Below are 57,671 nucleotides of genomic sequence, written 5' to 3'. Positions count from 1 at the left end.
CGCTCCTCCATCAATTTAAGCAAGGCTTCCTGAATGTGAAGCTCTGTCCTTGTATCGATGCTGCTGGTAGCCTCATCTAAAATCAGCAGCGCCGGTCTTGCTAGTATCACCCGGGCAATTGCTAGCAGCTGCCGCTGGCCTTGGCTAAGATTGCCGCCATTTTCCGACAGAACCGTTTCATATTGGTTTGGCAGGCGTTTAATAAACACATCAGCATTGGCCATTTTTGCTGCCTCCTCTACCTCTTCATCCGTGGCATCAGGCTTGCCGTATTTAATATTTTCCTTAATCGTTCCGGAAAATAAATACGTATCTTGAAGGACAAACCCAAAGCATCTTCGCAAACTGTCCCTTGTATAATCGCGAATATCACGTCCATCGAGTAGAATCCTGCCTTCAGTGACATCATAAAATCTCGTCAGCAAGTTGACGACGGTTGTCTTTCCAGCACCTGTCGGACCAACTAGGGCCGTACTGCTGCCAATTTGAGCTTCAAAGCTGATGTTCTTTATAATTGGGACATCTGGACGATAGCCGAAGCTTACATTTTCAAAGACCACATGTCCTTTTGGATTTTTCAGCTCAACTGCTTGAGGCGTGTCCACTACCTCTTCTGGTTCATCAATGATTTCAAAAACCCGTTCAGCGCCCGCTACACCTGACTGAAGGATATTAAAAATATTGGCAAGGTCATTCAGCGGCCTGACAAATTGCCGGGAATAGGTGATAAAACTCGCAATCGCACCAACTGTAACAAGGCTTTTCACCGCCAAAATCCCACCAATAACTGCCACGATTGCAAAACCAAGATTATTAATGACATTCATAATCGGCATTAAAAAACCAGACCAGATCTGCGCCTTAAGGCCGACATCACGAAGCTTTGTATTCATCGTTTCAAACTCTTCAATCACCTGGTCTTCATGATTAAAAGCCTTTACGACTTCGATGCCAGAAATCGTTTCTTCAATATGACCATTTAATTTTCCAAGCTGTACCTGTTGATTCTTGAATAAAACACTCGTTCGTGTAGCAATTGTCTTGGTCAGTAAAAAAACAAGCGGCACCGTAATCAAGCTTGCTATCGTTAAGATCGGGCTGAGAATAATCATCATAATTAACGAACCAGCAATGACAATCAGGCCGGACATTAATTGCGTTGTCGACTGCGAGATGGTATTACTGATATTATCCACATCGTTGGAGAGGCGGCTCATCAGTTCACCATGGGTCCTTGCATCAAAAAACGAGACCGGCAGCTTTTGCAGCTTCCGAAAGATCGCCTCGCGAAGACGTTTGACTACCCTTTGTGCCACACCAGCCATCAGCCAGCCCTGTAAAAAGGTCAGAGCCGCATCAGCCACATAAGCTATTGTTAATACGATAATCATCATTTCAAGTAGATTAAAATTCACTTTACCACGGTTAAGGCTCATTGCATCAACGGCCTTTCCGATTAAATACGGGGCAAGCAGCATTAAAACGGCATCAACAATAATAAAGAGAAAGATTAAGCTCAACATCTTTCGCTCATTACCAAAATAATGCCACAAGCGTGTTAATGTAGCCTTAAAGTTTTTTGGTTTGACAACAGGGCCGCGGAAGCGATGGGCACCTCCCGGTCTAAGGGGAGGAGGGGTACTCTGTGGTTGTTCAGTTTCTTTTGCCATTTACAAAACCTCCTTGCCCATCTGTGATTGATAGATTTCCTGATAGACTCGGCAGTCCGCAAGTAATTCGCTGTGAGTCCCAAATCCAACAAGTTCCCCATGATCTAAAACAACTATTTTATCCGCATCCATAATGGAGGTAATCCGCTGGGCGATTAAGAGACAGGTTAGGCCTTTGGCGTATTTCTTTAAGGCTGCTTTAATTTTTGCCTCTGTCGCAACGTCTACTGCACTAGTACTATCATCTAAAATTAAAATACTCGGTTTTTTTACGAGGGCTCTCGCAATCGAAATCCGCTGTTTCTGACCGCCGGAAAAATTAACGCCGCCTTGGCCGATCATCGTTTCATAACCTTCCGGTGAGGCAGCAATAAAATCATCCGCACCAGCAATCACGGCAGCTGTCCTCACTTCCTCACCTGAGGCATCTTCTTTTCCCCAGCGGATATTTTCTGCTACCGTACCAGTAAATAGAATATTCTTTTGCGGGACAATCGCAATTTTGTCTCTAAGCATTTGTGGATCAAGACGAGAGTTATCTTGACCATCCACTTTAATCGTCCCGCTCGTCACATCATAAAAACGGGGGACTAGCCCGACGAGAGTACTTTTTCCCGAGCCGGTAGAACCGATAATCCCTACCGTTTCCCCGGGAAGGATGGTTAAATCAATATGCTTTAAGACGGGTTCACCGCTTGTTCCTTCATAGGAAAAAGAAACATCTTCAAAATCAATTCTTCCGGTTTCTTGAACGTGCGGCGGCGGTACGGCCTTTGTTTGTTTTATGAAACCATCCTCTTGTAAAAATACTTCATTAATCCTGCCGGCAGATGCTTTGGCCCTGACAAACATATTAAAGACCATCGAAATCACCATAAGCGAGAATAGAATTTGCGTCATATAGTTGGTGAAGGCAATAATATGGCCCACCTGAATGGCACCTGATTCTACCCCTAGGCCGCCAATCCAAAGGACAACGACAATACCAAGATTCACCGTCAGCATAATCAAAGGACTAAAGGTGGCCATTAGACGCCCTGCGGCGACGGACTGATCCTTAAAATGTTCATTCGCATTGGCAAACTTGCCAATCTCCACATCAAAGCGGTTAAAGGCTTTGACAACACGGATACCCGATAAATATTCCCTCATTACAGAGTTCACCTTGTCTAAAGCATTTTGAACCTTAGAAAAGAGAGGAAAACCTAGGCGCAGGTTAAGAATAATTAGTAAGGCAACAATCGGAACGACCACTGCTAAAACAACGGAAAGATGCAGATTAAGGCGTGTGGCCATAACAAGTCCGCCAATTGCAAGCAGGGGGGACTTAACAAAGATTCGCATCAGACCATTCACAAATACCTGCACTTGTGTAACATCGTTCGTTAAACGAGTAATCAAGGAGGCGCGGTTAAACTTATCGAGATTCTTAAACGAAAGCGTTTGAATTTTTTTAAATAAATCAGAGCGAAGTTCTGTCCCAAAGTTTTGTGAGACAATGCTCGCGATTACACTGCGTGCAGAGGCACTTATGGCACCAAAAGCGGTAATTAAAAGCATCACACCGCCCATTTTTAGAACATAATGAATATCCCTGTTAACAACGCCTTGATCGATGATTTTTGCCATAATCGTTGGCTGCATCAAATCACTGATTGCCTCAAAGGTGAGAAACAGTACTGCTATACTAAAAGACTTCCAATATTTCTGAACATATTTAGATAAAAACTTCATGCCCTCACCTAACCCTTAGCAACATTAATAAGGCTATTATAATTTCGATTACCGGAATAAAACAATTTTTAAGCATAGAAAAACTAAAATGGCCCATTTATAGTAAATGGACCATTTAACGATATTTCTTATTAGATAAGAGAGTATACAAGTTTTTGACTTTGAGAATTGTCTAGCTCCAGCGCCTAGCCCCTCGAGGTCACAAGACAATCCGTCCAAAAGGTTAAAAGGCAACCTTTCGGCAGGCTTGTCTTGTGCTTGGCTACAGAAATCTATCGATTTCTGTTCGCAATAAGGGAGACTAATCTCTGACTACGCTTTGCTAGCCAGAGATAAATCTCCCTATATCGGGGCTGACCAAGGCGCTTGCGCTTTTCTTATTAATCTTGTACACGGCTGAATTCGTGTACCCATACTCGCATTTGCGGCAGCCACGGCATTCCTGGATGGTAGGAAAGAATAGATTGTTTATATTCTTCCACCGTGTTGAAGCCCTCGCGGCGGGCATCATCATCTGTCAATTCGCCAAGGCTCTGTGAATATACCTTTTCCACTACGAACTGACGGCCTTCAAGTGTCATGATTTCACCTGGATCCGCATAGCGGCCATTCCGGCGTGTTGCTGTTTTTTCTCCAGCCAATACCTTTTTTACATCTGCTTCCATAGTTACCAAGCGTTCAATTGAACAAGTTTTTGGTGGTAATGCAGCGTTTTCATTTTGGTTTGTCATTTGAGATTCTCTCCCTTTGTTTTATTTTCCATATTAACACTTTCTTTATAGTTAAATCCACTGAGAGCACTGTTAAACTACCTGTCCGCCTTTATCACGGTATTTCAAGATTCCTTCTGCCGCACGGTAGGCTAAGGCCCCGACAGTATCTGTTGGATTATAACCGGAATTATGCGGGAATGCAGATGCACCAATGACAAATAGGTTATCAACATCCCACATTTGCAAGTAATTATTTACTGCTGAGGTCGCCGGATCTGCCCCCATGATGACTCCGCCAGTATTATGCGTGGATTGATAGGTGGTAATATCATATGGACCTAAATCCTTCATTGGATCAATATGATCTGCGCCCATTTCCTTTAAGATACTGGCACATTTATCGGCAAGGAATTTAGCCATTTGCCGGTCCTGCTCCTCAAAGTCAAAAGTAATTCGAATAAGCGGATCGCCAAAGGCATCTTTATAGGTTGGATCAAGGTCGAGAAAGTGACGCTTAAATGGCATAGAAGAACCTTGAGAAGTAACGGATAAAAAGCGGTTGGCATATTTAACGGAATTGGCCTTGAATTCCTTACCCCAGGTTGGCTTTCCGCCTGGAACAGGATTGTTTTGAATCGGTCTTAATCCGGTTTGAGCTAATGAAATCATCCCGCCATGGATGAAATTCACATTGCTATGGTCAAAATTGTCACCATTGTAATCGTCACAAACCATTCCTAGTGACCCTGCACCTGCAAAGGTACTAAATTCCTTATTATCAAAAAAGCCAATCGCATTCCCTTTAATAACTTGGTAGGCATAATTTTTTCCAATCACACCCGTTCCCGTATTCGGGTCATAAGGTTTCCCAATTCCAGACATTAACAGGAGGCGAATGTTGTTAAATACATAGCTTGTTACTACCACAATATCAGCCGGCTGCTCAATCTCCTCACCAGTCGTCACATCTGTATATAGAACACCCGTTGCTTTGTCACCTGTTTTTAAGATCCTTCTTACATTTGAGTGAGTTCTTATTTCAAAGTTCCCTGTCTTGTTGGCAACTGGGATGACCGTCACAACCGGATCCGCTTTTGCGCCATATTCACAGCCAAAGCGCTCACAATAGCCGCAATATTGACAAGCCGCTCTTTGGATCCCGTCCGGATTTTTATAGGACTCTGATAGGTTCGCTGATGGCATCATATATGGATGGAGCTTCATATTTTTAGCTGCCTTCTCAAACAACTGAATGGCAGGTGTCTTTTTCATTGGCGGGGTCGGATATTTATCCGATCGTTTTCCTGCGAGTGGATTTTCTTCTCCCGAAATGCCTGCCGTTTTTTCAAATCGGTCGTAATAAGGCTCCAATTGATCGTATGTAATACCCCAATCTTGAAGATTCATGTCGGCGGGAATTTTCTTTTTCCCATACCGTTCAACCGTTTTACTATAGATTTCAAAGTCATAAGGCAAAAAGCGAAACGTTTGCCCATTCCAGTGGACTCCGGATCCGCCCAATCCGTCACCAAGTAAAAACGAACCATATTGCCGCATCGGCAGGGCGCGAATTTTTTCATTGCCTCTGAACGTTATTGTTTCTCTTGATAGGTCCTGCATGAGTTCATAGCGGAGGGCATAGCGCAATTCATCATGGACCATAAAGTAATCTTCCGTTTTTCGCTCTTTACCTCTTTCCAATCCTACAACCTTTAATCCTTTTTTAGTAAGTTCTGAGGCAATAATTCCTCCTGCCCAACCAACACCCACGATTACAACATCGACTTTTGGCAGCTTTCTGGCCATACTTCCACCTTCTTTTTATAAAAATATTATCAATTCTTAGCAGTTCTAGTGGCTAGCTGCAGCCCCTGAACAGGGCGCTTCCGGTTTTTAGTGATTCATATGGCTCTTCAGGCTTTGCGGTGCTACCTTTTTGAATTCCTTGTCGATAATATCTGAATAAGCCATCTGGCTACCTGGATAATTCTTCATCTTCCAGCCATCCATATTTAAATTTCCTCCGTATAATGGATCGCTATAGGCACCTTCTAATGTCACACTTCGCAGCATTTGGAAAAAACCGCTCGGTGATATCGTTGTCACATTCACTTTATCCTCCTCAAAGTCTTTGAGGATTGCATCCTGTTCATCACCATTTAGCTCTGTGAAATCCTTTTTATAGACTGCCATACTGTGGTTTTGCATTTCCCGGATTGCAATATCAAAAATTTCCCTGCGCTTTAACCGGCCTTGAAAACCTTGGACTTTTTCACCTGGATAAAATGGCGCCTGCATATATTCCCGGCCATTAAAGCCCCAATATCCTGCTAATTGATGGTCAATAAAATAGGCAACACCGAGCGCCTTCGCACCCGGCCCATGATCATCCTCCGGAAAAATTCGTTCTGTTGCTGCATCAATTACTTTGAATTGTTCCGGTGTAAAATACATGAGTGCTTGATTAAAGTCTTCTGTTTTTGTCTTAGTACTTTTTGTATCAGTAGTTTCCTTTTGATTTCGTGGAATAAGACTGCCGATAATTCCGCCAACAGCTAGTCCACCAACTGTAAAACCTGCATTTCGAATAAAATTCCTTCTTGAGACGGATTCTGGATTTTCTTTATTTTCTTCAACCATGGTGTACACCTCCAGATTTTTGTTTTGTCAGCCATCCATAAATTACAGCAATATCCTTGCTTTCCCATTATTATGTTCCAAAATAAACCATTCATACTTATAAAAGGAAAGGAGAAAATGATAAGAAAAGCGGAAGCCCCCAGGCGCTGCAGCTAGACAATTTTCAAAGACCATTTATACAATTTTCATCTTTAAAAGGAGGGCACAAAAATGAAAAGATTGTGGAATTTTTGCTACGGACCTATTATTATTGCTTTTCTTGTACTGACTGGATGCTCCGCGCAGCAAGGGGAACATCAGGTAGATGCTGCAAACCTGCATGATAAGTCATTAAACACAAAAGGAAATGGCCATGTCCATGGGTCAACTGATAATCCAAATGTGATCCCAAGTGTAGATCGGGCCAAGAAAACTACAACAAACGCCAAAGGTCAAACGACGAATGGGCTGGGTACGAATGTTTACAGCTTAATTGGAAGCTCAAGCCTTCATGATGGAGGAATTTCCTCCCATCTAGAATCAAGACTTTCCGGGGCAGGTATTCCGGGGATTAAAGTATTTGTCCTTGACGATACTGTTATCCTAGCAAGAGCGCAGGCCGAAACCACTTCAACAAAGTACGATGAAATGCAACAAAAGGTGTTAACCAACACTTCAGGTTCTTCTGGAAAAGGGAATCTTGATGGGGTGGACATGTCAAAACTAAATTCCGATGATAACTTAGATAAGGCTAAAGATCTAATGACCAAAGCTTTCAACGGCCAAGTTCAAATCTTGACGATTACCAACGCGAAGGCCATGCCATTGATTGATGGAATAAAAACTAATATTAAAGCTGATCAGACAAACTATACAAAGCTTGCAGGCGATATAAATACACTCATTAAAATGGCCCGCGAAAAATAAGCAAAAGACCGGAGGATATCCCCGGTCTTTATATATTTAAATCTCTCTTTTTATAAAAAATATAGGTTACACTTGTAAAGGCGACAATTAAGAAGAAGGAAAGAACTACAAAGACTGGCTCAACCCCGCCGCCATACATCACATTTTTTGCTTCAAAATATTTAAACGGGCTCAAATACCTCAAGTTTTTAATCCCCTCATTCAAATCGATCGCAACTGACAAAATAAAAGTCAATAGCATCACGCCAGCCGACCAGGAAGCCGCCCTCTTCGATTTCTTTTTTAAAGCAGAAATCGCACTGCCCATCACCATAAACAGCATCTGCAAAATCAACATTCCCGCCATTAAAATAGTTATATCCCCATTAACGTCCTCACCCTTGCTGTATTTTGCCACTAGAGCCAACGACGAAACGAGTGTGACTAAATTGAACACAACAATGTTAAACAAAGCAGCTCCTAATTTAGCGGTAATCACTGTTGTTCGCGAAACGGGCTTAGCAAATAAAAATTCTGATGTTTTGTCGCGCTCCTCTTTGGCAATAATCCCGGCACCAAGCATCGCCGCGTGAATCGTCGCCATCAACAGCAAGTAGACAAAAAGCATGCCATAATAGCCGCTTGCCTTTGACAAGTCCAAACTTCCAACTCCCATAATTACCTGCAATGATTTGGGCATATCTTTCATTACGTCATTCATCGATTGTTCAGCTGAATATAAATTTGCATATTTGTTCATCCCCGATAACACCATCAGGAACACGCCAATACTCCAAAAGATGAGCGATTTACGATGAGACTTTAATTCTTTTAAAAATATATTCATAATCGAATCCCTCCCTAAACGGCATGAATATCCCTTTTCATATAAATAAAATAACTTGCCGTAATCGCCGCAGCGACAATAACTGCACCTACAATGAGAAACGATCCTTCATAGTTTGAATGTTTAATGATATACGTGTTATCAAAGTATTTAAACGGAGAAAAATAGCGTTTTACATCATCACCGGATGTCTCACTAATTACGCCTAAAAAGTAAAACGCAAAGACCGTTGCTAATGACACCGTTAAGACCGACTTGATTTTTGGAATGATTACAGAAAAAAGGATGCCGATAGCTAAAAAGATTAATTGGATAAAAAACATCGTTAACGACAGCATTACGAACTTTTGCACACTATAATCCACCGTTTTCACCTGCGAAGCAATTATATTAGCGGCAACTAAATAGACTACATTTGTAATCAATAGAGACGTGAATGCCGCGAGCAGCTTACTCGTCAGAATTTGTGTGCGGGTAACTGGCTTTGTTAACAGGAAGTCCGCCGTTTTTTCTCGAGCCTCTTTACTGACAATCGCTGTACCCAGATTCATTGCCTGAATGGCCGCACAAAGCGTAGTAAACGTCAATGCATAGCTATAAAATCCTAATATCGTAAAAATATTTTCCAAATTAAGTCCAATCGCCTTCCTCATTGCCAAAGGATAGCCTGCTAGCAATTTTTTGAACTCATCAGCATCTTTTGCAAAGGAGGGGAACATGGATAAGAATAGCAACGCCACCATGATTAACGAAAAGGTCCAAATTATCGTAGACTTCCGATATGCTTTTAGCTCATGAAAAAATATATTCATAGTTTCTTAAGCCTCCTTTTCGTAGTAATGCATAAAGATCTCTTCAAGGTCTGGTTCCTCAATCCACAAATTGGTGACCTCAATTTCAGCAATCTTCCTCAGTACCGTATTGATATTTCCCTTAAATAAAAAGCTCGTTACATTTCCTTTAGCTTCCAAATTATTAACACCATCGATAATGAAATAATTAGGATCTAGGGCCAATTTGGTCTCCACTTTAAACTTTTTATAGTTATTTTCTTGTAAGGTACTTATTTTTTCAACAGTAACAATCTTGCCCTCTTTGATAATTGCCACTCGATTGCATAGTCTTTGAACCTCGCTCAAAATATGCGACGAAAAAAGAATCGTAGCGCCCTTTTTATTTTCCTCCTCGAGCAATTCAAAGAATTTTTGCTGCATCAACGGATCCAGCCCGCTTGTCGGTTCATCTAGGATAATTAGCTTTGGTTCATGAAGCAGGCCTTGAACAATGCCGACCTTCTTTTTATTTCCCAGGGAGAGATCATCAATCTTTTTATTTAAATCAAGATCCATAATTTCCGCTAACTCTTTGATTCTCTTACTGCAGTCCTTCTTGTAAAAGCTGGCGGAGTATTTTAAAAGATCTTTAACTTTCATATTGTCATAGTAAAAAACTTCAGAAGGCAGGTAACCAATTTCCTTTTTAATTTCCGGCGCAAATTGAATGCAATCTTTTCCAAAAATCGTTGCACTGCCGCTCGTTGGATAAATCAACGAAAGCAGTGTGCGGATAGTGGTAGATTTACCAGCACCATTCGGCCCGATAAACCCGAAAATTTCCCCTTGTTCCACATGAAAGCTGATATCCGTAATCCCCCTTGACTTGCCGTACGTCTTTGTAAGGTTGTTAATTTCAATTACATTCATGTTTCTTGCCCCCTTATTTATAAAACACTTTTGTTAATACATCGAAGTATTGTTCTGCTTCCAACTGGATGGCTGGGTAGTTGATTTCGTGATTCGGTGATAGCTTAGCTTTAGTAAGCGTCTCTTCACTCAATTTTTCGAACGTCCAGGTAATAATTTTTAAGATTTTTTGGATGTCGATATCGTCTCTGAATTTGCTAAAATCGATTCCCTCATAAATCCTCCCAATGTTAATTTCATTTAGTTCTTTTACCTTCTTCTCTATTTCCACTTTGATATCCACGGCATCATCCATATAGGCTTCCTCAATGAATTTAAAGATGTCGGGATATTTTGCGAGGAGATCCATTTTAATTAAGACTGCCTTCCGTATTCGTTTGAAAAAATCGGTCTCTGTAAGGTCGACTTTTTTGTAGAAGTCATCGGTAATGATTTGGATGCAATGGTCAAATAAGAATAAGAACATTTGCTTCTTGTTTTTAAAATAATGGAAAAGTATTCCTTTTGAGATTTCGGCTTCTTTAACGATTTCATTTGTGGAGGCCTTATCATATCCTTTCTGGGCGAATTCCTTTATGGCAGCATTTATGATTCGATCTTGTTTGTCCGTATCTAAGTTGAGAAATTTTGCAAACACTGGTGCAGCCCTCCTTTTAATTTGTTGACCACATCAGTCAATGGAGTCATTATAATCCCGTTGACTACTCTGGTCAATAGGGTGACACCCTATATTTTTTACAAAAAAATGAAATTGATACAGCAGGGGATAGTTCAGGCCATTTGGATATGTTACGATGCAGGTAGATTTGAGGGAGGTGTTTGATATTTGTATTAAAAGTCGTGATCCATCATTGAAGTTAGAAGGGCTGGTATCCGCTCAAGGCCGGCTTCCTGCAGGACATCCCATTCTGCCTGTTTTGGCAGGTAAACAGGCTTCGGTTGAAGCCGGGATTGGCGGGGAAGATCGGGTTGCTGAAGTTCTCCGCAAGGTCTCCTTTTCATTTGACCATCATATTTTCCACGATTTGTCTCCTTCTTCTGATGAAAATTTTCAAATGGATACGTTTACGCTGAACTGTTGGTTTGGAGTAGTGTTGGAGGTTAAAAATATTGGCGGGAGTCTGGAGTTTAAAGATAACCCTCCACAGTTGATTAGAACCCGGGAGGATGGGCATCGGGATGGGTTTGAGAGTCCGGTGGTTCAACTGGAGCGAAATTATGAATTATTGTCTGACTGGCTAAGGAGTCGGAACATCAAAATCCCTCTATATGGTGCTGTTGTTTTAGCATATCCGAAACAAATTGTTGCTCTTCCCCCTAAGAACACAAAGATTTTATTTCCCAACTTAATTCCTTCTTATCTAAAAAACATTCCCAGGCAACAACCGAAGCTAGATTTAGATACCTTTAATTTGCTGTCTACAGAGCTTCTCAACAGTCATCAGATGTATATTCCAAAACCAATTTGTGAGTCTTATCATATTCCTTTTGGTGATTTTAAGACCGGGGTAAGGTGTCTGATGTGCGGCAGGAGTGGGATGGTGAAGACACCACGTACCTGGGTTTGTACTTTTTGTGATTGGCACGACCATAAAGCACATATACGGACTTTACGAGAGTGGTTTTTGATTTTTAAGAGGAGTATCACGAATAAGGAGTGTCGCGAGTTTCTACATGTGGATGATATTTACACTGCAAACCGAATATTAAATAGTATGAATCTAACAAGTGAAGGGGGGTTTCGTTACCGTTCGTATACTATGGATTTTAGTTTAAAAAAGTAATATGGCTGTTGTGCAAGTTAAGTCCTTTTATCCGTAAGTTGAAGTTGCTTATCCGCAAGTTAATTCGAACTGCGCAAGTTGGAGTCACTTATCCGCAAGTTGGCTTACTTTTTCCGCAAATTAGCTCTTCTTATACGCAAGTTAATTCACCTTGCGCAAGTTGGAGTCGCTTATCCGCAAGTTGGCTTACTTTTTCCGCAAATTAGCTCTTCCCATACGCAAGTTAATTCACCTTGCGCAAGTTGGAGTCGCTTATCCGCAAGTTGGCTTACTTTTTCCGCAAAATAGCTCTTCTTATACGCAAGTTAATTCACCTTGCGCAAGTTGGGGTCGGCTATCCGCAAATTGACTTACTTTATCCTCAAAATAGCTCTTCCATTCCGCAAGTTGACGCTACTCATTCGCAAGTTAGACTCTTTTAAAGCATTAACTTTATCCAGTATGTGTAACCCCACCCCCAAAGTGATATGATATTCATGATTACATACTCAAAAAAAGGGAGTGCAGCAAAGTTGAAAAACGAACTAATTGAAAGATTTACTTCCTATGTAAAAGTAGACACACAATCCAATGAAAACATCGAAACATGCCCATCAACAGAAGGACAATGGACATTGCTCCGTATGTTAGTCGAAGAACTAAAACAAATCGGCATGCAAGAAGTAACCATCGATGAAAATGGCTACGTGATGGCAACCTTGCCAGCCAACACCGACAAAGACGTTCCAACCATCGGCTTCCTTGCTCACGTTGACACCGCCACCGACTTCACCGGCAAAAACGTCAACCCGCAAATCATCGAAAACTATGATGGCGGCGAAATCGTCCTAAACGAAGCCTTAAAGGTCATCATGTCACCAAAAGATTTTCCAAGCCTGCCAGAATACAAAGGGCACACCTTAATCACAACAGACGGCACCACACTGCTTGGCGCGGACAACAAAGCGGGCGTCACCGAAATCATGACCGCAATGGCATACCTCATTCAGCACCCAGAAATCAAACACGGTAAGGTCCGCGTTGCGTTCACACCGGATGAGGAAATCGGCAGAGGTCCACATAAGTTCGACGTTGCGGCCTTCAATGCAAAATATGCCTATACCGTTGATGGTGGTCCCCTTGGTGAGCTAGAATTCGAAAGCTTTAACGCTGCCGCAGCAAAAATCACGATCAAAGGCAGCAATATCCATCCGGGTTCAGCAAAAGACAAAATGATTAACTCGATCAAAATCGGCATGGAATTACATAGCAAACTTCCAGCACAAGAAGCACCAGAGCACACCGAGGGATACGAAGGATTCTACCACTTGCTAGCCTTCAACGGTGATGTCGAGCAAACAAACCTTCACTACATTATCCGTGACCATGACCGAAAAAAATTCAATGACCGCAAGGCGACCGTACAGACAATTGTCAGCGAACTGCAAGCCAAATATGGCACCGATAGAATCATCTTAGAGATGAATGACCAATACTACAACATGAGAGAGAAAATTGAACCGGTCAAGGAAATCGTCGACATCGCCCACGAAGCGATGGTCAGCTTAGACATTAAGCCAATCACCAAACCAATCCGCGGCGGCACAGACGGTTCACAGCTCTCCTATATGGGTCTGCCGACACCAAATATTTTCACTGGAGGGGAAAACTTCCACGGGAAATTTGAATTTATCTCCGTTGAAAATATGATAAAAGCAACCGAAACCGTCATTGAGATTATCAAACTAACAGAACAGAAAGCATAATAAAAAAGCTAACCCAAGCACCCCTTGGGTTAGCTAAACCAAAGCCTCTGCGCACTGCTTCAAGCTTTCTATCGTTTCTCTCAATTGCCTATTCAATTGTTCCTCCGGCCATTTAAGTATACTTGCTTGAAGATCCTTCTTAATGAGTGCAATCATCCAAATAGAGAATACCGCGGAAAATAGATAATACTCCCTCATAAACAGACCACTATCTAATTTAAACGTCACCTTGTCAACGTATTCCTTCAGAAGTTGCTCTCGATGCTCGTGTGTTACTCTTTTTTGAAAAAGAGGATGCGACATATCAATGACGTGATACAAATCCCAATACGGCAGGTTTAAATGAGTATGCTCCCAATCCAATATCTTTATTTTATTTTCAACTAATGAAAAATTGCCTACATGTAAATCTCCATGGGATAAGACTTTCCGATCAGGTAATTTGTTTTTCTCAAGCAGCCAATATACACGCTCCATGGACTCCTTATCTAATCCCAGAATAGGAAGCTGATACAGAAATTCATCCTTAATAGTGCAGACATCCGCGATAATTTCAGCAAATTTTGGCTTTAAGGCCGTGCTCGGAACATCGCTTATTTTTTCAATTGGTAAGGAATGCCACCAAGCCATCCATTTAATCACTTCTAAACCACTTTTATCATTGAATTCATGTGTCAGCGTCCCAAGATCCTCTAATATCATCCAATTCAATTCAGGATCGTCACATATTTTATGGGAAATAATCTTAGGATAGATTGCAGGAAATTGCGGAAGGATATGATCATGGATCCATACTTCTTTTCCTAACTGATCATTGTTGGTCAATGGTTTAAAAATATAACTAATGGTAGGAGATAAGAAAAACCTTTCAACAAATCGGCCGTTCATCCCTTTATAAAGGACTTCCCTTTTTAAAATTAGCGCTTTATTAAGGGATCCATCTTCAAGGACAAGATCAGCAGGCAACCCCATTGGCTCACCACCTATTCATATATTCATTCTTTTAATAAACCTTATCTTATATGTATTCCTTTGGTGTGAGTTTATATCTAATTTCCCCCATACATATTGCCCAAAGAGTGAGGCAGAATAACTAGGATTCATTTTTTAAAGGAGGGTTTTGTTTATGGAAGAAAATACAACACATGAGTTTGTTGAAAAGCTGCATGAGAGACAAGAAAAGGACAAAGACAATAAGGAACGTCAAAGCAAAGGACATCAAGGTTATAAATTACCAAATAAACAGCATTAATAAGGAAAGCCCCGTCTAATGAAAGGCGGGGTTCCAGTTTTATTTATTCATATTAGCCAAAAACCCGCCAAGCAGGTCATCCGCATCCAGTTCCTCTTCTTTTTCCTCTTCATGCAGTTCCGGCTTCTCGGCGGTTTCCCAATCAAACGAATCTAGGTCGTCATCAAAGTCATCCGAACCGGCCGCCATCTCTTCAAAAGAGTTTGAGAGCTCAGCACGGCCAGCTGATGACGGAGTGGGTACAGACGGAAGATTCTCCTGAAGGTATAAAGCCTCATCAAGATCTAAAGAATTACTATTCAGCGAAGCTAATAAAGAAGTGGCCCGGACCGGATCAGAAATTAATTGATAGAGAATACTGCCAAGCATTGCTTCGGAATGTTCATGCTTTAACCAATCCCGCTGAACCTTTGACAACCTCTTGGGCAGGGGAATGGTGATGGTTTCTTTTTCACGTGAAAACGACTGACTTACCCCTTGCATAACAAAATCAGCAATGGTACTGGAGAAATTTCTCCGTTCTGTCTCCTTTAACCTTTGCAAATGTTTCACGATATGGTCAGGTGCATCAGAAGGGACACGGAAGGAGATTGCTTGGCCTCTCATAATTTCATTTTGGGAAGTTTTTTTCATACCATTTCACCTAGTTTACTTTAACTGGTTCTTTAGGCTTCTCCGTTTTTCTTACAAAATCCATGATGAGCTTATAGTAAGCATTAGCCATCATCCAAATGCTCTCCTTGTCATCCTCAAAAAATTCAATATTATAGCCGTCTAAATTGTTATTTAAGGTTTTGATGTAATCCTTTAGGACATGGGATCCGCCACCGACAAAATAACAAATCTCTGTCTGGGAATTTTTTTGCCATACATTTCGTAATAAACGATATTGTTTTTTGGCTAAATCAAGCAAGATACGGTCCGTAATATCATGAACGCTTGTCCGGCTTCCTTTAACCATAATATGATTGCGATCATTTTTTCTAGTAATGATCTCAACAACATCACGGCGGCTGTCGAGTTCAACACCGTGCTTTATGCGGATTTCCTCACGAATGGCTTCTAATGATTCTGAAACCCCAAGGTTAAAACCTTGCGCCTTATCATCATCTACATTTCGATTTTTAATCACAGCGATATCAGTTGATAATCCGCCAATATCTTGAATTAAGATGCGCTTATCGATTAGATCTTTGTTAATGATCTTTAAATTGTTGTCCATTACTAGATTAATATAAGCGGCAAACCCTTCTGGATAAACCTTTACTTCATTAAATTTAATATTAACCTTTATTCCTTGGTATTTCGGTGTTACCAAAAATTCAACCTGGTGGACATTTCCAACCAATCTTGAGCGGTAACCTGCATCCTTACCTTCCTTTACTTCACGAAGAGGGAGGCCAGTTCCCAATGTATAAGAAGCATCAATTACATTCTTCACTTTTGGAAAACTAGTTTGTTGTACAGCATCCAATGCTAATGTGGCAAGAAGCATGATTAGTGTTTGGTCTTCTTCTGATTTGCTGCTTCCTGGATCTAATTCAGTTGCATTATCTGTTTTGGTTGCTAAATTACCGACACGGTAAATAACATTATTCTCTTTGAGGGCAGGGGAATGGACCTTGATATGAATACCATCTAGTGGATTTTTGTTATCAAGCTCTTCAATTCCGATAACAGGACGATCCTCTGTATCACGGGCGATTATATTAGGAATATTCAATTCGTATTCTAATTCTCCGAAAATAGCCTTAATTGAGTCATTACCTACATCAATTGCTGCAACTCTTGACTTAGTCATTTATATATCATTCCCTTTCAGTTTTAAGAGTTTTATGTATTAAATCTCTGTATCTATAAGACTATAGCAAATTAATAGATTCTTCAATGGGACTATTAGAATAGAAATGAAAGTGTAAAAAAGTAAACATTTTGTAAACTTTACCAACAATGTACACTTTTGTGTAAACAATAATTACAAACATTGTTCACATCCTTTTATACCAACGTGTATACCGTTTTGTGCACAAGCATACATATTCGTAAACGATTGTATACATACCGTACACAAGTAAACAACGAAAGTTTACTATTATGTGTACTTGTATACATTTTTTTCGTTTACCTGTTTGCAAATGGGTAAACATATTCTTTTAAAAAATCAAAAACTCTCTCAAAAAACTACCTTCATTAGTTGATTGAAGGATATTAAAAATGAAAGGGAGAATGAGAGGCACCAGTATGTTGGTCCAAAACCGAATTCTCAGCCGACTCTTAACTTACATAAAGTTCATACCTATACATAATTATCCCTTAGCAACCAATTGTTTCATCTAAATGATAGAAGATACATAATCTTGGTTTCATTTTTAATGTCTATTACCTCTCACTTCAACCAAGTCTGTTCTCATGACACCCGTTTGATCAAAGTAGTATCTTTTATCATCTATCATAGCAAGTCCGTTTTCAGAGTTCATTTTGCAGAATAGCCTTTTAAAAGGGCTTTTCAGGGATGTAGGAACTACCTCTTCCTATTGCCACTCTAAAAGCTTCAAGCTACTGCTTCTCTATCATAAATGTCTAGGAGAAATTTTATTTGATGGTTATTAACTGGAGTTAAGTGCTGCTTATTGATTCTCCAATGGGACTTTTCAAAAGAAATAAAGGAGGTATAGTAAATATTTTGTGCAATTTGGCAATGAAGTTTACAAATGTGTAAACAAGAAAACGAATAGAGTTTACATCCTGTTATATCAACATGTGCACGACTTTGTATACATGCACACTAATACGTTTACTCTATGTATACAAAAAGTGTACTTGTAAACTTTGGATGTTTACGTTAAAGTGTACTTGTAAACGATTTGGTTTACGTGTTTGTATACAAGTTTACATATCCTGTTACTCATAAAAAATTCCCATGAAAAATTCCTCCTTCATATATGGTGAGGTAGGTCATCTATAAAGGAATAGTGAAGACAAGTGCTAGAATGCCAATCTATAATTGAATTCTCAGCCATTTCTTTACTAACCATAAAGGAGGTACCAGTTATACTTATTTTTCACCCAGCCTATCCCATCTAAGTGACTAAAATCTCCGATATCTTTTTGCATACTTAAGCTCACAGATTGATTAATATTGCCAGGATTATTAATATTCGACTTCAATTCACGGTTTGTAGTAATGTAATACTACTTGCAGCTTTCATTAATCCAACTTGCTTGGCTGACACCTGTTCGATCAAGAAAGTCCCATTTTCCATTTTCTTCAACCCAGTCCCTTTTCATAACTCCTGATTGATCGAAATAATACATACTTCCGCCTTCTTCATACAAGCCGGTTTTCACTGCTCATGTTTGATTATGATTGTTCTCATTAAGCCAGCACGTTTGCATGACTCCGCTAATGTCAAAGTAATACCTCTTCCCTCTACCATCACCCCTGCCTGCCGTCACGGCGCTGCTTGAATCAAAATAATATTTATTCCCTTGAACTGTTAATAACTTTGTTACCATGACACCTTTTAAATCAAGGAAATACTTTTTTCTCATTATCATCCAGCCGGACCTTTTTAATTGTTCTATTAGCAAAATATATTTTTTATTCCCTTACTCACTTAATTGGATTTAGTGCTGGTTTATTAATTCTCCGATGCGACCATTAAAAAGAAATAAAGTATATTCGACAAGGATGTTTACATCTGCGTATACATGAAAACAAAGTTGCACACACCCCGTTATATCAACATGTATACCACTTTGTTTACACGTAAACGTTGATTGTGTACGTTAAAGTATACATGTAAACATTTTAGGTTTACGTGTTTGTATACAAGTTTACACATACCTCCAAACATAAAAAATCCTGCCTTCACATATGGTGGGCAGGTCATATTTAATAGAGTAGCCAGATGCCAGAATGTCAATCCATAATTGAATTCTCAGCCATTTCTTTACTAACATAAAGGAAGTACCAACTATGAATGTATTTCACCCAGCCATTAGGGATATCAATTCCTGCCGGATTACTAAGACTGCAGCTTGCACTCACACTTACCTGGTAACCATTGGCCTTTCCGATTGCATCAAAGCTGCTTCCTGAACTCAAAATGATAACGGTTGTATACGTATTCACCCGATCAGACAGCCATCTTACTTCGGCATTGTGCATTCTTACACAGCCAGAACTGGCATATCGCCCAATTGAACTCTCATTGATATTTCCATGGATTTCATACGTCGTACCATATGTACCCCTCGCATCCAGCCCAACCAGCGATTTCCGAGTGGATTATTTCGGGCACCTCCCTGGATATTCTTTTTATAATAAAGCCGATTTTTTCCTTATTAACTATTTTAAAGGTCCCTTCCGGGGTATATGTACTAACTCTTCCTGTTGCTACTCTAAAAGTTCTAACTAATGTACCTCCACTATAAAAGGCAAGGGTATTTGTTTTTTTATAAAAGATTATGAACTGGAATGTGGTACTTGTTATCGTTTCGCTAGTGAAAAAAAGAGACTACAGCACGATCATCATAGCATATATTTTTTTCATAGAACCTCCCCCCATTGTGTTAGTATGCTAAAACTAACATTTTAGACCAAATAATTCCGTCAGTTATTGGAGAGTATTTTGTAAAATTAATTAAGTTTTATTAAACGTTGATCCAACCAACGAGGATTTTCGACATTTCTACCTTAAGAGGGAGACTACGATTTTAATGTGCAAATAGGAGTTATGGTGACAGGCACCTACAAGGGTACCTTGAAATGACCCGGTGAATTAGGTTATTCTTAATCAGACAATTCCACTGAAGGTCGTGGTTAGTATGAGGATTAATAAGTTTATTAGTGAGTCGGGTAAGAGCTCTAGACGTGGGGCAGATAAGTTAATTAGCGAAGGCAGGGTCACGATTAATGGCCAGGTGGCTCAAATGGGCAGCCAGGTTGAACCTGGGGACCAGGTTCGAATAGATGGAAACCCTGTTAAGGTAAAGAAAGAATACGTTTATCTTGCATTAAATAAGCCTGTAGGGATTACGAGTACAACCGAGAGGCATATCAAGGGGAATATAGTTGATTTTGTAAATCACCCTATGCGGATTTTCCATATTGGCCGTTTGGATAAGGACTCAGACGGACTAATTCTGCTGACAAATGATGGCGACATTGTAAATGAAATTCTCCGGGCAGAAAATAAGCATGAAAAAGAATATATTGTTACTGTTAATAAGCCCATTACAGCTGAATTTGTAAAGAAAATGGCTGCGGGAGTGGAGATATTAAATACCAAGACACTTCCTTGCAAAGTAACACAGCTTTCGAAGTATGTCTTTCAAATCATCCTAACCCAGGGACTCAACCGGCAAATCCGTCGGATGTGTGCCGCCTTAGGCTATGAGGTCGCCAGACTGCAGCGGACAAGGATTATGAATATCCATTTAGGAAACCTGCCGATTGGCCAGTGGCGGGATTTAACAAAAAAGGAAAAAGAGCAATTGTTCCATGATCTTCAATATCAGCCTAGAGAATGGTAATAAAACAAAAGGGAGGAACTGAGACATAAAGTTTTAGTTCCTCCCTTTTTATTTATAACGGACTTTCTTGGCAAAGTAAATCGTATCAATACCTTGACCTCGATGATCAATTAGTCTCGCACATACTTCAAAACCTAGTGTCTCCAAAATATGCAGATGCGAACTGTTTGTGGACCATGTTCTCGTTGAAAGAAAAGGCATTCTTAATTGGGATGGAATCTGTTCTGATTGAATCATGTTATAAAATTGCCGCGTAATTCCTAGGTTTCGAGCACTCTTCCTTACACAAATCGTTGTAATATAATTGCCTGGAGAAAATCCCTTTAATTCTGAGCAGCTATAATTATGTTTAAAGGTCATAAAGCCTACAGTCTTGCCACTCTCTTTACTCAAAGCTAAGATGAGCGGCTGCTTAATGATTTCCTCGTAGTATGAATGTGGCAAATCCTCATGATTCCCCTCATGTTGAAGAACACTTTGAAAGGTGCTTCCCCTTACTGATAGCGGCGGAAAAAATTCATTATCACTTTCACACAGAATTTCCCACACAGCCTTCAGGTAACCTGGTTCTCTCAAATTTTCAAAAAACTCTAATTTAATCTCCATCCGATCTTACACCCTTTTCGTTCAGATTATCTAAAATTAAAGCATACTTACCCGTTGTCTCCAAGCATGTTGTTTAATGTAGTAAAAATACCAAAGCTGTTATATCTATTAATTTAAAAATATCTAAAAATACTATTGTAATTAATGTAATGTTTAATTATAATACAAGACATAACAAATAAAGCGTTTTCAAATAAAAAGGAGGTGATAAAATGAGATTTGCGGGGATGAACATCACTTTTAGACATTTCCCATTCAATTATTTTCTGAATACCATCGAGCAGATTAGGATTGAAAATATTGAATTATGGGCTGGTGAGCCCCTGCTTATATGTCTATCGCAAGGGAAATGGCGTATTAGAGTGAAGAGATTATCTGGCAGGTCTTCAAAAATATGATTACCAAGGAGTTTGTACTTTAGAGAATATGGGAACGAGATATTATCAAAATCCACAAGTTGCATTCATTAAATCATTTGAAAAAATAAAGGGAATTGGCAATCTTATAATCTGGATTTGGAGGAACTCTTTATGAGTAATGGCACTCTTACACGAAAACTGGGTTTTTGGTCTGCTCTAGCGATTGCGGTTGGAACTACTGTAGGGTCAGGTATCTTTGTCTCATCCGGTGATGTTGCAAAAGCAGCAGGAACTCCTTCTATTTCAATTTTAGCCTGGATTATCGGCGGCCTTATTGCAATACCGCAGGTAATGGTATTAGCAGAATTATCAACTGCTTATCCTGAAAATGGAAGCGGTTACGTATATCTGAATAAAGCCGGTTGGAGACCTCTTGCCTTTCTATATGGATGGGCAACGTTCTGGGCGTTAGATCCCCCTTCTATTTCTATCATGGCTTTAGCAATTGTTTCTTACCTTGCTACCTTTTTTCCTTTCTTTTCTGGTATAGCTGGTAAGTTGTTAGGGGTTGCGATCATCTTAGTCATTACCTCCATCCATTATCGAAGTGTAAAAGAGGGTGGACTATTCCAAGTTATTATCACTGCTGTTAAGATCATTCCTTTTATAATTGTAATTGTTTTAGGTTTGATGTATATGAAAGCTAGTAATTTTTCATATGTTCCTGCGCATGGAGCTGTAAAAACAAGTTTAATCGGAGGCGTATCCGCAACTACCTGGGCTTACACAGGTATGGCAGCGATTTGTTTTATGGCTGGCGAATTTAAAAATCCTGGAAAAATTCTCCCACGTGCACTTATTAGCTCGGTATTCATTGTACTAGCTTTGTACACATTGCTTGCAATTTGTGTCATCGGCTTAATGCCGTTTGATAAACTGATTCATTCAAATGCTGCTGTTTCAGAGGCAGTAAGTTATATTCCAGGTCTTTCTCATATTGCTTCTTCCTTTGTCGCAATTACTGCCATTATTGTTATTCTCGGATCATTAAGCTCCTGTATTATGTTTCAGCCTCGTTTGGAATATGCGATGGCGAAAGATGGCCTATTTTTCCAACGTTTCGCTAAGGTTCATCCGAAATATGAAACTCCTAGTTTTTCTATTATTATTCAGGTTACATATGCTTGTATTCTGGTATTTATGAGTAATTTAACAGCCTTACTTGGGTACTTCACGCTCATTCAGCTTGTCATTAATATTTTGGACTTTGCAGCTGTTTACAAATGCCGTAAACGAGATGATTATAACCCAATCTATCGAATGCCAATGTGGAAATTAACAACTATTTTAGCCATCCTTGGTGCCTCATGGCTTGCTTGGGGAACCTTCACTTGGGCCCCTTGGCAAGGTATGATTGCAGCCTTTATTGTTATTGCAACCGGACTTCCTGTTTACTTTTACTGGAATAAGAGGTTTGGGTCTGCAAATAAAAAGGGCAATGACGTAGTAGCATGACCTGAAATAGGAAGTTAGCTCCACTATACTAACTTCCTATTTTTAAAAACACATTGCATTATTTGTTATATCTAATTATAATACAAGACATAACAAATAGTTTAACCACCACATAAGAGGAGGATCAAGTCCATGTTGAAATTTGATGAAGAATTATTCCTTAAGCTTGTTGAAAAAGAGGGCCTTGCATTTAGAGGGGAAATTGAAGGTTTTGTCGATGAAATCTGCCAAAAAGGCTACAAGAACATTTTTCTTATCGGTGCAGGCGGAACCATTGCCATGATGTATCCCTATGAGTATATTCTAAAATCAAACTCTACGATTGACGTTCATGCAGAAATTGCAGCGGAGTTTATGGTTATGAACCATAAGCATTTTAGTAAAGATTCAGTTTGTATCTTTACCTCTGTTTCCGGAACAACGAAAGAAACCCTTGCAGCTGCCGAGTATTGTAAAGATAAAGGAGCCACAACCATTGCTTTAGTAGCAGAGCCGAATACACCATTAACAAAAATGGTCGACTATTGTATAACTACAGGTTCAGAAAAACATTCTTTTGATACTTTTTATCTACTTCTCTATATGGTTATCTTCCGATTTATGTACAACCATGATGAATTTCCTCAATATGAGCAATTTACGAAGGAAGTTAATTTACTTCCACGCGCCATTCTGAATGCCGTTAAATCTTTTGATCAACAAGCAGAGGAATTTGCGATCAAACATAAAGATACAGATTATCACATGATGGTGGGTTCCGGTAATTTATGGGGAAATACTTATTGCTATGCGATGTGTGTCTTAGAGGAAATGCAATGGATCCATGCTAAATCCATTCATGCTGCTGAGTTTTTCCACGGTACGCTTGAACTTGTCGTCGAAGATACAAGTGTGATTTTACTAAAGGGAGAAGATGAAACAAGGCCTCTTATGGACCGTGTAGAAAGATTTGTTGAGAATATAACAAAGAATGTAACGATTATTGATACAAAAGATTTTGAAATGGAAGGAATCAGCGAGGAATTTAGAAAACACTTTGCTGTTAGCATTAATTGGTCCGTCTTAAGTAGAATCAGTGTTTATCTTGAGCGTGAACGGAACCATTCGTTAGAGCTTAGAAGATACTATCGCCAAATGGAATATTAAAAATGATGAATGAGCACTACTCATAGTGCTCGTTTCTTCTTAAAAAAGGAAAAGTGGGGATATAGTAATGAAAATAGCTGCTGTCGGAGATAACTGCATGGATGTTTATCAGGCAAACGGGAAGGCCTATCCTGGAGGAAATCCAGTCAATGTCGCTGTCTATTTAAAAGGTTTAGGCGCTGAATCGTCCTATATTGGCTGGGTTGGGGCTGATTCATACGGTAAGGATATGATTCGTGCTATCCAAAACAAGGGTGTAGATACTACTCATCTTTCTCAAAAGGAAGGAAAAACGGCCATTACCTATGTTGAATTAGTCGGAAATGACCGCAGATTCGGAGAATACGATGAAGGTGTAATGGCTGACTTTACCTTAACCCCGGAGGAAATTATTTTTATCGGGACACACAAATGCGTACATGCTGGAATTTGGGGACATGTGGAGCAATATTATCCTGCATTTAAAGAATTGGGGTTGCTTACCTCATTTGATTTTTCAAACCAATTAAATGATCCCCTTGTAAAAACCTTACCACCGTTTGTCGATTATGCCTTTTTTTCCTATACAGAAGATGATGCCTATATACGTCAGTATTTAAAGGAAATTAAAAACCTTGGCTCAAAGGTTGCCGTGGCAACATTAGGCGAAAATGGTTCTCTTGCTTATGATGGTCAACAATTTCACCAATTTGGTGTAATAGAAGAGAATGTAGTCGATACAATGGGGGCAGGCGATTCCTTTATTTCAGGTTTTATTTATGGAATAATGAAAGGCTGTACCATTAACGAATGTTTACAGTTAGGTACAAAAACAGCTGCAAAAACGATTCGATATTTCGGTGCATGGTGACTAGGACTGGGCTCTCGATGTATAATAGATACTATAATTTATTGACGGATAAGGATGAAGCAAGTAATGAATTTAAATCCTTCTACCCCCCAGCCACTCTATATGCAAATAAGGCAAATGTTGAAAAATGATATCCAACAAGGTAAGTATAAACCTGATGAACAAATACCAACTGAAGCTGAACTTTGTGAAATTTATAACGTAAGTCGGATTACCATCCGAAAAGCAATTGAGGAGTTGGTAAAGGACGGAACATTAACACGTATTCCACGGAGAGGAACTTATGTTACCTCAAAAAAGTTTCATAACGAGTTGATATCTGTAAGCGGGTTCTCAGAGTTCAGTCATCAGCTGGGCATGACCCCTAATTCTCGAATTTTAAAAAGTGAGGTCATACCTGCAACTGAGGAAATAGCAGAATATCTTAAAGTTGAGGAAGGAAGCCCAATTTTGGAACTTGAGCGGCTAATGTATGTAAATGATCGTCCTCTTTTTTATGATATTGCCCATTTCTCGTTAATTCGATTCCCCGATCTAGAAAAGAAAATTGTTGGAAATGAATCAACTTATAAAATTCTTTTGAACGATTACCAAACCGAAATTGTCAGTAATGACAAAATTATTGATGTTATTGGTGCCACAAAAGACTACGCTAAATGGCTGGAGTGCGATATTGGGGCTAATCTCTTTAAAATTTTAAAGATTTCATTTAATTTAGCTGATGAACCTGTACACCTCTCTACTTTTATGTGTGAAACAAACAAGGTTAAACTTACGGTTCATCGGGCAAAATAAGATAACCTGTTTGGTGCCCAGCTTTTTTATTTATTTTTTTTATTTTTCTCTTGCCATTATATTTAAGTACTGCTATTATGAAGTAGCATGATTTTTGGAAAGCTAATATTCAATATATCTGGATCTTTCCAAGCAGATAACCTTGACCACTTCCTTAGGAAGTTAAGGCCATACGGACAGCCGGGTCAACTGCCGATTGGCAACTTTGGTTGCCTTATTGATTGAGTTAAAAGCTCAAATTTTATAAGTTGGTTACTTTACAACCAGTGCACATGCACACAACTTGTGAAACGGTCAATAAGAGTGGTAAAAGTGATTATTTGCTATATAGACTCTGATCCTAAAATGATATATTTTGAATATTAAAAAGCTTTCTGCCATGGTGTCTAATGACTTGGTAGAGTATAGATGTGGCTTTATGTCATGGATATACTTGATTTTTAATATTGAATATATCAAAGCAAGTGTTGTGCGCAATTAATTCCTGCGTTTTGCACTTGCTTTTTTTGTTGTTACGGAATTTAATTGTGCTTTAAAAAAATCTATTACGTTAGGAGAAATGAAAATGGGAAAAGCGCTTATTATCGGGGCTGGTGGCGTAGCATCGGTTGCTGTCCATAAATGTGTTCAAAACAGTGAAGTATTCGAAGAAATTTGTATCGCAAGCCGTACAAAATCGAAATGTGATGAATTAAAAGCGAAACTTGATGGCGGCAAAACAAAAATTACAACTGCACAGGTTAATGCAGATAATGTAGATGAGTTAATCGCATTAATTAATGAAGTAAAACCAGATATCGTAATGAACTTAGCATTACCGTACCAAGATTTAACGATCATGGATGCTTGTCTTGCAACAAAGACACACTATATGGATACAGCAAACTATGAGCCAGAAGATACGGCAAAATTTGAATACAAATGGCAATGGGAATACCGTGAGCGTTTTGAAAAAGCCGGAATCACAGCCCTTTTAGGCAGCGGCTTTGACCCAGGTGTAACAGGCGTATTTTCTGCTTATGCATTAAAACATTACTTCGACGAAATTGAATATATCGACATTCTTGATTGTAACGGCGGCGATCATGGCTATCCATTTGCAACCAACTTCAACCCCGAAATCAATATTCGTGAAGTTTCAGCTAACGGACGTTACTGGGAAAATGGCGAATGGATCGAAACAGAGCCAATGGAAATCAAACGCGTTTATAACTTCGCTGAGGTTGGCGAAAAAGATATGTATTTGCTTTACCATGAAGAGCTTGAGTCTCTTGCTGAAAACATCCCAGGACTTAAGCGTATCCGTTTCTTCATGACATTTGGCCAAAGCTACCTTACACACCTAAAAGCACTTGAAAATGTAGGTATGACTTCTATCGAGCCAATTGAATTTGAAGGTAAACAAATCATCCCTCTTCAGTTCTTGAAGGCTGTATTACCAGACCCAGCTTCCCTTGGACCTCGTACAGTTGGTAAAACAAACATCGGCTGTATCTTCAGAGGGAAAAAGGATGGAAAAGACAAAACGTATTATGTTTACAATGTTTGTGACCACCAAGAGTGCTATAAAGAAGTGGGCTCTCAAGCCATCTCTTATACTACAGGTGTTCCTGCGATGATCGGTGCTGCGATGATCCTAACTGGTAAGTGGAACAAAGCTGGCGTATATAATATTGAACAATTTGATCCAGATCCATTCATGGAAGAGTTAAACAAATGGGGACTTCCATGGGTAGAGGACTTTAATCCAGTTTTAGTTGATGATGAGTCTGCAGAGAAAAAAGCAGCGGAGCTAGTTAAATAAGATGCGGTTTGAAGAATTACCAACACCGTGCTATGTCATCGATGAAGGTCTCGTCGAACGAAATCTAAAAATCCTAAATGGTGTTATGCAGCGTACAGGAGCTAAGATTGTTTTGGCACAGAAGGCATTTTCTATGACTACAATGTATCCCCTCATTGGAAAATATTTAAGTGGTACCACAGCAAGTGGATTATTCGAAGCACGACTAGGTTACGAAGAAATGGGCAAAGAGAATCATGTCTTTGCCCCCGCCTATCGTGATGATGAAATAGATGAAATTATTTCGATTTGTGATCATATTATCTTTAATTCCTTCTCACAGTTGGAAAAATTTAAAGACAAAGCTTTAGAAGCCGGCCGAAAAGTGGGCTTACGCATTAATCCTGAGTGCTCTACCCAAATTGGACATGCAATCTATGATCCATGTTCACCAGGGTCTAGATTTGGTGTAATCAAAGAGCAGTTCCGTCCTGATTTACTTGATGGTGTTTCAGGTCTGCACTTCCACACCCTTTGCCAGCAAAACTCTGACGACTTAGAAACCACTTTAAATGCAGTGGAAGAAAAGTTTGGAGAGTGGCTTCCGCAAATGGAATGGATCAACTTTGGCGGCGGCCACCATATTACAAGAGAAGATTATGATATTCCAAGACTAGAAGCTTGCATTAAGAGAATGCAAGACAAATATGGTTTAGAAGTATATCTTGAACCAGGGGAAGCTATTGCCCTGAACGCAGGTTATCTAATTACATCCGTACTTGATTTACATCGAAACGGAATGGAGATCGCCATTCTTGATACTTCGGCAACCTGCCATATGCCGGATGTATTGGAAATGCCTTACCGCCCTCCTCTATTCGGATCAGGGGAAGCGGGCGAAAAGCCATTCACCTATCGACTTGGCGGGCAAACTTGCCTAACAGGCGATGTCATTGGGGATTATTCCTTTGATGAGCCATTAAAAAGCGGTGATCGCTTAGTTTTTGGCGATATGGCCATCTATACAATGGTGAAAAACACGACATTTAACGGCATGCCACTACCAGCTATCGCTATTAAAAAAACAGATGGCAACTGTGAAGTTGTACGCGAATTTGGCTATCAAGACTTTAAAATGAGATTAGCTTAATAGATTGGAAGCAAGGGGACGGTTCTCTTGCTTCTTTTTATTCGCAAAGGGACGGTTCTCTTGCTTCGAAAGAAGCATGGGAACCGTCCCCTTGTTTTTTGCCATCAATTTGCAAATACATCATTTACAGGGCTTACCTTTACGGCACTTAATTTAAATCCAGGCATCCTGCAGACAGGGTCTAATTCTCCATTGATAAGAACATTCACATTTTGTGAGTCTGCCCAATGAAATGGAACAAAGACGGTATCTGGACGGATCGTCTCGGAGTATTTGCTCCTGACAGTGATACTTCCTCTTCGTGAATCAATTTTAACTAAGGAATGGTCTGCAATTTGATAATCCATCGCTGTTGCAGGATGAATCTCCATATAGGACTCAATATTTCTAGCCGCTAACGCAGGACTTCTCCTGGTCTGTACTCCCGTTAAGTAATGTGACATGACTCTTCCAGTCGTCAGATACAATGGAAACTCGCTGTTTACTTCTTCCTTTGGAACCACAGGTTTATTGGGGACGACAACCATCTTGGCCTTGCCATCAGGATGAGCAAAAGAGGTTTCGAACAGCCTTATAGTCCCTTTATGTTCAAGGTCAGGACATGGCCATAAAATACCGCCTTCCTTTCGCAGCCTTTCATAGGTAATTCCATAATAATCGGCTATTCCACCCCGGCTTGCCAATCGCAATTCATTGAAAATTTCTTCAGCAGATGAAAAAGAAAAGTACTTTTCCTTTCCGAGAGTTTGGGCAATATCCACGATGATTTGCCAATCATGCTTCACCTCACCCGGACATGGACAGCTCGCTTCTCGTAACGTTACCCTTCCCTCCACATTCGTCATGGTCCCTTCATCCTCTAAATAAGAAGAGGTTGGTAAAATTAAATCTGCTAGTTTTGCTGATTCTGAAACAAATAAATCCACCGCAACGAGGAATTTTAACTTTTTCAAGGCTTTCTTAACAAAGTCAGCATTTGGATTGGAGACAACTGGATTTGAGCACATCAAAAACATACCAGTAATTTCTCCTTCATCAATCTTCTCCATTATTTCATAGGCGGAGACTCCTTTTCCCGGCAAATCATCCGGGTCGATTCCCCATACCTTTGCCACATATGCTCGATGCTCCTCGTTTTCAATCGATCGATACCCAGGAAGCTGGTCAGCTTTTTGGCCATGCTCTCTTGCTCCTTGCCCGTTCCCTTGTCCGGTAATGGCCCCAAAGCCACAATTCGGCTTTCCTAGCTTGCCAGTAGCAACAAGGAGATTAAGAAGGTTACGGACGGCGGCCGAACCATCTGTTTGCTGCTCGACTCCTCTCGCCGTAAAAATCATGCCTGTTTCTTCTTTACCGAACTTGATTGCCGCTTTTTGAATCTCGTTAATGGAAACCCCAGTGATGGCTTCTATTTCTCTTAACTCTACTGTGGCTAAATATTCTTTAACCTCATTAAAACCATTAGCACGTTCCTGTATAAACGCCTCATTACTATAATTTTCTTCCACAATGACCTTTAACAGCCCATTTGCTAATGCTGCATCTGTCCCTGGCCTCAATTTTAAATGTAAGTCTGCAAGTTTCGTAGTAGCTGTTTCTCGTGGATCAATGGCGATAATAAATGCCCCATTTTCCTTTGCTTTTTCAAAATATGGCATGATTGTCGGCTGGCACTCCGCGATATTCGTTCCCGCCAAAATAATGCACCGGGTATATGGAATTTCTGCCAGGCTGTTTGTGAATCCTCTATCCATTCCAAAGGTTTGACTGGCAGCTGAGGCAGCTGCCGACATACATAACCGGCCATTGTAATCGATATACTTTGTCTTTAAAGCAACTCGTGCAAATTTACCAAGTAAATACGCTTCTTCGTTCGTAATCGATGCACTCCCATACACAGCTAAGGCATTAAGTCCATCTTCCTCTTGTATTCTAGTAAATTGAGCTTTTATCTGCTCTAAGGCCTGTTCCCATGAAATCCGGACAAATTCCCCATTTACCTTTAACATCGGATATTTTAATCGTTCCTTGTTAAAGGCATGCTGGTATGCATTCATGCCTTTGACGCATAGACGCCCCTGAGTGGTTGGATTTTCCTTGCCGACCGTTTTATATTGTTTTCTTGAAACAACAGACTGTTCGATTAATTGCATCTTACACTGCATACTACAATAAGGACATTGGGTATTATATACCTTTTCCGTTTGCACTTCCTTTTGCTTTTTTCGGAAATACTTTAACATTAATTCCGTCAAGATTCCTCACCTTTTCGTCCTGTAACTTTTATTATTCGCCTTCAGCCTTACCGAAGTGACTCATTAACTTTTACTGATAGTCACTGTTCACTAAGATACTTTTTCTTACTGACAGTTCTTCGTCCAAGCGTACTAATAATTCCTGGCGAAGCTCTTGATCAAACAATGCTTCTCTTACATGGATTAAGCCTAATCGATCGAGCCATTGCCAAGTTCGTTCCAAGTAATTTGCCGATTCACGATAATACTGAATCAGCCCCATAATGATTTCAGCAGCTTCAGCTTCCGTGGGAACAACCGCCAGTAATTGCCCTGCACGCACCATTCTCCCGCTTGAGCCTCCTAGATAAATTTCCCAGCCTAATCCCGTTCCAATGATTCCAATATCTTTAGTTGTGGAGCCTGCACCATTATGCATACAGGCAGAGACACCAATTTTTACACGATATGGGGTTTTTAAGGATGCCAATTTCCTTTCAAGAGTAACAGCTAGCTTTAAAGATGGTTGTTTATTACACTGACAAACATGTTCGCCAATGCAAGTCTTGACATTTTGCACCCTATTTCCATATGTGCTGCTTAACGGCATGTTTAAGTCTGCACATATCTCACTTAGCACATCCTTTTTTACATCCATTAAATGAATTCTTTGTTCACTTGTAACAGCAATGTTTTTTACGCCATACTTCTCCGCAACGTTCGCAATGGTACGTAACTGTTCTGCTGAAGTAATACCGCCATACATTTGGGGGATCAGCGTGTACGCACCATTCTCTTGAACGATTACATTCAACCGTTCGTCTTCAAACGGAGGCTCTTGTTCGCTTTCGTATTCTGGATAAATCATTCCTAGGTAATATTCAAGCGCCGGACGACAGGTGCTGCAGCCATTCTTGCTATTCCAATTCAACTTCTCTACTACTTCTTGCGGGGTAGTTAAGCCGAGCAGCTGCATTTCTTGTACCACTTCATCTTCTGTCAGAGAGGTACAGACGCACATTGGTTTCTTCTTAATCATTTCATTACATGCATCGCTCTTTATATAGGCTAGCAGCTCCGTGACTAACGGCTTACAGCCGCCACAGGACCCTGATGCCTTCGTGCATTTTTTTACTTGGTCGACGGTAGTCAATCCCTCTTTTTGAACAGCCTCCAAGATTGTACCCTTTGACACCCCATTACAGTTACAAACTATTTCACTAAGAGGCATTGAAGCCATTGATATGCCTGCCTCAGGTGAAGATTGCAATAAAGCTGCTTTTTCAAGGTCCGGTACATCCTGTTGTTTTATCATCATATCTAGCAATCTCGTTCGGTCACTGGTATTTCCAAAAAGAACCACACCGTTGATCTTATGATCTTTAAAGATCACCTTTTTGTAGATTTGATTAACCTCATCATATAGTTTAATTGACTTCGACGAGGGGTCCTCATCTACCTGTCCTGCAGAAAACAGCTCTATACCTGAGACTTTTAATTGTGTTGACAGAACTGAACCCTTATACCCCTGGTCTTCAATGCCACAGATATGCTTAGCTAACACCTGTCCTTGTTCATATAGCGGCTTAACTAATCCATAAACACTTCCGCGATGTTCAACACATTCACCGACGGCATAGATATTCTCGATGTTCGTTTGTAAGAAATCGTTCACGAGGATGGCTCGATTTATTTCTATTCCACTTTCCCTGGCTAACTGAACATTCGGCCTAACCCCTGCTGACATCACTACCAAATCTACGTCAAGCTTGGTTCCGTCTGAAAAAATCAGCCCTTCTGTCCGGCTGCTTCCGATAACTTCTTGTGTTTGTTTTTCAAAAAGAAACTTCATTCCTTGGTTTTCCAACTCAGCTTGAAGCATTTTCGCTGCAGTTTGATCTAATTGCCTATCTAATAAATATTGGCCAATGTGGACCACACTTACTTCCATTCCAAGGTTGAGGAGCCCCCTTGCCGCTTCGAGCCCTAACAGCCCTCCGCCAATGACAGCAGCTTTTTTATAGTGCTTCGCTGTTTCCATGATCGACTGACAGTCCTCAATTGTTCGAAACGTCGTAACACCCTTTTTATCTGAACCAGGTATCGGCAGAAGAAATGGAACCGAGCCAGTCGCTATAATGAGTCGATCATAAGAAATCTCTTGCTTTTTATCTGTAATGACAACCTGTTTTGCGGTATCAATCTTTACAACTGTTTCCCCGGTAAATAGTTTAATTTGTTTTCCTTCATACCAATTACGATCATTTATGGTAATATCCTCAAGCGATGTATCGCCTTGCAGCACAGTGGACAAAAGAATCCGATTATAGTTCACATGTGGCTCACTGCCAAAAATAGTAATTTCAAAAGCTTCAGGATTCAGAGTTACGATCTCCTCAATACAACGTACCCCTGCCATCCCGTTGCCTACTAAGACTAGCTTTTGCTTCCTCATAACAAACCTCCAGTTTTGTAAGAGTACATCCTACAGCCATGAATAACGTTTATTATTTCATAAGTTAACGCAATAGAAATCAATCATGTTATATTTCCTAACACAAAAATTTCCATGTTAGAAGACCTTACAGCATTCATGACAAAAAAAATTTGGCAGACTATTCTTACAACATGAAAAAAAATAAAAAAAGCTGGAGGGTCCAATATGAAAAATGAAGCGAATTTGTTCTCATTCTTACTGATACTAGGGAAGGTTATCTTTTCAAAAAAGCCAAATGTCGGCTGGTAATACGTATTTAAAAGCGAAAGCAGTTGGTACCTATTTACTGTACACAAAAGGAGTGAAAGTACTGGTATGAAGTTAGCAGAATTAAGAAAAAGTGGTCATACACCATCATTAGTTGCGTCATTTTTATACTTTGATGTCAGTTTTATGATTTGGGTAATATTGGGTGCGCTTGGGGTTTTTATTACGAAAGACTTCGGTCTGTCCCCCGCACAAAAAGGCTTTATTGTAGGGGTTCCTATTCTTAGTGGTTCATTTTTCCGTCTGATCCTTGGCGTCTTAACAGATCGAATTGGACCGCGCAAAACAGCCATTATTGGTATGCTTGTCACGATGGTCCCACTCGTTTGGGGATGGTTATTCGGCAAGACATTAACAGAACTTTATTTAATAGGTATCTTTCTTGGGGTAGCGGGGGCAAGCTTCGCAGCAGCTATTCCAATGGCGAGTCGCTGGTATCCTCCTCATTTACAAGGATTAGCGATGGGAATTGCAGGTGCTGGTAACAGTGGAACCCTGTTTGCCACGCTTTTTGGCCCGCGTCTTGCAGAAAGCATTGGCTGGCATAATGTGATTGGGTTAGCAATTATTCCTCTCTCAATTGTTTTTATCCTTTATGTCCTGTTGGCTAAAGATGCACCAGTACAGCCTTCAGCAAAGAAGGCAGGGAATTATTTTACTATTTTCAAACAGAAGGACACCTGGTATTTCTGCCTGCTTTACAGTGTTACTTTTGGCGGATTTGTTGGGTTATCAAGCTTTTTAAGTATCTTTTTTGTAGACCAGTATCAATTATCAAAGGTTAGTGCAGGGGATTTTGTAACACTTTGTGTAGCCGCTGGGAGCTTTTTCCGTCCTGTTGGCGGTGCCATTGCGGATAAAATTGGCGGCACTCGTCTTTTGACCTTTTTATTTATAGCAGTCGCCCTATGCATGTTTGGTGTCAGCCAGCTTCCGCCTCTAGCACTTGTCACAACTTTATTGTTCTTTGGGATGCTATTTTTGGGAATGGGAAATGGAGCCGTCTTTCAATTAATCCCACATAGATTTAAAGATGAAATAGGGAGGATCACCGGGATTGTTGGAGCAGCAGGCGGCATCGGCGGATTCTTTGTACCTAATATCCTCGGAACACTTAAACAAATATCCGGAACATACGCACCAGGCTTTTTGGTTTATGCAGGAATTGGATTAGCTGGTTTGATCGTAGTACTCATTGCAAGGCTATCTTGGCAAAAAACCTGGGTTTCAAAGGAAGCTTCAAGGCAAATTTAACTTTTCTTTCTCTATAAAACAACTAATCTAAAAGTGTAAAGGGACATTCAAACACGGAATGTCCCTTTTCTAATCTAGAATGATTTAAGCAAATCACTGATTACCTCATTTGCAGCCCTTTCTCCCGTTTCGACAGCTCCATTCAAATAGCCTGGATATTTTATCGAGGTATGCTCACCTGCAAAGAAGATATTGCCTTCCCGTTCTCCCGGAATACCAGCAAATTTCGTAAATTGGCCTACCTTCCAATAGGAATACGCTCCTTTGCTCCATTGATTACTTAACCAGTGATCAACAGTCGATAAGCCATTCCAGTGTATTTCACCATCAGGCAAAACATGCTTTAACTTGTCCAAAAAATCCCTAGTCCTTTCCTTTAATTCCTCCTCTGTAGAGGCCTTCTGACCTGCCGCCGTACCTGCTCCCGTAAAGTTGACAAGGATTCCTGATTTACCTAGCTGTGTACGAGAGGACTCAAAAGTCTGCTGATAGCCTGTATCGGAAAAAGTTTCTCCGTTATTTCCACGCTCATTCCAGAATCGATTGGAAAATTGGACATGAAGTTTCGTATTAACTCCCATTCCAAGCTCCTTAATCGCTGTTTTTTTTAATGAACAAAATCTTGCATTCTCATAATCTATCATCCTTAAAATCCTAAAGGGTATAGTCAGAATTACCTTATCCGCCAAAACTTCAAATTCTTTATCAGCTTCCCGAAAATGGAGTCTTATCCCGCTTTGATCATTTTGTTCAATCTTTACTAATTGAGAATTAAATCTAATTTGTCCATTAAGATTTTGGGCTAATAGTGCGGGGAGCTGATCATTGCCTCCCCTTATATGAAAGCATTCATCTGAATCTCCATAAATTTGAAAGCGGTCAGATTGAACAAATCCTAATAAATAAAGTAGATTTAATGCACTTTGTTGATTGGCATCAGCTCCATTTTCAATCGTATAGGCAACTTCTAATAATTTACCAAATTTAGAATCAATCCCTCCTGGAACAGTTTCATTAATATAATCAACAACGGACATATGATCCAATTCATACCCGCGTTCTGTGTAGCTATTATAAAGTGTCAATTCACCGGCTTCTTTTAAATCCCTTTTTAGTTTAGGGAGAATCGTTAAAAAATCATTTGTTACATCTTCTAAAGAATAAGGACTACCATTGAAAAAATAAACTGGGGCAGTTCCTGTGGATTCTGCCATGGGTAAATTATCAAGCTTTAAACCTAGTTCTTTAACCAGTTCGAGAATCTCCTTATGATTCGTATCAATGAATTCACCACCACGTTCAACAATTTGTTCCTCCTTGAAGAAGCCCCTCCTTGTCCAACAACGTCCCCCAACCCGCCCCGTTGCTTCATAGACAGTAGATGAAATTCCAGCCTGCTTAAGACGATAGGCACAAGTGAGCCCCGCCAAACCCGCTCCCACAATGACAATCCTGTGAGTATTTTCTTTATTCCTGTTGATGTTAATTATTTGATCGATTTCCTTTTCTGCAGTAATACGGTTTTTAACAGGGTCAACCGCTTGTAGTAAAGCTTGTCCAGAACTTATTTGATTCATCAGCTCATTACTTGCTATTGCAAAACATTTCTGCAAGATACTTGCCAATAGTGTTCGTGTCAAGAAACCACCCCTTTAGGCAAAAATAGACCATGCTCATCATCAGTTGATTTACTATCGTAAAATAGTAACGATGTTTAATAAAATATGCATGGCATCTTTGATTTGCTATAGGCAATAAGGTGGTTCTGCTTTTTCTGATGAAAACTGGCTCCTCCTAGTCCGCATAATGATCAGCTGCTTTATTCCACACAAATTGTAAACTTTACCTTGTAAGCGCTCCTGCTTTAATGGTACCCATATTTTCCTAAGTCATTTTTACCTGTTCAGAAGTCTCTAAATCATGTGTTTAACAAGCAGATATACATATTTGCGATACATTTTCCTTTTATTAATCTATCTTTTATAACTATAAAAAGTAACAATCCAGTGAAATTTTGGTATTATGTTGGTATAATTGAAATAGTCACAAATGCTCTAATAGCTTACTAGATTTTCAAATTTAAATAGTTTTAATATTGGAAATACTTAAACTCCCTAGAGGTGAAGGTCTTGCGTAAAAATAAACTCATCATTGGCAGCAGTTTCATTGTTATCATTGCGATGGTATTTGCGGGTGTTTACTATTACCAGTCAACCCATTTCAATGCACATATCACGATCAATAACACAAAAGCGGGCGGCCTGACTGCTGAACAAGCATTAAAAAAACTTAAATCAACTGTATTAAAAAACGATGTCTATATCGGAAAAGATCGTATCTTCGATGGTAAAGATACGAAGATGGAATTCACGAGTAAAGACCTTACTAGTGTGAAGAAATTATTAAAAAGCCAGCAAACTTTTTGGCCTTCCTCAAAAGAAAAAAACTTTTCACTACAGCCAGGAAAAGTTGATCTATATCGAAGCGAAACAATGAAAAAACTTGTAGAGGAAAAGATCCTTTCTATGAATAAAGGCTTATTAGCGCCTAAAGATGCGGAGGCCCGTTTAGAACAGGGCAAAATTGTCGTCTCTAAAAGTGTTGATGGGAAGCAATATGATGTCACTCAATTATTAAAGGATTATCAAAAGCAGGAATATACCAGTGAAATCTTTTTGAAGCCTTATTACATACAGCCGATCAAAGAGGACAGTCCAATTATAAAAAAAGAAGAGAATAAGCTGAAGGAACTTGTACAACGTACAGTTGATTATAAAGTTCAAAATAAGATTTATTCTTTACAAGGCAGTGATCTAATTCAAAACGCCACTGTGACAAAAGATCTGAAGGTTACGATTAACTCGGAAGAAATTAAAAACAAGATAAATGATATTAATGACGCTCAATCCACATTAAATAAAGATTTCAAATTTAAAACCCACTCAGGATCAGTCGTAACAGTAAAAGGAGAATCCTACGGCTGGGCTATTAATGTTACTAAAGAATCAAAACGGGTACAGGAAGCCTTCGAAAAAGGCGAAAAATCACTTGAGGCAGGGTCTATTTACGGATCTGGCTGGAGTACTTACGGCACCGGCTATAATGCAACAACCAACGGTGGGATTGGGGGCACATATGCTGAGGTGTCCATTAAGGACCAGCGTATTTGGCTTTATAAAAATGGAAAATTAGTTTTTACAACCAATGTAGTTACAGGCAGACATAACACGAATGAAGATACACCGCCGGGAGTGTGGTATGTCATGTATAAAGAAACCCCATCCGTACTCGAGGGAACTAGTGTAGGCCATGGGAATTATTCCGTTAAGGTCCAATATTGGGCGCCATTTACACTTAGCGGCTGCGGGTTCCATGATGCCAGCTGGCGTAGTAACTGGGCAAGTAATGCCTACCTTACTGCAGGCTCAGGCGGCTGTGTTAATACTCCTTCAACTGCTATGGAAACCGTATATAATACGCTCAGTAAAAATGAACCCGTAGTCGTATATTAAGAATAACAAGCAGAAATTGTTTTATAGACAAAAGAGGCAGGAAATCATTATCAATGATTTCCTGCCTCTTTTTACATTAATACTTTCATGCAAACGGAGTCTTTAAAACAGTTCTCTGAATTAAAGCGACAAAAAGAGACATATTTAATAAAACCAATTCTTTGGATAAAAAAACCATTTAGGTATCAAAATAAAACGAAGGTAAAATCCTTAAAAACTATTCATTTACATGCATAGCCATTCTTTTTGAATCACAATCAAAGTATAGCGGGGAAGTTGGGATGAAATTATTTAGCATTTTACGCAAAAAAATAGATTCAGTTGAGTCAAAGCGACAAAATGGTGATGCAGAGAACCAGTTAGAAAAAAAAGTGCTATCTAAAAACTTGTCCGATAATGAATGGGTTCTAAAATCTATCTATATGGATTGCCCTGATGTGATCTTTCGAAACTTTACTTTAGGTGGAAACACCTCCGCTATCCTTGTTTATTTAGAAGGTTTAGCGAACATAGAAGAGATTGACCGAAGCGTGCTTACACCATTAATGGACATAGATGAATTAACTCCAGCAGGCACAGAGGTTATTATCAAACAAAAATTAACTGTTTCAAAGGTGACTCCATTAACTACTTTTGCCGACATCATTGAACAAATATCTAAAGGAAACCCGACTATTCTTATTGACGGACACTTACAAGGTATTTCAGTTGGATTATCTAAAAGCGAGAAACGCTCTGTCGAGGAACCAATCGCTGAATCTGTTGTTCGCGGACCTAGGGATGGTTTCACCGAAACAATAGGGGTTAATATTTCACTTTTGCGCCGCAAAATCAAAAGTCCTGATTTAAAAATGAAATCCATCACTCTGGGAAAGTATAGTCAAACCCAGGTGGTCTATATGTATATGAAAGACATTGTCGATGATACGTTGGTAGAAGAGGTCGAGAAAAGATTAAGCCGAATTGATATCGACGGTATTTTGGAAAGCGGTTATATTGAGGAATTTATCGAGGACGACCCTTTTTCTCCTTTTCCGCAAATGATCAATACCGAGCGCCCGGATTCAGCTGCCTCGCAACTGCTTGAGGGCCGAGTAGTCATATTGACAGACGGTACACCCTTTGCCCTTATTGCACCTGTTACATTTTATTCCTTGCTTCAGTCACCTGAAGACTATTATCAACGGTTTATGATTGGAACATTAATTCGTTGGCTGAGATACTGCTTTTTACTAATTGCCCTGCTTCTTCCTTCCTCTTATGTGGCGATTCTGACGTTTCATCAAGAGATGATTCCAACAACTCTTTTGCTTAGCGTTGCGGAGTCCAGAGAAAAGGTACCTTTTCCTGCCCTAATTGAGGCCCTTATAATGGAGATTACATTCGAGGCACTGCGGGAAGCCGGGCTTCGATTGCCAAAACAAGTCGGCTCTGCCGTTAGTATTGTCGGAGCACTGGTAATTGGGGATGCGGCGGTCTCTGCCGGTCTTGTATCGGCACCAATGGTTATGGTCGTTGCGATTACAGGGATTTCCTCCTTTGCCATCCCACGCTACAATGCCTCCATTGCCATCAGAGTGCTTCGTTTTCCGATGATTTTTTTCGCCGGGACACTGGGGCTGCTTGGTATCATGCTCGGTATACTATTAATTATTGTTCATTTATGTACATTACGTTCATTCGGTGTTCCATATCTGGCTCCAATGGCCCCATTAAAGGGTTCAGGAACAAAAGATGTTTTACTGAGAGCTCCTTGGTGGTCTCTTAGACAGCGTCCACACCTGACAGGAAAATATAATAAGTATCGCCAGTCAAGGGGACTCAGACCCGGGCCTGGTAATGAAAAGGAATAGGGAGGTGAATTGTATCTATGATTGAACGCGGGAAAATATCTTCTATTCAAATGGCCATCATGATGAATCCTGCTATTCTGGCAACCGTCCTCATGTTAGTTCCTGCCATAACAGCGAAACATGCAAAACAGGACCTTTGGCTGTCTCCGATCTGGGCCTCTGTTACAGGGTTTATCGTTGTCTATATCGCCTATCGTCTTCATAAGCTCTATCCTAAAGAAACATTAATACAATTCAGCGAACGAATACTCGGAAAAATAATCGGAAAAATAATTGCTGCTTGTTATTTACTGTATTATTTGCATCTAACCGGCATTATTCTCCGAGAGTATGGCGAGTTTGTCTCAGGTACATTCCTTCACCTCACTCCAATGGTGGTGGTTTTAGGATCTATGGTGGCCGTATCCGCTTTTGCTGTCTACGGGGGACTAGAAGTGATTGGAAGGTGTTCCGAAATCATCGTACCAGTTGTTCTCCTCCTTTATCTAACCATTTTTATATTGCTCTTTAAGGATTTAGATATTAACCATATGTTCCCTCTCTTAGAAAATGGCCTAAATCCTTCATTACTTGGCTCCGTTGTACCGCAAAGTTGGTTTAGTGAATATATTGTCATCTCATTTTTCCTCCCATACTTAACCGATCAAGAAAAGGGACTGAAATGGGGAATGCTGTCGGTATTTAGTGTGATGTTTATTATGGTTATTACCAATTTTATGACTTTGTTATTACTTGGAAAATTGAATTCAGTGGTAACCTATCCCGTGATGATTGCAGCAAGGTACATAAGTATTGCCGATTTTTTTGAACATTTGGAAGCGGTTGTTATGGCCATTTGGGTAGCGGGCGCATTCGTTAAAATTACAGTCTTTTATTATGCCCTCGTACTTGGGATGGCTCAATGGTTAAAACTGTCTGATTTCCGGCCATTGGTTTTACCGACAGGTCTTTTGTTGATTCTGATGGGAAAATGGTCGGCAGCCAGTCTGCAGGAACTGGCTCACTTTCTTAGTTCGACAGCCCCTTTTTATTTACTAACTTTTCAAGTGTGTTTACCTGTCATTCTGTTATTCATTGCTTTAGTCAAAAATAGATCGAAGCAACAGAAGGGAAAAACAGCAGGATGAATCACCACTTTATTAAATATTTAGTTCTATTTATTTTGATTCTATCAAATGGTATTCTTAGCGGTTGTTGGGACAGGCAGGAACTAAATGATTTGGCATTGGTGACAGCAGCAGGGATTGATAAAAAATCGGATGAGACGATTGAACTTACCGTTCTTACCATTGTTCCAAAAGGGGGGACTGGACAACAAGGGCAAGGCGGTAGCAGCAGTGTAAAAACATTCGTACGAAAGGCAACAGGTAAAACGCTTGCTGAAGCCATGTCCAAACTTCAGGAAATTCTTCCCCGTCAAATTTTTTGGGGAATATGTAAAGTATTCATTATTGATGAGGAGCTTGCCAAAGAGGGAATTGCATCACATATTGACTTTATCATGCGCTATCCACAAATTCGGGAAAGTACAAATATATTTATTAGTTCAGTAAAGGTGAAAAAGGTCTTAAGCCTCTTGCCCCCGCTTGAGCGTGATATTTCCGAAGTGCTTAAAGAGTTGGTATCGCTAAAGATTGGAATGGATGTATCGACTAAAGATCTAGCGGAAATGATGGTCAGTGAATCTGGTGATCTTGGGGTTCCGTGGATAAAGATCCTCCCTCCGGAAAAGGGCAAAGGGAAACAAACCATTGCTTATATTACTGGAACGGCCATCTTTAAAAAAGACAAAATGATCGGCCATATTGATGATTCGGAGACAAGAGGGGTCTTATGGTTGAGAGATGAAATCGAGCTATCTATTGTTTCTTTGAAACCGGAGGAAACGGATGGATATATTTCGTTGAAATCTCTTAACGCGAAGACAGAGTTAATTCCAAAAATTGAAAATGGTAAATGGAAAATAGTCTTTAAAGCTACAACTGAAAGCGATATTGTGCAAAACTCAACATCCCTAGACACCTCCAATCCTAAAGTGGCCGAAAAGCTTCAAAAACTTTTGGAAAGGAGAATTGAAAAGAAAGTAGAAGTGGCACTTAATGTTGTGCAAAAGGATATGAAAGCTGATATTTTTGGATTTGCAGAAGCCTTCCACCGAAAATATCCTAAGATATGGAAAATAGAGAAAGATAATTGGGATAAAATTTATCCAGAAGTCGAAGTTTCATATGATATAAACGCACATGTTCGCAGACAAGGAATGAGCTCAATCAATCCTAAATTCCCTAAGAACGAGGTGAAAGAAGAATGAAATGGGGGAGTATTTTAGGATGTACTGTATTAATTATTATGATCATCCTTTTTCAATGGTCCAGATTAAAGCAGAAGCAAGTAAAGGAAAAGGCAGCACTCCTTACACTATCTATTTTGGGGTGGATTCTGGCAATTCTAATGCTATTTTTCCCTGATATGCCTGGTCCCACTCAATTTATTGATTGGATGTATAGACCCCTTGGGGAACTCTTGAAATAAACAACGTAAACACGGGTAAACACGGGGACGGTTCTCATGCTTCGAAAGCATGAGAACCGTCCCCATGCATCTACAATTAAATCGTAACGTAATCTCTCCATTTATGAATAGGCTTCCAATTTAGCAGCTTTTTAGCCTTTTCATTATTTAATAATGGGGCGAAACCTGATAAATCCCCACGGAAATCCTTTACAGCAGAAAAACAAGTTTCCATCAGTTGTTTGCTTTCAATATCCATACTTGTTTCATCGGCACCAATATTAAGAGCAACGGAACCCAGTCCATCCGTTTCAACAGCTAGACGGTAGGCGGTTGCTGCATCTCTTGTATCAATATAACTCCAAAGAATGGTTTTGCGTTGTTCAGGGTCATGGATAAATCCAGGGAAATTTTTATACATTTCTGGAGAAATAACATTTCCTAATCGAAACGAAACTACCTGCATACCTGTTCTTCGGTGAATCATATCCGCGGTTTTCTCATTAACGATTTTGGACAACCCGTAGCTTTCTTCCGGCAATTGCGGATGGTCCTCATCTATTGGTACATATTGAGGCTGTAAATTTTGCTTTGAAAAACAAATGCCATATGACGATTCACTTGAAGAGATGACAGCCTTTTTGATTCCTAAATTCCCTGCCGCTTCTAAAATGTTATAAGTGGACATGACATTATTTTGAAAGGTCACTTCATTTGGGTGTGAGTAAGCAACGGGAATCGCTGCAAGATGTACTACCGCATCAGCGCCAGCCAATACTCCGTAAACCTCACCTAGATTGGTCAAATCTGTAATAACTGTCCGACAAAGCGCTTGTTTGGGATACTTCATATCTGCATTCACAACATCATACCCATGGTCCAAGAATTCTTTTATGACATCCGCTCCCAGAAGTCCACTTCCACCTGTTATGACTACTTTTTTCATGTCTACTCCTCCATTTATCATTGGCTTGGCATATGTTATTGACAAATCTTTGTTGATTGCATAAACTAAGTATATTATATAACGGGATATTTTCAAGTAAATCGTCTCAACTTTTTGTTCTATATAAAACGCTTCCTACCTTTATACAAAACTAAAAATATATTAAAATCTTAAATAGTAAGGGGATCAACAAATGAAAAAAATCGTAAAACCCAATACACCATTAGTGGAACAAATGTATACAGCCGACCCTTCCGCCCATGTATTTGAAGGTAAAATTTATATTTATCCTTCTCATGATCTCGATCATGATGGACCTTCGACTCACGAAGGGGAACACTATTCGATGGAAGATTATCACGTCCTATCGATAGATGATTTTGAATCTCCTTGTGTGGACCACGGGGAGGCGCTTCATGTTAAGGATGTCCCATGGGCAAATAAACAGATGTGGGCACCAGATGCAGCATATAAAAACAATAAATATTATTTATTTTTCCCTGCTAAGGATACAAATGATATTTTCAGAATTGGGGTCGCTACAAGTTCAAAACCTGCCGGTCCATTCATACCAGAAAAAGATTACATTCCCGGCAGTTTTAGCATTGACCCGGCTGTTTTAGTAGATGACGATGATAAGGCCTTTATGTATTTTGGCGGACTTTGGGGAGGGCAATTAGAGAAGTGGCGGACAGGCGTTTATCTTCCTGATGGGGAAGGTCCTGCTGATTTAGAACCTGCTTTAGGACCAATGGCAGCGGAATTAAGTGAAGATATGCTTACCTTTAAAGCAAAACCTCAGGAAATTTTGATTGTGGATGAAGAGGGAAATCCAATCCTTGCTGGTGATGAGTCAAGAAGATACTTTGAAGGCCCTTGGGTCCATAAATACAAGGGGATTTACTATCTTTCTTATTCTACTGGTACCATACATACCATTGCATATGCCATGAGTAAAAATCCTCAGGGACCATTTGTTTACAAAGGAACTATTCTTACTCCTGTAATAGGATGGACCACCCATCATTCGATTGTTCAATTTGAGGATAAATGGTATTTATTTTATCATGATTGCTCTTTATCAAATGGAGTCGACCACAAGCGCTGCGTTAAATATACTGAATTAAAATATAACGAGGATGGGACCATCCAAACGATAGATCCTTATAAGGGATCAAACTCATTAGATGAGGTAAACCTTTAAACATTGTCATAATAAGTAAGTAAAAAAAGGCCATCTCTTTAGAGATGGCCTTTCACATTTGATGTACTAATAACTTTGTTTATTGTTTAAACTAATAAACATATAGGAACAATAGTTCAGAATTACAAACTATTAAAGTGAGGTACTTAGCACTATAGTAGAAAACCCCATTTTTAGGAAGGGAAGTGATATGATATATAAATAATATATATAATACTAGAAAGGAGCATCAGGATGGACCAGGATATTTTATTTCGGAATAATGTGAAGGTAAAAGGCCATGGTAGACAATCAATTATTTTTGCTCCCGGCTTTGGTTGTGACCAAACGGTTTGGAAGTCAGTTGCAAAAGCGTTCGAAAATGATTACCAAATCATTTTATTTGATTATGTAGGTTCAGGCCGTTCAGACATACATGCTTACGACTCGAAAAGATATAGCAGTCTTGCAGGATACGCACAAGATGTATTGGATGTATGCTCAGCCTTAGATTTAAAAAACACGGTATTTGTTGGACACTCTGTTGGAAGTATGATTGGTATGCTGGCATCGTTAAGTCACCCTGAGTACTTCTCTCATCTTGTTATGATCGGTCCTTCTCCATGCTACCTAAATGACCCTCCGCATTACTATGGAGGCTTTGAAAAAGAGGAGCTTATAGGTTTGATTGATATGATGGAGAAAAATTACATAGGCTGGGCGAATGTTTTCGCCTCGACGGTGACAAATAATCCAGAGCGGCCAGAGGTTAAACATCAGCTGGAAGAACGTTTTTGTTCCACTGACCCTATTATTGCGCGCCAATTTGCAGAGGCAGCTTTTTTTGCAGACAATCGCAGCGACTTAATAAAAGTAACGGTACCATCGCTTATTTTACAATGTTCAAATGATATTATTGCTCCTTTAGCGGTAGGAGAATATATTCACCAGCATCTTCCTAATAGTATGTTGAAATATATGGATGCAACGGGACATTGCCCGCATATGAGCCATCCCGAGGAGACGATCCGCTTAATCCGTCAATACCTAAGCATGGCGTCTATAGATGTCAGCTTAGCGGGCAGAGGAGCTCATTTTTAATGGACGAACAATTGAATCATGCACCATGTGGATTTCTGACTTTGTCAGAAGATGGAGTGATATTATCCATTAATCAAACCTTGCTAAAGATACTCGATTACACCCAAGATTCATTAACAGGGCAGCATGTCAATTCTATCCTTACTGTCCCTGCTCGGATGTTCTTTCAATTCTATTTTTTTTCACTTTTAAAACTTGAACATCAGGTTGAGGAAATGTATATTTCACTAGCGTCCAATAAGGGAGAAGAGATACCTGTTCTTATCAACGCTATCTCTAGAAGAGTAAAAGAGACAACTTTATTTGAGTGTATTCTTATCCCGATGCGCAAAAGAAACGAGTATGAAAATGAATTGCTTTTAGCAAAAAAGGAAACCGAAGAAGCCTTAAAAGCAAAGCATAAAGTGAATGCAGAATTAGAGACTACCCTTAAAAAGCTCCAAATTCAAAAGGAAGAACTACTTGAACTTAACAAACAAAATCATAATTATAAAATAGAAACAAAGAAAGAGTTGGAGCTTGCTAGAATTATTCAAGAAACATCACTAACCGATCCGATTATCAATGAAAAAGTTCAAATGGAAGTATTCTATAATGCGTCTGGTGAATTATCCGGTGATATCTACGGGATTTATCAAATTGATCAGCATCGCTTTGGAATTATCCTGCTTGATGTTATGGGCCACGGTATTTCTTCAGCTTTAATTACGATGACTCTTCAATCTCTGTTTCAAAGATTAATCTCAGCAGGATTTGCTGTTGAGATTGTCATGAAAGAATTGGATAGCCACCTTCACAAATTGTTTTGGAATAACGAGGAAGCTAGGCATTATTCTACCGGTATCTTTCTTTTAATTGATACAGAAAAGCAAATAATAGAGTATGTCAATGCAGGTCATCCCCCTGCTTTATGGCAGGACTCTGACGGAAAACAATATGAATTATTTTCTACAGCCCCACCACTTGGAACCTTTGAAGGTGTTGAATTTAAAACTAAAACCTTTACCTTTAGAAAAGGTGGCAGACTGCTCCTATATACTGATGGTGTTGATCCCCTTGCTTCTAACCATTTAGCTCCTTTATTAAAAAAAACAATAGCATTACCTTTATTTAAACTGAAAGAGGAAATATTACAGTCCTTAAATAATGAAAAAAATGTCTATCATAAAAGTGATGATGAATCCTTTATTCTCATTGACTTAAAATAGGAAATCCTTCATTAATAAACATCAACAACAACAAAATGTCCACTGTACGTGGACATTTTGTTGTTGTGTCTTTTTATGGTGTCAGGCACCATTTTTACAATAGGGATTCGGCCCCATCGATATAGATTTCACTTCCTGTAATGTGGCTGGATTGGCTGGAAGCAAGAAAAAGAACCAAGTCAGCCACTTGTTCAGGTTTCCCTGCTGCATGTTCTAGCGGCTGGCTGCCTTGTGGATATTCGATCGGGATTTCAACCTTTTTTAAATTCTCTTTATTTTTCCATGTATTTTCATTTATATTGGTTTCAATAGCACCTGGGCAGACCACATTGACCCTAATACGATAGTTGGCAAGCTCCAGCGCCGCCATTTTCCCAAAGCCCATCTGGCCAATTTTGGATGTACTATACGCAGACATACCAAAGTTTTTATATACCCTGTTTCCATTTATGGAACTAGTAATAATGATACTTCCCCCATTAGTCTTCAAATGAGGAATGGCGTATCTAACAGTTAAAAAGGTACTTGTTAAGTTATTTGAAATAGTCAGATCCCAATCTTTCGGGTCCAAATCCTCAATCGGTGTAACTTCCCCATTAATACCAGCATTTGCAAAGACAACATCCAGTCTGCCCCATTGTGCAACCGTTCTTTTGTAACAGTTTTCTACTTCCTCGGGATGTGATACGTTGGCTTCTAAGACGAGTGCTTCACTGCCCATTTCTTCTATTTGATTTTTAACTTCTTCTACATTTTCTTTGTGCAAATCTACTAAAGCAATCTTTCCTCCATTTTGGGCAAGCTTTATAGCAGCCGCCCTGCCAATTCCTGATCCAGCTCCCGTAACAAGAGCAACTTGATTTTGAAGTAGTTTCTCCACGTAATAAAGCCTCCTTATTATGATGTGATGTATATACTATATCCATCCCCGAGGTTTTAAAACGGGAGAAACACCTCTATTTATAATACAGTTCAAACGTACTACAATTACTCTATCGAAATAATCCCATTTTCACCCTGTGAAATTTTCCCCTGCTTCTTAATATTTAATTTGGCCAAGTTTGTAAAAACAATAGGAGAAGCGGTAGACGTTGCTAAATTCCCAATCTTTTCTAAATCGAATTTTAGAATTTCCTGTCCTTTTTTGACTGGATCTCCGTCTTTTACAAGAACAGTGAATCCTTCCCCTTTTAAATTAACTGTGTCTAAACCAATATGAATCAATACCTCATATCCCTGTTTAGATTTTATCCCGACCGCATGTTTAGTTGGGAAGACACTCATAATTTCTCCATCAACAGGGGAAACTACAGAACCCTTAGCGGGAATAATCGCAAAGCCCTCTCCCATCATCTTTTGTGAAAATACCTGATCTTCTACTTCCGTGATCGGAATAATCTCACCCTCAATCGGCATCACAAAATCCTGTTCATTTAACGGCAGATATTTTTGAGTTTCAGAAGATGTTACTACTTGTGCAGAAGGAATACTTACTGACTTAGTATCCAATCTTTTCATAGCATCTGCTACAAACTCTACCTCCGTCCCTACAATGATTTGGAGGTTTGTTTTGTTTAGTTTCATGACGCCCTTTGCACCATGTGATTTCAAGGAAGAATCTCTAACCTTATCCATATCTTTAACATTTAAACGAAGCCGGGTTGCACAGTTATCAATATTAGTTATATTTTCTTTACCGCCAATATCATTAATAAAATGATAAGCCATCGTTTCGTATTTATCTGTTCCTACAGCCGTTTCTATCGTTTCTTTCTCCACGGTTACTTCTTCCTCATCTTCACGACCAGGTGTTTTTATATTAAATGCTTTAATAACTCCATAAAAAACAACAAAATAAATAACTCCGTAAATCAAACCTAGTAATAACAAAAGTAATGGTTTTTGAGCAATATTAAAGTTTAAAATATAATCGATTGCACCAGCTGAGAAGGTAAAGCCATCTTTAATCCCCAACATAGTGACGATTACAAAAGAAAGGCCTGTTAACACTGCATGAATTCCATAAAGCAGCGGAGCAATAAACATAAATGAAAACTCAATTGGTTCTGTAATACCTGTAAGGAACGAGGTTAATGCTACACCGACAAACATACCTGCAATTGATTTTCTTTTTTCTTTCTTAGCAGCTGCAATAATCGCAAGTGCTGCACCAGGTAAGCCAAACATCATGATAGGAAAGAAACCTGTCATATAGGTTCCAGCGGTTGGATCTCCTTCAAAGAAACGGGCTATATCCCCTGATTTACCTTGGAATGTCCCAAATTGAAACCAAAACAAACTGTTCAAGACATGGTGAAGACCTAGCGGAATTAACAAACGGTTTAATATCCCAAAAATACCTGCTCCGATTGCACCTAAACCAATGATCCAGTTACCAACCCCATTGATCGCATCTTGAATGTGCGGCCATACAAATCCTGCAATTCCAGCAATAATAACCATTGTAATGGAAGTTACAATTGGTACAAATCGTCTTCCACTAAAGAAAGCTAACCATTCTGGTAACTTAATGTCACGAAAACGGTTATATAGTAATCCTGAAATAATCCCTGTGAGTATTCCCCCTAAAACTCCCATATTTATATCTTTATCAATGGCTAAGGTTCCTTGTGTTAAAACCAAGTAACCAATGGCCCCTGATAACGCGGCCGCCCCATTATTATCCTTTGCAAACCCCATTGCAACACCGATGGCAAAAATTAAAGCTAAGTTTGCAAAAACAGCATTACCTGCATTTGCGATAAATGGAATATCCAGAAGATCCGGCTGACCAAAACGTAACAGCAATCCGGCTGCTGGTAAAACTGCTATCGGAAGCATCAATGCTTTTCCAATTCGCTGTAGAAATCCTAACATCAGTAATCTCTCCTCTTTCTCATGTAAGCGTTTATCTTTTCACAATGACCATAGTACCATTGAATTGTTATAGTTGTCTATACCAATAATAAATGAATTTATTGGAAACTTTGACTATTTACCTTATAATATAAGTAAACACCTTTAACAATCGCAAAAAATTGGTATAGACATCTATAATTTGCAGATGATAGAATTACAGGTGTCTAGAAAGGAAGTAATTAAAATGATTACAAATTTTAAACCTATTTTGCTCAAGGGAGTTCAAATATATTCTGAAGATCAATGGATTGAAAATGGCTATATAAAAATAAAAAATCAAAAAATAGTTGAATTAGGAACAACCGAAAATCTTTCCTTACAGGAAGAATTTGAGGTACTCGACATTCCGTTGTCATTTAAATCTGTTCCAGGTTTTATCGACGTTCATATCCACGGGGTTAATGGAGCAGATACCATGGATGCCACGAAAGAAGCTATGGATATCATGGCCAAGGCTCTACCAGGCGAAGGAACCACCAGCTTTTTAGCAACAACCATGACCCAGGAAGAACATCAAATCGAAGAGGCCTTATTGAATGCCGGAACGTACATCAATGGAGAGCAGGCCCCAGGAAAAGCAGAAATACTAGGAATCCATCTTGAAGGTCCTTTTGTGAATAAAAATAAAGCAGGAGCTCAACCCATTCAACATATCATTAATCCAGATTTGGAGTTGTTTAAAAAATGGGAACAGCTCTCCGGTCACACAATCAAGATTGTCACACTGGCTCCCGAGCAGCCAGGCGGTCTTGAGCTGGTGCGGCACTTAAAAACAAATGGAATGATTGCATCCATCGGCCACACCGATGCAACATTTGAACAAGTAATGGAGGCCATTGATGCAGGAGTAAACCATGTTACACATCTGTACAATCAAATGCGCGGATTACATCACCGTGAACCAGGCGTGGTAGGGGCAGCATTTCTAAAAGAAGAGTTAAAAGCAGAACTCATTGTGGACGGGGTGCATGTCCACCCAGAAATGGTGAACCTCGCCTATCAGCAAAAAGGGAAAAAAGGAATCATTTTAATTACAGATTCCATGCGGGCTAAATGTCTAAAAAACGGGAACTATGATTTGGGCGGGCAGGACGTAACCGTACGGGATGGCAAAGCCATCTTGAGTGACGGAACTCTTGCAGGAAGTATTTTAAAACTAGGTCAGGGCGTAAAAAATATTATATCTTTTACTGGCTGCCAAATCGAGGAGGCTATTGAGATGGCCGCTGTCAATCCAGCTAAACAACTGAATATTTTTGATCGTAAGGGTAGCATTTCTGTAGGAAAAGATGCTGATATTGTTATTCTTGATGAGAACTTAGATGTCTATATGACGTTATGCCGTGGGAAGGTCGCCTATATCAAAGGAGGAAAAACAACATGAAGATTATTGAAGCAACAGATTATAAAGATATGAGTAAAATAGCTGCCGATTATATAATTCAAAAGGTCAATCAATCCCCAAAAATTAAGCTTGGACTTGCAACGGGCGGAACCCCAATGGGAATCTATTCAAATTTAATTGCTGACCATCAAAAGAATGGGACTTCCTATCAAGCGGTTACAACATTCAATTTAGATGAATATGTCGGACTTTCTGGAGACAACCCAAATAGCTATCGTTATTATATGAATGATAACTTATTTAATCATATTGACATTCAAAAGAATAACACATTTGTTCCACGTGGAACTGTCGGCGATGTCGTAAAAGAATGCGAATCTTATGAGGATTTACTTACTAAACATAAAGGCATTGATTTACAGATTCTTGGCATTGGAGCAAATGGCCACATCGGGTTTAATGAACCCGGAACATCATTCCATTCTCAAACCCATGTGGTCCAACTAGCTCCTTCCACAAGACAGGCTAATGCAAGATTTTTTAGTAGCTTAGAGGAAGTTCCAACAAAAGCAATTACAATGGGAATTGCCACGATCATGAAAAGCAAAGAAATTCTCCTGCTCGTTTCCGGGGAAGCAAAAAAAGAAGCTTTGAAGAGGCTTTTGACTGAAAATGTAGATGAAAAATTCCCAGCATCTGTGCTCAAAAATCATCCATGTGTTACAATTATTGCAGATAAGGCTGCAATTGCTGGTTTAAAGGTTCACAGTTGAGTTCTTCCTCTCTGTATCCTTTTAAATGAGAGCAGACCGGTTCCCCGAGTTTAAAGAGAAAGGATGCAGTTAAGAGGAGAATGATTAAAAAGGATTCCCCCATCCCAATATATTATCAACTTCAAGAGCTTATAAAAGATTTAATTGATAAGGGTGAGTTAAGACCTGGTGATTCCATTCCTCCCGAAAGAGAGTATGCCGAAAAATATCAAATCAGCCGGATGACGGTGAGACAAGCTTTCACCCAGCTTGTGAATGATGGATATCTACACCGAATCCAGGGAAAAGGTACTTTCGTTTCGGAGCGAAAAATTGAACAACCACTTCATCGATTAAGAAGCTTTACCGAAGACATGGTTGCTAGAGGGCTAAAACCAGGGAGTCTGTTAATTTCCTTTGAAATTATACCTGCAACTAGTCAAATTGCCAGCCAGCTCGGTATTCAAGAATATGGCCCCGTTTATGAAATTAAACGTATTCGGTTAGCTGATGATGTCCCTATGGCCTTAGAATCAAATTATATATCGGCAAACCTTGTGAAAGGTCTAACGGAACAGATTGTTAAAAAGTCGGTTTATGCCTTTATTGAAGAACAATTGAATTTTCAAATTGATCACGCTTCACAAGTCATTGAATCGTCGATTGCCAATCAAGTGGAAGCCAAATTTTTAAAAATAAAAAAAGGTTCTCCGATCATGCTGATTCAACAACAAACCTTTTTAAAGGACGGAACTCCCGTTGAATATGTTCGGTCTTCCTATCGCGCTGACCGGTATAAATTTATGATTGAAATGAAACGGTAAAACTACGATAAAAAAGCCAAGACAAGACTAGGATCCTCGACTTTGGCTTTTTTATTTTTTGTTTCTAATGTTTACAAGTTCGCTGCTGAACGGGAATAACCATTATTTCTTTTCCGAAATCGACTTTCTTATGACTAACTCTGTTTCAACAAAAATCTTTTCGCCCTTCATTTCTTGATTTTCAACAGCCTCTAAGATCTTTTCCGCCCCGTGCCTGCTGATCTTTTCAATCGGTTTTTTTACCGTTGTCAATGAAGGGTTTGTATATTGCGCGACTTGAATATCATCAAAGCCGATTACGGATATATCTTTTGGTACATTTAACCCTTTTGCAAAAGCTGCATTGATTGCCCCAACTGCCATGTCATCATTAGAACAAAAGACAGCAGTTGGCGGATCCTTTAAGGCCAGCAATTTTTCCATCGCCTTATATCCGCTTTCCATATCATAATTTCCGTTAACAATGTAATCATTGCGAATGGGAATCTGCTCATCAATCAATGCTTTTAAATATCCTTCTCTCCGCTCCAAAGAGGATTTAAATCCCTTAATTCCTTCAATAACCGCAATATCCTTGTGGCCTTTTTCAATGAGATACTTTACTGCTTGACACGAGCCTTCCCGGTCGTTAGATAAGATATTTATAATAGACTGATCGTTGACCTCTCTATTAATGACAACAATAGGAATTTTTTGATTAAGCACATGATAGATAAAAGCATTATCCACTTCGCTTTGGCTCATCAAGATAATCCCGTCGAATCTTTTATGATGAATCGATGAAAAGTCATGATAATCATCTATACCTCTTACAAATAAATTATAATTCTCATTAATCACACTATTAACGCCTTTTACAGTGTCTGCAAAGAAACTAGGTGATGTACCATTTGAAATACTTGTAAAGAAAAGACCAATGGTATAAGACTTTTGCATGACAAGGCTTTTTGCATTAAAGTTTGGTATGTAGTTAAGCTGAGCAGCTATTTCTTGTATCTTTTTCTTAGTTCCTGGCTTTATAAGCGGACTGTCATTTAATGCACGGGAGACAGTCGTATGGGATACATTTGCCAGTTTCGCTATATCTTTAATGGTAACCATTTTTCTTCACCCTTTATTTAACCTTCCGCTTCTAATTTTACCAAGAGTACATGTGATTGAATACTATTATAGCCGCTTAGCTGTTTTTCTAAAAGACGAGGAGTGGATATAACCCCCTCGTCCTTATTCATTGGTCACTCTTATTATTCTTAGAATCTTCCATTTTCCCAACGGCCATTATTTAAATCGTTAGCAACGCTCCTGAATTTATCATCAGACAAGTTGTATAGTAAGCCGAGAATGATAGCAGCAAGCAGTAAGGCAATTGCTGGATAAAGAGTCATTGTGCCCTTAATTCCTAGAAGTGTACCTGCAGATTGATGAGCATTCGCAACATAGCCAGTTGCAGCAAGAACACCTGCAGAAACTAGAGCAGCAAGTGATTGGGCAATTTTACGAGAGAAGTTGAATGCTGCATATGTAACACCTTCTTTTCGAACACCAGTGTGCCAGTGTCCATAATCAATGGTATCTGAAACAAATGCCCATGTAACACCATTTGAAATGGCTAAAGCGGCATAACCGATCGATACTAAGACAATAAACGTATAAATGTTTGTTGGGATAATAAAGTTTAAACCATCGGCAAGTACACCAATTAAGAGACCTGCCATTGCTGTTTTCTTTTTGCCATAGCGGCGTACTAGCATTGGAATTAAGGCAATACCTGCAACTGAACTACCCATTTGGATGAAGTTAATAATTGGCTGTAAACCTACGTGGCCAAGGTTATATTGGCAGAAATAAATCATCATTGCGTTATTCGTATTCATTGCTGAAATCGTAAACAGAGTCATTAAAATTAAGCACCACAATGGACGGTTTGTGAAGACAACTCGGAAATAGTCTTTCGCTGAATGCTTTTCCTTCCCCTTAACATTCTCAGATTTAATATGTTCTTTTGTATTTTTATAGCAAATCCAAAAACCAATAACACCGATTAATGCCATAATGGCAGCCGTTATTGGATAACCTATTTTTTGAGTTGGGAATAGCATCAAGATTGGAACAAAAGCAACACCAGTAACTAATTGAGCACCGATTGACCCTGCTTGCCGTGTTGATGCCATAATCGAACGCTCTTCAACATTCCTCGTCATAACGGAAGCCAAGGAACCATAAGGAACATTTGTAAATGAATAGATTAGACCCCATGCCATATAGGTACCATACGCCCAAGCAATTTTCCCGCCCATTGATAGGTCCGGCATTGTAAATGTAACGACCGTCATAACGGCCAGCAAAATAGAGGCAAGCATCATAACAGGACGGAATTTGCCGCGTTTACCAGGTGTCCTTGAGTCAATAATGGAGCCTGCCAAAGGATCCATAAAAGCATCAAAAATTTTCGTTATGGAAAAAACACCTGCCGCAGCCGCCGCGCTAATGCCAGCAATGTCTGTATAAAAATGCATTAAATAGGACTGACCTAAGTCAAACATGAATCCGTTTCCAAAATCACCAAATCCATAACTAACTTTCTCTTTTGTGGTAATTTTACCTTGTTCCGATCCGTTATTAGCTTCCTTTAATTTTCTTGCAAGATTTTCTGTCATAAATACACCACCCTTAAGTAATAGGACCTGCATTTTTAATAAAAACCAAACGTGAATCCGCTTACAATAAGCTATATGATATCTCATTCTTTAAAACTAGGTATCTTGAATGGACATGAAACTTTTTGATATAATTGTTCTGATAAATTTTTTATGAGATTCCCACTTTACTAATATTATTCGCCAATAATACTAGTAATATCGGTGGGGTCTTTTTTTATAGATCAAAACCAAAGTATTCTTTTACATTCTGTTAACAAATGCCTTGGACAATCTTTCCTAAAAACTCAATTCTATTTGGCGCTTCCCCATTTTCGGACTGCTGTTTCATTTTCAAATAAAATTTTCATCTATGAAGTTACGCATGTTTTTCACCATCTTTCTTAATTGTAAATTTAGCCTTTTTAAAAATCTGAATCCGTTACAAAAGGTTTTGTTAACGTTAACAAAATAAATCAAAAAATTTTATTCCGCAATTTTCGCAGTATTATTTCTCTTATCCATTTTCTTCTAATTAAATGTTAACGTGAACATTTCGCCTGTTTTTATAATACCTCGTAAAAAAATTTCTTTCAATTGTTTTTCATAATTTTTTAAGCGTTTCCAATAAATATTCAAAAATTCTACAGTAATGTTATGTACAAGTGATAACCAACAGCAAAAAAAAAGACCAAGAAACGTATTTCTTGTCTTTTTTACAAAGTCATTCCTTGATATTTATAAACAACATCATTACTTATTTGAAACTTATTTAGCAACAATCTGGTCCGCCCAGGCAAAGAGCTCATCGAGGTCGTAATCTCCACCGTGGAACCGCACCTGTTTAAGCGGCTATTTTTAAACAAGTCCTCGTTACTCTGTTCCCTTTCGCATGAATGCAATTTAATTAATAAAAGGAAATTATTAAGAGTTGTGTTAATAAAAAATTAAAATGATAATACAAAGAACCCTCTGGACTTACTGAATCTAATGAAGTAATCGAGAGGGTTCTTTAACTTTCTTTTAGTCTAATTGATAATAGCTGCAAACAACTTGACCAACCGCTTTCGCAGCTAAACAAATCTATAATGCTAAGCATATATCTCTTATGAACATGGCCCTTCTGTATTAAAGTAGGACCTTTATTAATAGTGATGAAGGAATTGAACCTAGTAACTTACCTTTGTATATCGTTTTAATAAGTGCAAGCATATCAGCCTGTAGATGATTTCGTATGCACTTTGCAACTGCAAATCCTCAATAGATTATCATTTTCTAAATCCATTCTAGAGCTATTCCCCCTCCATTTGAGGAACATTTCTTCTTCGGTTTAAGAATCTAATTAGAGCAATAAAACCACGTGATGACCAAAACGTCATTGTTAGGACAGCCAAAGTATGAAACGGACTCCAATTTCTACCATATTTCACCAATTTTGTGTATTTTTCAAGCCACCATTGAATAATTGTCATCGGTACACTAAATAAAAAAACACTTGGGATGATTTTAGATAGCTTAAGATTATAGGTAAATTGGCTGTACAACACACATAATAACGGGAATATTACATAATCAAACACGATGTTTGTTTCAAAAAACTTAGAAAAGTATCTATATGGGTATGAAACCAATTTTTTCTTTACTACAGGACCATCAATCATGGTCGTAATAAATGTCTTGAATAAATAAACAAGAAACCAATCTTTTATTGGACCTTTTTTAAATATGAAGGACCAGCCGCCGATCCCTAAAATAGTTATTATTTTTAAAATCTTTTTATCGTTCATTTCTAACACCCCCATAAATTTATTTTGTATACCTTGTAGAAAATTATGATGTTTGATTTATATTTTTTAATTGGTCAATGTCTAAAAATGATATAAGAAAGAAATAATAATCTGGATACTCCAAGAA

At 39.2% G+C, this 57,671-nt stretch carries 49 protein-coding genes (1 of these 49 only partly in view); 23 read left to right on the top strand and 26 right to left on the bottom strand.

What is annotated here, in order from left to right:
* From AAHB15_RS19330 to AAHB15_RS19310, 5 genes are all read right to left on the bottom strand, one after another.
* Nucleotides 1-1,670, bottom strand: partial view of an ABC transporter ATP-binding protein gene (locus AAHB15_RS19330; RefSeq protein WP_335574407.1) — the 5' portion only. 178 nt of this gene lie to the left of the window's left edge; only the first 1,670 of its 1,848 coding nucleotides appear in the window; the start codon lies at nucleotides 1,668-1,670; its stop codon lies off the left edge, out of view.
* Nucleotides 1,671-3,404 (bottom strand): ABC transporter ATP-binding protein, encoded by a 1,734-nt coding sequence (locus AAHB15_RS19325; protein ID WP_342043109.1) that lies wholly within the window; start codon nucleotides 3,402-3,404, stop codon nucleotides 1,671-1,673.
* A gap of 380 nt (nucleotides 3,405-3,784) precedes the next feature.
* The gene (locus AAHB15_RS19320) at nucleotides 3,785-4,135 is read right to left on the bottom strand and encodes an ASCH domain-containing protein (protein ID WP_342043108.1); all 351 of its coding nucleotides are present in this window, start codon (nucleotides 4,133-4,135) and stop codon (nucleotides 3,785-3,787) included.
* A gap of 72 nt (nucleotides 4,136-4,207) precedes the next feature.
* On the bottom strand, nucleotides 4,208-5,923 hold the full coding sequence (locus AAHB15_RS19315) for a GMC family oxidoreductase (RefSeq protein WP_335574409.1): 1,716 nt from the start codon (nucleotides 5,921-5,923) through the stop codon (nucleotides 4,208-4,210).
* Nucleotides 5,924-6,010: 87 nt separating this feature from the next.
* Complete coding sequence (locus AAHB15_RS19310; protein WP_335574410.1) at nucleotides 6,011-6,757, bottom strand: gluconate 2-dehydrogenase subunit 3 family protein; 747 nt, start codon at nucleotides 6,755-6,757, stop codon at nucleotides 6,011-6,013.
* Nucleotides 6,758-6,967: 210 nt separating this feature from the next.
* Here AAHB15_RS19310 and AAHB15_RS19305 point away from each other — a divergent pair, with 210 nt between their 5' ends.
* Nucleotides 6,968-7,663 (top strand): hypothetical protein, encoded by a 696-nt coding sequence (locus tag AAHB15_RS19305; protein WP_342043107.1) that lies wholly within the window; start codon nucleotides 6,968-6,970, stop codon nucleotides 7,661-7,663.
* Between the two features lie 28 nt (nucleotides 7,664-7,691).
* On the opposite strand, the gene AAHB15_RS19300 is transcribed toward AAHB15_RS19305, so the two are convergent.
* From AAHB15_RS19300 to AAHB15_RS19285, 4 genes are read right to left on the bottom strand one after another with little or no spacing between them, the layout of a single operon-like run.
* On the bottom strand, nucleotides 7,692-8,489 hold the full coding sequence (locus tag AAHB15_RS19300; RefSeq protein WP_335574412.1) for an ABC transporter permease subunit: 798 nt from the start codon (nucleotides 8,487-8,489) through the stop codon (nucleotides 7,692-7,694).
* Between the two features lie 14 nt (nucleotides 8,490-8,503).
* On the bottom strand, nucleotides 8,504-9,301 hold the full coding sequence (locus AAHB15_RS19295; protein ID WP_335574413.1) for an ABC transporter permease subunit: 798 nt from the start codon (nucleotides 9,299-9,301) through the stop codon (nucleotides 8,504-8,506).
* Between the two features lie 6 nt (nucleotides 9,302-9,307).
* On the bottom strand, nucleotides 9,308-10,192 hold the full coding sequence (locus tag AAHB15_RS19290; RefSeq protein WP_335574414.1) for an ABC transporter ATP-binding protein: 885 nt from the start codon (nucleotides 10,190-10,192) through the stop codon (nucleotides 9,308-9,310).
* 13 nt (nucleotides 10,193-10,205) lie between these two features.
* Complete coding sequence (locus AAHB15_RS19285) at nucleotides 10,206-10,829, bottom strand: TetR/AcrR family transcriptional regulator (protein WP_342043106.1); 624 nt, start codon at nucleotides 10,827-10,829, stop codon at nucleotides 10,206-10,208.
* A gap of 157 nt (nucleotides 10,830-10,986) precedes the next feature.
* On the opposite strand from AAHB15_RS19285, the gene AAHB15_RS19280 reads away from it, so the two are divergent.
* Nucleotides 10,987-11,976, top strand: a complete 990-nt coding sequence (locus tag AAHB15_RS19280; protein ID WP_335574416.1) for a nuclease-related domain-containing protein — start codon at nucleotides 10,987-10,989, stop codon at nucleotides 11,974-11,976.
* 512 nt (nucleotides 11,977-12,488) lie between these two features.
* A complete protein-coding gene (pepT, locus tag AAHB15_RS19275; protein ID WP_335574417.1) occupies nucleotides 12,489-13,721 on the top strand; it encodes a peptidase T in 1,233 nt (410 codons plus the stop codon).
* A 33-nt stretch (nucleotides 13,722-13,754) separates the two neighbouring features.
* On the opposite strand, the gene AAHB15_RS19270 is transcribed toward pepT, so the two are convergent.
* Nucleotides 13,755-14,693 (bottom strand): phosphotransferase, encoded by a 939-nt coding sequence (locus AAHB15_RS19270; protein ID WP_342043105.1) that lies wholly within the window; start codon nucleotides 14,691-14,693, stop codon nucleotides 13,755-13,757.
* Between the two features lie 154 nt (nucleotides 14,694-14,847).
* On the opposite strand from AAHB15_RS19270, the gene AAHB15_RS19265 reads away from it, so the two are divergent.
* Nucleotides 14,848-14,973 (top strand): DUF4023 domain-containing protein, encoded by a 126-nt coding sequence (locus AAHB15_RS19265; protein WP_235741669.1) that lies wholly within the window; start codon nucleotides 14,848-14,850, stop codon nucleotides 14,971-14,973.
* A gap of 39 nt (nucleotides 14,974-15,012) precedes the next feature.
* On the opposite strand, the gene AAHB15_RS19260 is transcribed toward AAHB15_RS19265, so the two are convergent.
* The 6 genes from AAHB15_RS19260 to AAHB15_RS19235 all read right to left on the bottom strand — a co-directional run bounded on the left by AAHB15_RS19260 (nucleotide 15,013) and on the right by AAHB15_RS19235 (nucleotide 19,442).
* Nucleotides 15,013-15,606, bottom strand: a complete 594-nt coding sequence (locus tag AAHB15_RS19260) for a hypothetical protein (RefSeq protein ID WP_335574419.1) — start codon at nucleotides 15,604-15,606, stop codon at nucleotides 15,013-15,015.
* A 10-nt stretch (nucleotides 15,607-15,616) separates the two neighbouring features.
* The gene (locus tag AAHB15_RS19255) at nucleotides 15,617-16,774 is read right to left on the bottom strand and encodes a ParM/StbA family protein (protein WP_144566114.1); all 1,158 of its coding nucleotides are present in this window, start codon (nucleotides 16,772-16,774) and stop codon (nucleotides 15,617-15,619) included.
* 1,391 nt (nucleotides 16,775-18,165) lie between these two features.
* Nucleotides 18,166-18,321, bottom strand: a complete 156-nt coding sequence (locus tag AAHB15_RS19250; RefSeq protein WP_335574420.1) for a hypothetical protein — start codon at nucleotides 18,319-18,321, stop codon at nucleotides 18,166-18,168.
* 3 nt (nucleotides 18,322-18,324) lie between these two features.
* Nucleotides 18,325-18,525, bottom strand: coding sequence for a hypothetical protein (locus tag AAHB15_RS19245; protein WP_335574421.1), 201 nt, complete (start codon nucleotides 18,523-18,525; stop codon nucleotides 18,325-18,327).
* Between the two features lie 370 nt (nucleotides 18,526-18,895).
* On the bottom strand, nucleotides 18,896-19,177 hold the full coding sequence (locus AAHB15_RS19240) for a L,D-transpeptidase (protein ID WP_342043123.1): 282 nt from the start codon (nucleotides 19,175-19,177) through the stop codon (nucleotides 18,896-18,898).
* A gap of 28 nt (nucleotides 19,178-19,205) precedes the next feature.
* A complete protein-coding gene (locus AAHB15_RS19235; RefSeq protein WP_342043122.1) occupies nucleotides 19,206-19,442 on the bottom strand; it encodes a L,D-transpeptidase in 237 nt (78 codons plus the stop codon).
* Nucleotides 19,443-19,803: 361 nt separating this feature from the next.
* On the opposite strand from AAHB15_RS19235, the gene rluF reads away from it, so the two are divergent.
* Nucleotides 19,804-20,511 carry a 23S rRNA pseudouridine(2604) synthase RluF gene (rluF, locus tag AAHB15_RS19230; protein WP_342043104.1) on the top strand — a complete coding sequence of 236 codons (708 nt, stop codon included), beginning with the start codon at nucleotides 19,804-19,806 and terminating at the stop codon, nucleotides 20,509-20,511.
* Nucleotides 20,512-20,559: 48 nt separating this feature from the next.
* Here the strand turns inward: rluF and AAHB15_RS19225 are convergent, their stop codons facing one another.
* A complete protein-coding gene (locus tag AAHB15_RS19225) occupies nucleotides 20,560-21,117 on the bottom strand; it encodes a hypothetical protein (RefSeq protein WP_335574423.1) in 558 nt (185 codons plus the stop codon).
* A gap of 530 nt (nucleotides 21,118-21,647) precedes the next feature.
* On the opposite strand from AAHB15_RS19225, the gene AAHB15_RS19220 reads away from it, so the two are divergent.
* The 6 genes from AAHB15_RS19220 (at nucleotide 21,648) to nspC (ending at nucleotide 28,715) form a co-directional block, all read left to right on the top strand.
* Entirely contained in the window at nucleotides 21,648-22,991 is a 1,344-nt protein-coding gene (locus AAHB15_RS19220; RefSeq protein WP_342043103.1) for an amino acid permease, read from the top strand.
* Between the two features lie 132 nt (nucleotides 22,992-23,123).
* Nucleotides 23,124-24,137, top strand: a complete 1,014-nt coding sequence (locus AAHB15_RS19215; protein ID WP_342043102.1) for an SIS domain-containing protein — start codon at nucleotides 23,124-23,126, stop codon at nucleotides 24,135-24,137.
* 67 nt (nucleotides 24,138-24,204) lie between these two features.
* Nucleotides 24,205-24,987 (top strand): fructoselysine 6-kinase, encoded by a 783-nt coding sequence (gene frlD / locus AAHB15_RS19210; protein ID WP_335574427.1) that lies wholly within the window; start codon nucleotides 24,205-24,207, stop codon nucleotides 24,985-24,987.
* 66 nt (nucleotides 24,988-25,053) lie between these two features.
* Nucleotides 25,054-25,782: a GntR family transcriptional regulator gene (locus tag AAHB15_RS19205; RefSeq protein WP_098527654.1), complete on the top strand. Its 729-nt coding sequence runs from the start codon at nucleotides 25,054-25,056 to the stop codon at nucleotides 25,780-25,782.
* A gap of 565 nt (nucleotides 25,783-26,347) precedes the next feature.
* Nucleotides 26,348-27,586, top strand: a complete 1,239-nt coding sequence (locus AAHB15_RS19200; RefSeq protein WP_335574428.1) for a saccharopine dehydrogenase family protein — start codon at nucleotides 26,348-26,350, stop codon at nucleotides 27,584-27,586.
* Between the two features lies 1 nt (nucleotide 27,587).
* A complete protein-coding gene (gene nspC / locus AAHB15_RS19195) occupies nucleotides 27,588-28,715 on the top strand; it encodes a carboxynorspermidine decarboxylase (protein WP_335574429.1) in 1,128 nt (375 codons plus the stop codon).
* 104 nt (nucleotides 28,716-28,819) lie between these two features.
* Here the strand turns inward: nspC and nasC are convergent, their stop codons facing one another.
* Together nasC and nirB are read right to left on the bottom strand one after the other, a co-directional pair.
* Nucleotides 28,820-30,970 carry an assimilatory nitrate reductase catalytic subunit NasC gene (gene nasC / locus AAHB15_RS19190; protein ID WP_342043101.1) on the bottom strand — a complete coding sequence of 717 codons (2,151 nt, stop codon included), beginning with the start codon at nucleotides 30,968-30,970 and terminating at the stop codon, nucleotides 28,820-28,822.
* Nucleotides 30,971-31,040: 70 nt separating this feature from the next.
* A complete protein-coding gene (gene nirB / locus AAHB15_RS19185) occupies nucleotides 31,041-33,404 on the bottom strand; it encodes a nitrite reductase large subunit NirB (RefSeq protein WP_342043100.1) in 2,364 nt (787 codons plus the stop codon).
* A gap of 357 nt (nucleotides 33,405-33,761) precedes the next feature.
* Here nirB and AAHB15_RS19180 point away from each other — a divergent pair, with 357 nt between their 5' ends.
* Nucleotides 33,762-34,967 (top strand): MFS transporter, encoded by a 1,206-nt coding sequence (locus AAHB15_RS19180; protein ID WP_342043099.1) that lies wholly within the window; start codon nucleotides 33,762-33,764, stop codon nucleotides 34,965-34,967.
* A 74-nt stretch (nucleotides 34,968-35,041) separates the two neighbouring features.
* Here the strand turns inward: AAHB15_RS19180 and AAHB15_RS19175 are convergent, their stop codons facing one another.
* A complete protein-coding gene (locus AAHB15_RS19175) occupies nucleotides 35,042-36,607 on the bottom strand; it encodes a flavin monoamine oxidase family protein (RefSeq protein WP_342043098.1) in 1,566 nt (521 codons plus the stop codon).
* A 480-nt stretch (nucleotides 36,608-37,087) separates the two neighbouring features.
* Between AAHB15_RS19175 and AAHB15_RS19170 the strand changes: the two genes are divergently transcribed.
* From AAHB15_RS19170 to AAHB15_RS19150, 5 genes are all read left to right on the top strand, one after another.
* Nucleotides 37,088-38,479, top strand: a complete 1,392-nt coding sequence (locus AAHB15_RS19170) for a L,D-transpeptidase family protein (RefSeq protein WP_446715886.1) — start codon at nucleotides 37,088-37,090, stop codon at nucleotides 38,477-38,479.
* Nucleotides 38,480-38,760: 281 nt separating this feature from the next.
* Nucleotides 38,761-40,332, top strand: coding sequence for a spore germination protein (locus tag AAHB15_RS19165; RefSeq protein WP_335571858.1), 1,572 nt, complete (start codon nucleotides 38,761-38,763; stop codon nucleotides 40,330-40,332).
* 17 nt (nucleotides 40,333-40,349) lie between these two features.
* Nucleotides 40,350-41,459 carry a GerAB/ArcD/ProY family transporter gene (locus tag AAHB15_RS19160; RefSeq protein ID WP_342043097.1) on the top strand — a complete coding sequence of 370 codons (1,110 nt, stop codon included), beginning with the start codon at nucleotides 40,350-40,352 and terminating at the stop codon, nucleotides 41,457-41,459.
* Nucleotides 41,456-42,643, top strand: a complete 1,188-nt coding sequence (locus AAHB15_RS19155; RefSeq protein WP_335571860.1) for a Ger(x)C family spore germination protein — start codon at nucleotides 41,456-41,458, stop codon at nucleotides 42,641-42,643. The genes AAHB15_RS19160 and AAHB15_RS19155 overlap by 4 nt, the downstream gene beginning before the upstream one ends.
* Nucleotides 42,640-42,864: a hypothetical protein gene (locus AAHB15_RS19150; RefSeq protein WP_335571861.1), complete on the top strand. Its 225-nt coding sequence runs from the start codon at nucleotides 42,640-42,642 to the stop codon at nucleotides 42,862-42,864. The genes AAHB15_RS19155 and AAHB15_RS19150 overlap by 4 nt, the downstream gene beginning before the upstream one ends.
* 76 nt (nucleotides 42,865-42,940) lie before the next feature.
* Here AAHB15_RS19150 and AAHB15_RS19145 read toward each other — a convergent pair whose 3' ends face one another.
* Nucleotides 42,941-43,789 (bottom strand): NAD-dependent epimerase/dehydratase family protein, encoded by an 849-nt coding sequence (locus AAHB15_RS19145; protein WP_342043096.1) that lies wholly within the window; start codon nucleotides 43,787-43,789, stop codon nucleotides 42,941-42,943.
* A 193-nt stretch (nucleotides 43,790-43,982) separates the two neighbouring features.
* Between AAHB15_RS19145 and AAHB15_RS19140 the strand changes: the two genes are divergently transcribed.
* The 3 genes from AAHB15_RS19140 to AAHB15_RS19130 all read left to right on the top strand — a co-directional run bounded on the left by AAHB15_RS19140 (nucleotide 43,983) and on the right by AAHB15_RS19130 (nucleotide 47,281).
* Nucleotides 43,983-44,993 (top strand): glycoside hydrolase family 43 protein, encoded by a 1,011-nt coding sequence (locus AAHB15_RS19140; RefSeq protein WP_342043095.1) that lies wholly within the window; start codon nucleotides 43,983-43,985, stop codon nucleotides 44,991-44,993.
* A gap of 234 nt (nucleotides 44,994-45,227) precedes the next feature.
* Nucleotides 45,228-46,073, top strand: coding sequence for an alpha/beta fold hydrolase (locus AAHB15_RS19135; protein WP_342043094.1), 846 nt, complete (start codon nucleotides 45,228-45,230; stop codon nucleotides 46,071-46,073).
* A complete protein-coding gene (locus tag AAHB15_RS19130; RefSeq protein WP_342043093.1) occupies nucleotides 46,073-47,281 on the top strand; it encodes a SpoIIE family protein phosphatase in 1,209 nt (402 codons plus the stop codon). The genes AAHB15_RS19135 and AAHB15_RS19130 overlap by 1 nt, the downstream gene beginning before the upstream one ends.
* Nucleotides 47,282-47,375: 94 nt before the next feature.
* Here AAHB15_RS19130 and AAHB15_RS19125 read toward each other — a convergent pair whose 3' ends face one another.
* Both AAHB15_RS19125 and nagE read right to left on the bottom strand, forming a co-directional pair.
* Nucleotides 47,376-48,161, bottom strand: coding sequence for an SDR family oxidoreductase (locus tag AAHB15_RS19125; RefSeq protein ID WP_342043092.1), 786 nt, complete (start codon nucleotides 48,159-48,161; stop codon nucleotides 47,376-47,378).
* 107 nt (nucleotides 48,162-48,268) lie between these two features.
* Nucleotides 48,269-50,158, bottom strand: coding sequence for an N-acetylglucosamine-specific PTS transporter subunit IIBC (nagE, locus tag AAHB15_RS19120; protein ID WP_335571867.1), 1,890 nt, complete (start codon nucleotides 50,156-50,158; stop codon nucleotides 48,269-48,271).
* Nucleotides 50,159-50,384: 226 nt separating this feature from the next.
* Here nagE and nagA point away from each other — a divergent pair, with 226 nt between their 5' ends.
* The 3 genes from nagA (at nucleotide 50,385) to AAHB15_RS19105 (ending at nucleotide 53,121) form a co-directional block, all read left to right on the top strand.
* The gene (gene nagA, locus AAHB15_RS19115; RefSeq protein ID WP_342043091.1) at nucleotides 50,385-51,584 is read left to right on the top strand and encodes an N-acetylglucosamine-6-phosphate deacetylase; all 1,200 of its coding nucleotides are present in this window, start codon (nucleotides 50,385-50,387) and stop codon (nucleotides 51,582-51,584) included.
* Entirely contained in the window at nucleotides 51,581-52,318 is a 738-nt protein-coding gene (gene nagB, locus AAHB15_RS19110) for a glucosamine-6-phosphate deaminase (RefSeq protein WP_342043090.1), read from the top strand. The genes nagA and nagB overlap by 4 nt, the downstream gene beginning before the upstream one ends.
* Nucleotides 52,319-52,398: 80 nt before the next feature.
* Nucleotides 52,399-53,121 (top strand): GntR family transcriptional regulator, encoded by a 723-nt coding sequence (locus tag AAHB15_RS19105; protein WP_144566139.1) that lies wholly within the window; start codon nucleotides 52,399-52,401, stop codon nucleotides 53,119-53,121.
* 102 nt (nucleotides 53,122-53,223) lie between these two features.
* Here the strand turns inward: AAHB15_RS19105 and AAHB15_RS19100 are convergent, their stop codons facing one another.
* From AAHB15_RS19100 to AAHB15_RS19090, 3 genes are all read right to left on the bottom strand, one after another.
* Nucleotides 53,224-54,222: a LacI family DNA-binding transcriptional regulator gene (locus tag AAHB15_RS19100; RefSeq protein WP_335571870.1), complete on the bottom strand. Its 999-nt coding sequence runs from the start codon at nucleotides 54,220-54,222 to the stop codon at nucleotides 53,224-53,226.
* A 149-nt stretch (nucleotides 54,223-54,371) separates the two neighbouring features.
* Nucleotides 54,372-55,778: a glycoside-pentoside-hexuronide (GPH):cation symporter gene (locus tag AAHB15_RS19095; RefSeq protein ID WP_342043089.1), complete on the bottom strand. Its 1,407-nt coding sequence runs from the start codon at nucleotides 55,776-55,778 to the stop codon at nucleotides 54,372-54,374.
* Between the two features lie 1,271 nt (nucleotides 55,779-57,049).
* On the bottom strand, nucleotides 57,050-57,544 hold the full coding sequence (locus AAHB15_RS19090; RefSeq protein WP_335571872.1) for a CBO0543 family protein: 495 nt from the start codon (nucleotides 57,542-57,544) through the stop codon (nucleotides 57,050-57,052).
* Nucleotides 57,545-57,671: the final 127 nt, after the last annotated feature.

Source organism: Bacillus sp. OTU2372 (genome assembly GCF_038440275.1).
GTDB lineage: Bacteria > Bacillota > Bacilli > Bacillales > Cytobacillaceae > Neobacillus > Neobacillus bataviensis_B.
The sequence above is the reverse complement of the archived record's forward strand: the minus strand, read 5'-3'. Positions and strand labels throughout refer to the sequence as shown.

Excerpts from the sequence above, each read along its gene's own strand:
- AAHB15_RS19325 (WP_342043109.1), bottom strand. The coding sequence starts at position 3,404 with ATGAAGTTTTTATCTAAATATGTTCAGAAATATTGGAAGTCTTTTAGT.
- AAHB15_RS19320 (WP_342043108.1), bottom strand. The coding sequence starts at position 4,135 with ATGACAAACCAAAATGAAAACGCTGCATTACCACCAAAAACTTGTTCA.
- AAHB15_RS19315 (WP_335574409.1), bottom strand. The coding sequence starts at position 5,923 with ATGGCCAGAAAGCTGCCAAAAGTCGATGTTGTAATCGTGGGTGTTGGT.
- AAHB15_RS19310 (WP_335574410.1), bottom strand. The coding sequence starts at position 6,757 with ATGGTTGAAGAAAATAAAGAAAATCCAGAATCCGTCTCAAGAAGGAAT.
- AAHB15_RS19305 (WP_342043107.1), top strand. The coding sequence starts at position 6,968 with ATGAAAAGATTGTGGAATTTTTGCTACGGACCTATTATTATTGCTTTT.
- AAHB15_RS19300 (WP_335574412.1), bottom strand. The coding sequence starts at position 8,489 with ATGAATATATTTTTAAAAGAATTAAAGTCTCATCGTAAATCGCTCATC.
- AAHB15_RS19295 (WP_335574413.1), bottom strand. The coding sequence starts at position 9,301 with ATGAATATATTTTTTCATGAGCTAAAAGCATATCGGAAGTCTACGATA.
- AAHB15_RS19290 (WP_335574414.1), bottom strand. The coding sequence starts at position 10,192 with ATGAATGTAATTGAAATTAACAACCTTACAAAGACGTACGGCAAGTCA.
- AAHB15_RS19280 (WP_335574416.1), top strand. The coding sequence starts at position 10,987 with ATGCAGGTAGATTTGAGGGAGGTGTTTGATATTTGTATTAAAAGTCGT.
- AAHB15_RS19270 (WP_342043105.1), bottom strand. The coding sequence starts at position 14,693 with ATGGGGTTGCCTGCTGATCTTGTCCTTGAAGATGGATCCCTTAATAAA.
- AAHB15_RS19265 (WP_235741669.1), top strand. The coding sequence starts at position 14,848 with ATGGAAGAAAATACAACACATGAGTTTGTTGAAAAGCTGCATGAGAGA.
- AAHB15_RS19260 (WP_335574419.1), bottom strand. The coding sequence starts at position 15,606 with ATGAAAAAAACTTCCCAAAATGAAATTATGAGAGGCCAAGCAATCTCC.
- AAHB15_RS19255 (WP_144566114.1), bottom strand. The coding sequence starts at position 16,774 with ATGACTAAGTCAAGAGTTGCAGCAATTGATGTAGGTAATGACTCAATT.
- AAHB15_RS19245 (WP_335574421.1), bottom strand. The coding sequence starts at position 18,525 with ATGAGAAAAAAGTATTTCCTTGATTTAAAAGGTGTCATGGTAACAAAG.
- rluF (WP_342043104.1), top strand. The coding sequence starts at position 19,804 with ATGAGGATTAATAAGTTTATTAGTGAGTCGGGTAAGAGCTCTAGACGT.
- AAHB15_RS19225 (WP_335574423.1), bottom strand. The coding sequence starts at position 21,117 with ATGGAGATTAAATTAGAGTTTTTTGAAAATTTGAGAGAACCAGGTTAC.
- AAHB15_RS19220 (WP_342043103.1), top strand. The coding sequence starts at position 21,648 with ATGAGTAATGGCACTCTTACACGAAAACTGGGTTTTTGGTCTGCTCTA.
- AAHB15_RS19215 (WP_342043102.1), top strand. The coding sequence starts at position 23,124 with ATGTTGAAATTTGATGAAGAATTATTCCTTAAGCTTGTTGAAAAAGAG.
- frlD (WP_335574427.1), top strand. The coding sequence starts at position 24,205 with ATGAAAATAGCTGCTGTCGGAGATAACTGCATGGATGTTTATCAGGCA.
- AAHB15_RS19205 (WP_098527654.1), top strand. The coding sequence starts at position 25,054 with ATGAATTTAAATCCTTCTACCCCCCAGCCACTCTATATGCAAATAAGG.
- AAHB15_RS19200 (WP_335574428.1), top strand. The coding sequence starts at position 26,348 with ATGGGAAAAGCGCTTATTATCGGGGCTGGTGGCGTAGCATCGGTTGCT.
- nspC (WP_335574429.1), top strand. The coding sequence starts at position 27,588 with ATGCGGTTTGAAGAATTACCAACACCGTGCTATGTCATCGATGAAGGT.
- nirB (WP_342043100.1), bottom strand. The coding sequence starts at position 33,404 with ATGAGGAAGCAAAAGCTAGTCTTAGTAGGCAACGGGATGGCAGGGGTA.
- AAHB15_RS19180 (WP_342043099.1), top strand. The coding sequence starts at position 33,762 with ATGAAGTTAGCAGAATTAAGAAAAAGTGGTCATACACCATCATTAGTT.
- AAHB15_RS19165 (WP_335571858.1), top strand. The coding sequence starts at position 38,761 with ATGAAATTATTTAGCATTTTACGCAAAAAAATAGATTCAGTTGAGTCA.
- AAHB15_RS19160 (WP_342043097.1), top strand. The coding sequence starts at position 40,350 with ATGATTGAACGCGGGAAAATATCTTCTATTCAAATGGCCATCATGATG.
- AAHB15_RS19155 (WP_335571860.1), top strand. The coding sequence starts at position 41,456 with ATGAATCACCACTTTATTAAATATTTAGTTCTATTTATTTTGATTCTA.
- AAHB15_RS19150 (WP_335571861.1), top strand. The coding sequence starts at position 42,640 with ATGAAATGGGGGAGTATTTTAGGATGTACTGTATTAATTATTATGATC.
- AAHB15_RS19145 (WP_342043096.1), bottom strand. The coding sequence starts at position 43,789 with ATGAAAAAAGTAGTCATAACAGGTGGAAGTGGACTTCTGGGAGCGGAT.
- AAHB15_RS19140 (WP_342043095.1), top strand. The coding sequence starts at position 43,983 with ATGAAAAAAATCGTAAAACCCAATACACCATTAGTGGAACAAATGTAT.
- AAHB15_RS19135 (WP_342043094.1), top strand. The coding sequence starts at position 45,228 with ATGGACCAGGATATTTTATTTCGGAATAATGTGAAGGTAAAAGGCCAT.
- AAHB15_RS19130 (WP_342043093.1), top strand. The coding sequence starts at position 46,073 with ATGGACGAACAATTGAATCATGCACCATGTGGATTTCTGACTTTGTCA.
- nagE (WP_335571867.1), bottom strand. The coding sequence starts at position 50,158 with ATGTTAGGATTTCTACAGCGAATTGGAAAAGCATTGATGCTTCCGATA.
- nagA (WP_342043091.1), top strand. The coding sequence starts at position 50,385 with ATGATTACAAATTTTAAACCTATTTTGCTCAAGGGAGTTCAAATATAT.
- nagB (WP_342043090.1), top strand. The coding sequence starts at position 51,581 with ATGAAGATTATTGAAGCAACAGATTATAAAGATATGAGTAAAATAGCT.
- AAHB15_RS19105 (WP_144566139.1), top strand. The coding sequence starts at position 52,399 with ATGATTAAAAAGGATTCCCCCATCCCAATATATTATCAACTTCAAGAG.
- AAHB15_RS19100 (WP_335571870.1), bottom strand. The coding sequence starts at position 54,222 with ATGGTTACCATTAAAGATATAGCGAAACTGGCAAATGTATCCCATACG.
- AAHB15_RS19095 (WP_342043089.1), bottom strand. The coding sequence starts at position 55,778 with ATGACAGAAAATCTTGCAAGAAAATTAAAGGAAGCTAATAACGGATCG.
- AAHB15_RS19090 (WP_335571872.1), bottom strand. The coding sequence starts at position 57,544 with ATGAACGATAAAAAGATTTTAAAAATAATAACTATTTTAGGGATCGGC.